The sequence below is a fragment of the Pseudomonas sp. BF-R-19 genome (assembly GCF_019956445.1).
Lineage (GTDB): Bacteria > Pseudomonadota > Gammaproteobacteria > Pseudomonadales > Pseudomonadaceae > Aquipseudomonas > Aquipseudomonas fluorescens_BH.
The window spans coordinates 57,672-114,412 of the sequence record NZ_JAHBDN010000029.1; the positions used below are offsets into that span (position 1 = coordinate 57,672).

Sequence of the window (56,741 nt, forward strand, 5' to 3'; positions counted from 1 at the left end):
ATGAACCTGTCCCCTCTCAATCGCCGACGCTTCGAACTGTTCAAGGCCAACAAGCGTGGCTGGTGGTCGCTGTGGCTGTTCCTGATCCTGTTCGGTGCCAGCCTGGGCGCCGAGTTGATTGCCAACGACAAGCCGCTGGCGGTGCATTACGACAACAACTGGTACTTCCCGGCGCTCAAGCGCTACCCGGAGACCACCTTCGGCGGCGAATTTCCCCTGGAGGCGAACTACAAGAGCCCGTACATCCGCGAACTGCTCAAGGCCAAGGACGCCTGGGTGCTGTGGGCGCCGATTCCCTATGGCTACCAGAGCATCAACTACGACCTGAAAGTCCCGGCGCCGGCACCGCCATCGACGGATAACCTGCTGGGCACCGACGATCAGGGCCGTGATGTGCTGGCCCGGGTGATCTACGGCTTCCGCATTTCGGTACTGTTCGCCCTGACCCTGACCGTACTGAGCTCGATCATCGGCGTGATCGCCGGGGCCTTGCAGGGCTTCTACGGGGGCTGGGTGGACCTGGCCGGGCAGCGATTCCTGGAGATCTGGTCCGGACTGCCGGTGCTGTACCTGCTGATCATCCTTGCCAGTTTCGTGCAGCCCAACTTCTGGTGGCTGCTGGGGATCATGCTGCTGTTCTCGTGGATGAGCCTGGTGGACGTGGTGCGCGCCGAGTTCCTGCGCGGGCGTAACCTGGAATACGTGCGCGCCGCCCGAGCCCTGGGCATGCAGAACGGTGCGATCATGTTCCGCCATATCCTGCCCAACGCGATGGTCTCGACCATGACCTTCATGCCGTTCATCCTCACCGGCGCCATCGGTACACTGACCGCCCTGGACTTCCTCGGCTTCGGCCTGCCGGCGGGCAGCCCGTCTTTGGGTGAACTGGTGGCCCAGGGCAAATCCAACCTGCAAGCGCCGTGGCTGGGCATCAGCGCCTTTGCGGTGCTGGCCTTGATGTTGAGTTTGCTGGTGTTCATCGGCGAGTCCGCTCGCGATGCCTTCGACCCGAGGAAGTGAAATGAATCAGGAAAATCTGATCGAAGTGCGCGACCTGTCCGTCGATTTCGTCGTTGGCAATCGATGCCAGTTGGCAGTCGAAGGCGTCAGCTTCGACATCAAGCGCGGCGAAACCCTGGCCCTGGTCGGCGAGAGCGGTTCCGGTAAATCGGTAACAGCGCATTCGATCCTGCGCCTGCTGCCCTACCCGCTCGCGCGGCATCCGTCCGGCACCATCTTGTATTCCGGGCAGAACCTGCTGGACCTGAAAGAAAAAACCATCCGCCACATTCGCGGCAACCGGATTGCGATGATCTTCCAGGAGCCGATGACCTCGCTCAACCCGCTGCACTCGATCGAGAAGCAGATCAACGAAGTGCTGGGGATCCACAAGGGTCTGACCGGCAAGGTCGCGACCAAGCGCACCCTGGAGCTGCTGGAGATGGTCGGCATCCCCGAGCCGCACAAGCGTCTCAAGGCCCTGCCCCATGAATTGTCCGGCGGCCAGCGCCAGCGGGTGATGATCGCCATGGCCCTGGCCAACGAGCCGGAACTGCTGATCGCCGACGAGCCGACCACCGCACTGGACGTGACCGTCCAGCTGAAAATCCTCGAATTGCTCAAGGAACTACAGGCTCGTTTGGGCATGGCGCTGTTGCTGATCAGCCACGATTTGAACCTTGTGCGAAGAATTGCGCATCGCGTATGTGTCATGCAGCAAGGTTGCATCGTCGAACAGGCATCGTGCGAAGAACTGTTCCGCGCGCCGCAGCATCCGTACACTCGGGAACTGCTGGCAGCGGAGCCCGGCGGCAAGCCTGCAAGCAACGTGATCGGCCCACCGTTGTTGGCGGTCGAGGACCTGAAAGTCTGGTTTCCGATCAAGAAAGGCCTGCTCAAGCGCACGGTGGATTACGTCAAGGCGGTCGACGGCATCAATTTCAGCCTGCCCCAGGGCCAGACCCTGGGGATCGTGGGAGAAAGCGGTTCCGGCAAATCGACCCTGGGTCTGGCGATTTTGCGGTTGATCGCCAGCAAAGGCGCCATTCGTTTTGAAGGCCAGCAGCTAGACTGCCTGACGCAGCAACAGGTCCGGCCGCTGCGGCGGGAGATGCAAGTGGTGTTTCAGGACCCGTTCGGTAGCCTGAGCCCACGGATGTGCGTGAATGACATCGTTGGCGAAGGCCTGCGGATCCACAAGATGGGCACCGCGGCGGAACAGGAACAAGCGATCATTGCGGTACTCAAGGAGGTAGGTCTGGATCCGGAAACCCGGCACCGCTACCCCCACGAATTTTCCGGTGGGCAACGGCAGAGAATCGCCATTGCCCGGGCATTGGTGTTAAAACCGGCGTTGATTTTGCTGGACGAGCCGACTTCGGCCCTCGACCGCACGGTACAACGCCAGGTAGTGGAGCTTTTGCGTTCACTGCAAAGCAAGTACAACCTGACGTATCTGTTTATCAGCCATGACCTGGCTGTGGTGAAAGCGCTGAGCCACCAGCTGATGGTGGTCAAGCATGGCCAAGTGGTCGAACAGGGAGACGCGCAAAGCATTTTTGCCGCCCCCCAACATCCGTATACACAGCAGTTGCTGGAAGCCGCTTTTTTGGCTCCGGCCACTGCGCAATAACCTGAAAGAGGAGCAACACATGGGTTTTCTCGCCGGTAAGCGCGTACTGATCGTCGGTGTCGCCAGCAAGCTGTCCATCGCATCCGGCATCGCTGCCGCCATGCATCGCGAGGGCGCTGAGCTTGCCTTCACTTATCAGAACGACAAACTCAAGGGTCGTGTCGAAGAGTTCGCACAAGGCTGGGGTTCGAGCCCTGAGCTGTGCTTCCCGTGCGACGTGGCCAGCGATGAAGAAATCGCCAAGGTCTTCGAAGCGCTGAGCAAGAAGTGGGACGGCCTGGACTGCATCGTGCACTCCGTCGGCTTCGCCCCGGGCGACCAACTGGACGGCGACTTCACCGAAGCCACCACCCGTGAAGGTTTCCGCATCTCCCACGACATCAGCGCCTACAGCTTCGTGGCCCTGGCCAAGGCCGGCCGCGAAATGATGAAAGGCCGCAACGGCAGCCTGCTGACCCTGTCGTACCTGGGCGCCGAGCGCACCATGCCGAACTACAACGTGATGGGCATGGCCAAGGCTTCCCTGGAAGCCGGCGTACGTTACCTGGCCGGCTCCCTGGGCCCGGACGGTACTCGCGTCAACTGCGTATCGGCTGGCCCGATCCGCACCCTCGCTGCTTCCGGCATCAAGAACTTCCGCAAGATGCTGGCCGCCAACGAAGCGCAAACCCCACTGCGCCGCAACGTCACCATCGAAGAAGTCGGCAACGCCGGCGCCTTCCTGTGCTCGGACCTGGCGTCCGGCATCAGCGGTGAAATCATGTACGTGGACGGTGGTTTCAACACCACGGCCATGGGCAGCATCGAAGAGTAATCTTCGGTCAGCCAATAAAAAACCCGCCTCTTTTGGCGGGTTTTTTAGGCCTGCGATTTCACGGACAAACACAACCCCCCTGTGGGAGCGGGCTTGCTCGCGAAAGCGGTTTGTCATTCAAAAGTGATGTCGACTGACACTACGCTTTCGCGAGCAAGCCCGCTCCCACAGGGTTAGTGTTGTGTCAGGCATTGTGCAAACAACTGCTGAATCGGCTGCATCCGCTGGCTATAGCGCTGCAACAGCACGATCTCCCGATAGAAGGTCAATTCGCCCAGCGGCACGATCCGCACCCCGGCCCCATGCTCAAGCCATAACCCGGCCTCCGGCAGCAGGGAAACCCCCAGGCCGCACTCGACCATTTTGACGATAGCCTCCAGTTCATCCAGTTCCAGCGCCACACGCACCTCGATCTGCCGTTCACGCAGAAACCGCGTCACTAGTCGCCCGCCGAACGAATTGCGGTCGTAGCGCACATGAGGGTGCTCGGCGAGCAGTTGTAACGGATCATCGCCGTCCAGGTCCGCCGGCACGATCAGCACGAACGGCTCGCGGCGAATCACCTGCGCGGACAACTCCTTGGGCAAGTCAAACGGTGGCTTGATCAGGATCGCCAGGTCCACTTCTCCCGTGTCCACCTGGCTCAGCAGGTTCAGTGACACCCCGGGCACAAGCTTGGGTTCCAGCAAGGGCGCCTGTTGGCGCAATTTCAACAATGCCTGGGGCAGCAGCCCGGTCTGGGCGGTGGCCACCGCGCCGATTTTCAGTTCGCCCCGGTACTCACTGACATCGTCACTGACGGCCATGCGGCTGAAGGTCTCGAGCATTTCCCTGGCCATCGGCAACGCCCGCTGCCCCGCCGCGTTGAGCAGCGCCTGGCGGCCGGTGCGGTCGAACAGACGGATGCCAAGAGCCTGTTCCAGATTGCGAATCTGCGCGCTGACCGCCGATTGCGTCAGGCCGATGTGCATGCCGGCCGCGGCGAAGGTTCCGTAACGCGCCACCGCGATAAAGGTTTTCAGTTCTCGCAGCATGGCGACCTCGATTGATCGAAATAATTTGAGCTCGAAGCAAAAATTATCGTCTTTCAATCAAAAAGCACAGGGATAAACTCAACACATTCCGACCCACCAACGAGGTTCGCCTGATGCAACTGTCCCCTTTTCACTTGGCCATTCCGGTCTACGACTTGCCGGCCGCCCGACATTTCTATGGTTCAGTGCTTGGCCTGGAAGAAGGTCGTTCCAGCGAGCATTGGGTGGATTTCAATTTCTTCGGCCATCAACTGGTGATTCACCTGGCGCCGAAAAACCCTGCGCAAGAAGCCGCGCACACCAATGCGGTTGATGGTCACGATGTGCCGGTGCCGCATTTTGGTGTAGTGCTCGGGATGGCTGAGTGGGAGGCGCTGGCCGAGCGGTTGAAGTCGCTGGGCACGCGCTTCGTGATCGAGCCGGGGATTCGTTTTCAGGGGCTGGTGGGTGAACAGGCGACGATGTTTCTGTTTGACCCTTGCGGGAATGCGCTGGAGTTCAAGGCGTTCAAGGACATTGGGCAGTTGTTTGCCAAGTGAACGTTGTGGTGCCTGTTCGGGCCTCTTCGCGGGCAAGCCCGCTCCCACAGGGGGCTGTGTGAACAATACTGGACAGTGTGGGAGCGGGCTTGCTCGCGAAGAGGCCCGCCAACACAACACCGCCCTAACGGCTCATCACCCGCTCGGCCTCACCCAGCAGTTCCTCGATCGAGTCATGAACAGTGGGGTTGTATTCGACCTGGGTCACACTGAACCGAATGTCATAACTGCGATGCGCCGTGGCGTTGCGCTCATCGAGTATCTCATTGAGCCGTGCCTTGATCGCCGCAATCTCCACCACGCTGGAACCGGTCAGCAGCGCCACGAACCGGTCACCTTCGAGTCGGCCGACCACATCGTTTTCACGAAAGCCGATCCGCAGGACATCGGCGAACGTCTTCAGCGCATCGTCACCTTTGGCCCGGCCATACAGATAGCAGATGAGCTTGAATTCATCGAGGGTGAAGTACAGCAGCGTCGCCGGCGTTTCCAGCTCCCGGCAGGCGTCCAGCCCTAGTTGGGCCAGTGCGGTGAAGCCATGGCGATTGGACAGCAGCGTCAGCTCGTCCATGCTCGCCATCTGCACGCCTGCCAGCTCTTGCTCGGCCTGGCGAGCCAGTTCGCGCAGCCGTTCACGTTCTTGCTGTGGCGTGAGCAAGGGGTTGGCTGATCGGCCCGATTTGCCCGTTTTGCCTGAGATCAACATCGTTCACTCCTTTGGCAGGTATGCACGTTAGAGTCGCCAGTACCCGCATTGACTCCCTGTTAGCGTGCCGCTGGTCAGCTACCGGCCACCGGGCACGGTCCTCCCGCATCGGCCCAGTGCTTGAACTGGGCAACGAAGATATCGTGGGGCACCGGCACCGGCGCGCGATTGCCGCCGGGGTTCCAGCCCCATAGCACCAGCTTGTCGTCGCTGACGTGCTTGATCAGCGCGGCAAAATCCCGATCGCCGTTGCTGGAGCGATCCTTGATCATCGCGCACAACTTGTCCGCCGGCAGGCCAATCCAGGCCATCCGCTGTGCTGCCGGCGGCAGGCTCCAGTGCGGCGCGCCGGGTGGCGCGTGCGGACCGTAACTGGCCGGCGGATTGCTTTGCGCATGGCAGGTTGCACAGGGCAACCCGGCCGAGCCCTTGCCGTCCATGCCCCGCACGACATTCATGGCGTGGGGCACGCCGGCATCGAATTGCAACGGCGAATCCCCGGGAATGTGGCAGTTCTGGCAACGCGGGCTCTGGAAGACCTTCTGCACCGTGTCGAACGCCTGCAAGGCCTCGCGGTCATCGGCGAACACGTGGGATGCGTAGGCGACGAGAAAGATCAGGATCAACGCCCCAAGCAACCAGTGATGTCGTTTCATCTCACACCCCCGACAGCTGCAAGGGCAGCTCCCGCAGGCGCTGCCCGGTCAAGGCAAACACCGCATTGGCTACCGCCGGCGCCATGGGTGGCACACCGGCTTCGCCGATACCACCGGGTTTGTCGCTACTGGGCACGATATGCACTTCGACCACCGGCATTTCGTTGAGCCGCAGCACCTGATAGTCGTGATAGTTGGACTGCACCACCTGCCCGTCCTTGATCGTCAGCTTGCTGTGCAAGGCGAAACTCAGGCCAAAGGTGATGCACGATTCCATCTGCGCGGCGATGCTCTGCGGGTTGACCGCAATGCCGCAGTCCACCGCACACACCACCCGGTGCACGCGAATGGCGAGGTTGTCCTGGGACACCTCGGCCACCTGGGCCACGTAGCTGCCGAACGACTCATGCACCGCCACACCCAGGGCATGGCCGTCCGGCAGCGGCGCCGTCCAGTTGGCCTTCTCCACCGCGAGGTTCAGCACACCGAGGTGGCGCGGATGATCCTTGAGCAAGGTGCGCCGATATTCCACCGGATCCTTGCCGGCCGCCGTGGCCAGTTCATCGATCAGCGACTCCATGACAAACGCGGTGTGGGTGTGCCCCACCGAACGCAGCCACAACACGCTGATGCCGGTTTTCGGTGAGTGCAGTTCGATCTGGTGATTGGCCAGTCCTTCGAGGTAAGGGCTGTCGGCCACGCCTTCGACGGAGGTCTTGTCGATCCCGTCCTTGACCATGCTCGCTTCAAGCGAGGTCCCGGCCATGATCGACTGCCCGACCATCACATGTTTCCAGGCCAGCGGCAGGCCGTCAGCACCCAGCCCGATACGCGCATGGTGCAGGAACGCCGAGCGGTAATAGCCGCCGCGGATGTCGTCCTCCCGCGCCCACACGGTTTTCACCGGTGCACCGGCGGCCTTGGCGACATACACCGCTTCGCTGACGAAGTCCGAAGTCGGATTGGCCCGGCGCCCGAAGCCGCCGCCGAGAAATTCGGTATGGATCACCACCTGTTCCGGTTTGAGCCCGGTGATTTTCCCGGCGACCATCTGGTCCAGGGTCTGGAACTGGGTGCCGGTCCAGATTTCGCATTTGTCCTGGGTGATGCTCACCGTGCAGTTCAGCGGCTCCATCGGCGCGTGGGCCAGGTAAGGCACGCTGTATTCAACGTCGATCTTCCTGGTCGCTTTCGCCAGCGCAGCCAGGGTATCCCCCGCCTGACCGGCGTTGATGCCGGGGGTGGTGGCGAGTTTGCGAAAACTCTCCAGCAACGCCTGGCTGTCGAGCCCGGCGTTCGGCCCCGGATTCCACTCGATTTTCAGCGCATCGCGCCCCAGCTTCGCCGCCCAAAAATGATCGGCAATCACCGCGATGCCCGTCGGCACCTGCACCACTTTGTGCACCCCCGGGATTGCCAGCGCTTCGGCGCCTTCAAAGGATTTGACGCTGCCGCCGAAGGTGGGTGAACGGGCGACCATCGCGGTCATCAGCCCGTCAAACTGCACGTCCATGCCGAACTTCGCCCGGCCGGTGATTTTCTCCGGTGTGTCCAGGCGCCTGGTGGGTTTGCCGATCAGCCGCCAGTCCTTCGCGTCCTTGAGTTTGATCGAGGCCGGGTCCGGTCGTGGCAACTGCCCGGCATCATCCGCCAACTCGCCATAAGTTGCGCGATGCTCACCGGCAATGACCACGCCCGATTCTGTATGAATCTCGGAAGGCGCAACATTGAAACGCTTGGCCGCCGCGTCGATCAACATCAAGCGCGCCGCCGCGCCGGCCTGGCGATAGCGGTCGAATTCCATCCAGGTGGACGTCGAGCCGCCGGTGATCTGCATCCCGCCGAAGCCAGGCAGGCCGTAATCGGCGGCCGAAGCCGGGGAATGCTCGACGCGGATCTTCGACCAGTCGGCGTCCAGTTCTTCGGCGATCAGCATGGTCAGGCCGGTCCAGATGCCCTGGCCCATTTCCGAGTGGCCGAGCAACACGGTGACGCTGTTGTCGTTGCCAATGCGCAGGAAGGCGTTGGGTGCAAACACGTTGCCCTGGTTCTCCGCGCCCATGGCGAAACGGTGGGCGCCGGGCATGGCAAACGCCACCACCAGTCCACCACCCAGCACGGCACTGCCCCTGAGAAAACCACGACGCGATAACGCGTTGATGCTGTTCATGCTCACCTCAACCCAGCTCGGCGGCGCGTTTGACCGCCGCGCGGATCCGCGGGTAAGTGCCGCAACGGCAGATGTTGCCGGACAGCGCCTGATCGATGTCGTTGTCGGTCGGTTGCGGAATCTTCGCCAGCAAGGCCGCCGCCGACATGATCTGCCCGGACTGACAGTAGCCACACTGGACCACGTCAAGTTCCGCCCAGGCCTGTTGCACTGGGTGCGAACCATCCGCGGAAAGGCCCTCGATGGTCAGAATCTTTTGCCCATGGGCCACGGCCGTGGCCGGTGTGATGCACGAGCGCAGTGGTGCGCCATCGACGTGTACGGTGCAGGCCCCGCATTGGGCCATGCCACAGCCGAACTTGGTGCCGGTGAGGTGGGCAACATCGCGCAAGACCCAGAGCAGCGGCATGTCGGCGGGGACATCCAGCTCCTGATCCTTGCCATTGATGTTCAAGGTCAGCATGGCGCAATTCCTCAGACGCACGGTGATCTGAAGGGGCGTCGCTGTGGTCCTGGAACACCTGCGCGCGCCTCGGGTTATCCCTTTAGCTAAGCGCAATTTTCCCCGGTGTCCTGATGCATCGACCACCGGTCACAAAAAAGCCGCCTCGATGGGCGGCTATGCAAGCTTGGTTTAGAGCCTCGGACGCCACAATATCCCGGCATAACGCCACACGAACAGGCCAAACGCCGTACACCAGAGGAGCGCCGACAGCGCCAACCCATTAGTGGAAAATGCCACCAGCCCAACCCGGCACACCCCGGCCGCCAGCAGCAGGACAAAACCCACCACGATCATCCTGGACGGTTTCAACTCTCGCCCGGTATGACCGAGACTGACCCGCGCGATCATCGCCAGGATCAACCCGCCAATACCGCCTACCGCCAGCGCATGAGTGGCCAGGGATTGCTGATGGATCAAACCGGCATGCCACAGCGTCATGGCCAGCGTCGCGATCACAATCCAGGCATAGGCCAGATACAACGACCACAACAACGGCACCCGCCACAGTCCCCGGTCATGCCAGCGCCACAGGCGTATCACATGCAGCGCGCTCATCAATCCAAACAACCCGGCCAGCCAAAGCCGGGGGACGTCATTCAAACCACCGGCAAACGAAACCGCCGCGAGCATGGCGCTGGCCATTAGAATTTTGCCCGGCAATGGATTCGCCGCAGGAACGGCAGGACGATTCAATCCACGCTGAATGAAGAACGGAATCACACGACCGCCAATCACACTCATCAGCGCGCCGATCAACCACAAAGCGGCCAACACACCGTGCCGTTGCAGATCGGCGTCATCCAGGACGATGCCGGTCAGCGTCAATGCCTGACAGCCAGCCAATAACGTGATCATCAACAGAATCGGATAATTTTCGCGCTTGCAGGCAGCCACCAGATCTCGCCCCAGCACCCAGGCCAACAGCGGCAGAAATGGAATTTCCATCACGAACAACAGCGACGAAGAAATCGGCAGGAACCACGCCAGACGCGCCAGCAGCCATATCAGCACCAGCCCGATCAGCGGCCAACCACTGAGCCCCGGCCGACCAGTCCAGTTCGGCACTGCGGTCAACAGGAACCCGGCAATGATCGCACCGGCAAAACCGAAGGGCATTTCATGCCGGTGCCAGGCGAGCATGCCACCCACCGGTTGCGTACCGGATAAATGGCCGTACAGCCAGGCGGCCCAGAGGGCCACGGCGATCGCCGCGAACCCCGCACCGGCGAGAAAAAACGGGCGAAAGCCCAGACTGAAAACGGCAGCAGCGGCCAACTTGCGCATCAAGCGATCGCTCCGTCTGCCGGTGCGTTGAGGCGATACTGGGACAGCAGACGCATCACATAACCGATTTTCAGCAAGGTCGGACCAAGAATGGTCATTGCATGCATCGACACCAACGCCGAGATCGAAAGCGAGCCGGCGTACAGATAGGCGCCGTAGATGCCGGCAAGCAACATGGCCAGGCCCACCCCGAGTACGCGACTCGACAGGTGCAAAACGTTCTGAGGGTTGCTCAATAGTTGGGACATGTTCCGGTACTCCTGAAGTCGTTCAGTTGTACGTTTGTTGCATCACGATCCGTGCCATCTCGGCAGCCCTTGCAGATCGAGCCTCTCAGGTACAAGCAGTCAATATGACCAACACTAAAAATAGTCACAATGACTCAATAGAAAGTCATTATGACTGCATTAATCCCGATACAATCTAAAAGCAAACCAATATCATTTGCACTGTTCATGGCCTTTTGCTTTAATCGCGATCCATTCTTATTTGCATAAAGGCACGGGATCGCCCACGGACATGCACTCACGATGACGGTTGCCGACACCTCCTGCGTCCAGAACCTCTACATCAGCCATCACCACTGGCTGCACGAGCTGCTGCGTCGACGCCTGAACAATGCGTTCGATGCCGCCGACCTGACCCACGACACCTTCATCCGCGTGCTCAAGCGCCCCCAGGTATTCGACGGCGAAACCCACGAACGGTCTTACCTGGCGACCATTGCCCGGGGCTTGTGCATCGATCACTGGCGGCGGCGACAGCTCGAACAGGCGTGGCTCGACACGTTGGCCGCGCAACCCCAGGTGGTCCAGCCCTCGCCGGAGCAGCGCGCGATCATCGTTGAGACGCTGTATGAAGTGGACGCCATGCTGCAACGCTTGCCCCAACGCGTACGCGAGGCGTTCATTCTGGCGCAGCTGCACGGCCTGCCTTACCGCGTCATTGCCGAGGAAATCGGCGTGTGCGAGCGCATGGTGAAAAAGTACCTGGCCCAGGCCTTGATGCATTGCGCGATCCTTGAGGCCGAACTCGACGGCCTGTTGATTCAATGAACCGGATCGCCACCAACGCCATCAGCCATGGAAGCCTTGAGCAAGCGGCGCAGTGGTATGTGCAACTCAATGATGAGCAGGTCGGCGAGCAGGAACGTCAACACTGGCAGGCCTGGCTGGCGCAAAGCGGCGAACATCAGGCGGCCTGGCAGTATGTCGAGCGGGTCGGCCAACGCTTTGCCGCGTTGCAGGACGATCATCAGCAAGTGGCCGGCCAGGTATTGCGCAACGCCGGGCGCATGCCAATCAGTCGTCGCCAGACCGCCAAGAGTCTGCTGATCCTGGCGTCGGTTGGTTTGTTGGGGTGGAGTGCCTGGAGGGAAACCGCCCTGCCGCTCACCCTGGCGCGCTGGACCGCCGACCTCTCCACCGGCACCGGCGAAACCCGCGAAACCCGCCTCAGTGATGGCAGCCAGATCTGGCTCAACGCGTTGAGCGCAATCAACGTGTGTTTCGACGCCACGCAACGCCTGCTGCTGTTGCAAGCCGGGGAAGTATTGATCGACACCGCCAAGGACCACGTTCGTCCGTTGCTGGTGCAAACCAACGAGGGCCGGATGCGCGCACTGGGTACGCGTTTCAGTGTACGTCAGGACGACCGGCAAACCCTGCTGAATGTCTACGAAGGCGCCGTCGAAGTCCGCACCGCCCATGGGTTGATGCAGGTAGTCGAGGCCGGACGACAACTGTCGTTCAGCGAACACCACCTCCCTGCCCCGACCGCGGCCACGCCAAGCCGTGAAGCCTGGCGCCGTGGACTGTTGCTGGCAGACAACCTGCCGCTGGGCCAGTTGCTCGAGGAATTAAGCCGTTATCGCCCCGGACATCTGGGCTGCGACCCGGCCGTTGCCGGGTTACCGGTCATGGGTTCGTTCCCGCTCAAAGATACTGACCAGGCCTTGCGCCTGCTGGAAGCGGCGTTGCCGATCCGGGTGGAAAAGCCTCTGGGCTGGTGGGTCAACGTGGCCGCGAAAGCGTGAAGCTGATTTTTTTCGTCGTGCCGGTACCCTTTTCGGGTTTTCGCTCGGTTAACCCTTAAAGCCGTTAGATTGCCGGGAACTTCATGTCGCGCGTCACCCTTACTCGCCGCTCCTGCGCTTTGCACCTGTCGGTGCTGGTCTTGGCGTTCGGCTTGACGGGTTTTGCAGCGCCAACAGTCCGAGCCGACACCCTCTCGGGCATTGAACTATCCGGCGGGCAACAACGTCATTACGCGATCCCTGCCGGCTCCCTGGTCAGCGCCCTCAACCGTTTTGCCGAGCAAGCAGGCGTGTTTCTCGCCGGGCACAACGACCTGGCAACCGGCAAACGCAGCCCTGGCCTGAGCGGCGACTACAGCGAGCCGCAAGCGTTGCATCAATTGCTGCAAGGCACAGGTCTGCAAGCGCAAGCCCAGGGTCACGGCGGTTATGTGCTGCGCGCCGCGTCCGCCGCAACAGGCACGCTGGAACTGGGCGCCACGAACATTTCCGGACAAGCGCCGGGGCCAATCAGCGAAGATTCACATGCCTACACCATTGGTTCGACCTCTACGGCCACCGGTCTGCCCCTGTCCCTGCGCGAAACACCGCAATCGGTCACGGTCATCACCCGTCAACTTCTGGACGACCAGGGTTCCACCAGCATCGCCGACGCCTTGCGCCGCGTACCCGGCATCAGCGTACAAAACTACGACAGCGAGCGCTGGGAGTTCTCCAGTCGCGGCCTGCCGATCACCAATTTCCAGTACGACGGCGTCAACACTGAGTACGACGGTGTCTACGATTACGGCACCACCAGCACTGACATGGCGATCTTCGACCGCGTCGAAATCATCAAGGGCGCAACCGGCCTGATGGCCGGTTCGGGGGATCCGTCGGCGACAGTCAACCTGATCAGGAAACGCCCGACCCAGGCATTCCAGGCCGCGGTCAGCGCTGCCGTCGGCTCCTGGGACAGCTACCGCAGCGAGACAGATATCGCTGGCCCGCTGATCGAAAGCGGTCACTTGCGCGGACGCTTTGTCGGGGTGTATCAGGACCGCAGCGCCTATGTCGACCACTACCAGAACACCAAGGACATCGCCTACGGCATTCTCGAAGCCGACCTGACACCGAACACACTGCTGACATTCGGCATCGACCAACAGAACACCCGCTCCCGTGGCGCCAGCTGGACCGGTTTCCCGATGTACAACAGCGACGGCTCACGCACCGACTTCTCGCGCTCGTTCAACCCGGCCACGGACTGGAGCCGCCGCGACTTCAACAACCAGACACTCTTCGCCTCGGTGAATCAGCAACTGTCCAACGAATGGGCCCTCAAGGTGAGTTACGACCGCAAACACCGCCAGCACGACACCTTCCTTGCCTCCGCCAGCGGCGGCAATCCGGACCCGGTCACCGGGGGCGGCATGTTCATGTACATGGGCAAGTTCGAAGGCGATCAGGTCCAGGACAATATCGACATCAACCTGACCGGCCCTTTCGCCCTGTTCGGCCGCGAGCATGAATTGATCGCAGGCTTCATGTCGATGAACACCCGCCAGGACATCCCGGTCTACGGCTCGGTTTATCCGCCCTTCAATGGCAGCATTTTCGACTGGCACGGCGAGTTTGCGAAACCGGACATTCCACGGGTGGGTGACAACGATATCGAGCAGCGCCAGACCGGCCTCTACCTGGCTACCCGACTCAAACCCAGCGACGACCTGGCGTTGATCCTCGGCACGCGGATCAGTGATTTCAAGGGGCACGATGACCTGGACTACAGCGACCCGGACACCGTCGACATCCGCGACAGCTATCGCCAGACCGGCGTGGTCACGCCTTACGCCGGGCTGGTCTACGACCTCGACGACACCTACTCGCTGTACAGCAGCTACACCAGCATCTATCAGCCGCAAATGAGCAAGGACGCCAATCGGCAATTGCTCGACCCGGTGCAAGGCAACAGCTACGAGGCGGGGATCAAGGCCGATTATTACGGCGGTCGCCTGAATGCCAGGTTCGCGCTCTATCGCATCGAACAGGACAACATCGCCGAATACATCAGCGGCGTCGACGCCGAGTCGGTGTACCGTGCGGTGCAGGGCGCGACCACCAAGGGCTTTGAAATCGAACTGGCAGGGGAAGTGAGCGAAGGCTGGAATCTGTCGGCCGGCTATACCTACAACCATACCCGCGATGCCCAAGGCGATTATGTCTACGGCTCGATCCTGCAAACCACGGCACCGGAACAACTGGTGCGATTGTTCAGCACTTATCGGCTGCCGGGGCGATGGAGCCCGCTCACGCTCGGCGGTGGCGTGAACTGGCAGAGCGAGTTCTTCGGCAACGTGTTCCAGCCCAACCCCGCCGACACCGTCAATTTCGGCCAGAACTCGACCATCACCCAGCGCAGCTACGCGTTGGTGGACGTTATGGCGCGCTATCGCTTCAACGAGCACCTGAGCACCACGTTGAACGTGAGGAACCTCTTCGACAAAACCTACTACACCGGGCTGGGCAACTTTGGCACCGGCTTCTACGGCGAGCCTCGCTCCCTGCAACTGACCACCCGCTGGCAATTTTGAGCGCGGGTCGATCTACGGTACTGCCGAACTCCTCCGGGCTGGCTACGCTTTAAATCCAGCCTGCATAACCTGCCGAGGAGTGCCCGTCATGCAACGCGTTCAAAAACTCACGCCCTGCCTGTGGTTTGAAGATCAAGCCGAAGATGCCGCGAAGTTCTACTGTTCGATCTTCGATCATTCGAAAATCACCGGCATGACCCACTACGGCAACGCCGGGTTCGAGTTCCACGGCCGCCCCGAAGGCTCGGTCATGACCGTCAGCTTTGAGCTCGACGGGCAGAGCTTCACCGGCCTGAATGGCGGACCGCTGTTCAAGTTCAGCGAGGCGATTTCGTTCCAGGTCAATTGCCAGACCCAGGAAGAAGTCGACCATTACTGGGGCAACCTGTCGGCCGGTGGCGTGCCTGAAGCGCAGCAATGCGGCTGGCTCAAGGATAAGTTCGGGCTGTCGTGGCAAATCGTGCCCGTCGCAATGATGGACATGATAAAAGACCCCGACACGAAAAAATCCCAACGCGCCATGGCCGCGATGATGCAGATGAAAAAACTCGATATCGCCGCGTTGCAGCGAGCCTTTGACGGCGAGAGCTAATACACTCGGGCGCTGACCTGCCGAGGACCGAGCATGAAGCACACCGCCGCCAAACACGCTGACAAGGCCCCTCGCTTCTGGCGCGATGACGCCCTGCCCTTCATCGAAGCCCGCTCGATCGCCGACGGTCGCGAGGTCTGCTACACCCGGCATTCTCACGAGCACTTTTCAATCGGTGCGATCACCGCAGGCAGCAGCACCTATATCCATGAGCAGTCCGAGTTTGCGGTCGATGTCGGCACCGTCGTGTTGATGAACCCGGGCGACGTCCACGCCTGTAATCCCATCGATGATCAGCCGTGGTCGTATGTGATGCTGTACGTCGATACGCCGTGGCTGACCGATTTGCAGCATCAGCTCGGGTTCAGTGACGACTTGGCGTTTCGCCGGTTTTCGCTCACCCATACGCGGGACGCGAGTCTGTTTGCAGGCCTCAACGATTTGTATGCGGTGCTGGTCGATCCGCAACAGGATGTCTTGGGCAAACAAAGCCTGGCGGTGGAGTTCTTCAGCGAAGTGCAATTGCAGCTCAACCCGGTAGCGCAGCCGTTGCGCGAGCCCAACTTCAAACTGGAACGCGCCGCCGAATACATCCGCGACAACTGCACGCACCTGCTCAAGCTCGAAGACATTTGCGCGGCGGCACAACTGTCGCCGTCCTACCTGATCCGGGCGTTCAAACAACATTTCGGCATGACGCCCCACGCGTTCCTGGTTAACCGCCGCATCCAGTACGCCCAGGATCAACTGCGCAGCGGCAAACTGATCGCCGACGTGGCACTGGAAGCGGGGTTTGCCGATCAGGCGCATTTTCAACGGGCATTCAAACAACACCTGGCGGCTACGCCGGGGCAGTATCGCGGCTGAATCCTGTGCTCAGGGCAGCAATAAATACACCGCACTCACCACCAACAGCATCGCCATCGCCCGGTTGAACAAGCGCATGCCGGCCGGGTTGTTCAGGTAACCGCGCAGGAACGTGCCGGCATAGGCCCAGCAGCCGACCGAGGCATAGCAGATCACCAGATACACCGCCGCGAACTGCCACACCAGCCGCGCCTCGCCATCGGCTACGAACGCCCCCATACCGGCCACGCAGGCCAGCCAGGCTTTCGGGTTGAGCCATTGCATGACCGCGCCGTACAACATCGACGGGGCACGCGCCGAATCCTTGGCTTCCACCTGTCCATTGTCAGCCGCCAGTTTGTAGGCCATGTACAACAGAAACGCCACGCCCGCCCATTGCACCGTTTGCGTCAACGCCGGCCACAACTGCAACAGCTCATGCAGCCCCAACCCCATCAACACCAGCAGCAAGACAAACCCCAGCGTGGCCCCGGCGACATGGCGCTGGCTGGCCCTGAAACCGAACCGGGCCCCGGAGCTCAACGCCACGATATTCACCGGCCCCGGTGTGATTGAAGCGACCAGCGCGAACGCCGCCATGGACATCAACAGACTCATTGCACACCTTCTTCCATTCAGTTGAACCAGGCTTGAAGGTAATGACCCACCGTAACCCCGTATTGAAGAAAAATGCCCTGTGCTGGATTAACTGGCGAAAATCAGGTGTACAGACTGACGACCCTCTTCACTTTCACCAGCGCCTGGCGCAGTGAATCCATGTCCACCGACCCCAGCGCCAGGCGGATCGCGTGTGGCACATGGGCCGTGATCGCAAAGGGTTCGGCCGGCGAAACCGACACCTGCTCGCGCATCAGGGCCATGGCAACCTGATCAGCGCGGGCGTCTTCGGCCAACGGCAACCAGATGAAATAGGAAGACGGATGGCTGATGTAGTCGAGCCCTTGCAGCACCTCGCGGGCCAGGGTTTGCCGGGCCTGCGCATCGGCGCGTTTTTGCGCCTCCAGATGGTTGACGGTGCCGTCGTCGAGCCAGGCAGTGACAATCGCAGTCATCACGCCGGGAGTGTTCCAGGTGGTCGCCATGATCGTGCGCTCGAACGCCGCCATCCATTGGGCGGGCGCGGCCACAAACCCGACGCGCAGTCCGGTGGCGACATTTTTCGATAAACCGGACACATACACCGTTCGTTCGGGCGCCATCTCGGCCAAGGGTGGCGGCACGTCTTCAGCCAGAAACGCGTAGGCGGCGTCCTCGATAATGATCAAGTCATGCTGACGCGCAATGGCCACCAAATGCTCGCGCTGATCGGCACCCATCACCCAGCCCAAGGGGTTGTGCAGGGTCGGCATCGAATAGATCGCCCGTACCGATCGACTCCGGCAGAGTTTCTCCAGGGCCGGCGAATCAGGCCCATTGTCGGTGACCGGAATGGGCAAGACTTCGAGGTGCAGGGTTTCGGCCAGTGTCTTGAATCCGGGATAGGTCAATGCATCGGCCGCAATCACATCGCCGGGTTTGAGCAACGCCATCATCGTTACCGCCAGGCCATGCTGGGCGCCGCTGACGATCAACACCTGCTCGGCCGGTACGTTCAACCCGCGCTCCACCAGATGCCGCGCCACCGAGGCCCGCTCGTGCAAACGCCCGGCGTGGGGCTGATAGCGCAGCAAGGATTCGAGATCGCCGGACAACGCCAACTGGCGCAAGGCATTGCGCAACAGGTCCGCCTGGCCCGGCAATGACGGGTAGTTGAAGTTGAGATCAATCATCCCCGCCGCCACGACGGACTGCGAAATGCCCTGGCCGGGCGGCAGCGATGTCTCCCGCACGAAAGTCCCGCGGCCGGTTTCGCCGCTGACCAACCCCATGCCCTCAAGCTCTGCATACACCCGGCTGGCGGTCACCAGCGCCAGTCCGTGTTCAGTGGCCAATTGCCGGTGAGTCGGCAAGCGTGTACCGGGCGGCAAAAGCCCCGAACGGATATCGGCGGCAAAGGCGTCCACCAGGGATTTATAGCGTGATCGCGGCATGTCGAGATGTATCCATGACAATTTTTTGATTGTATCGGTAGCCGATCATACGATGGATTCCATGCAATCAAAACAGTGAGCGAACACCGAATGGAACGGACATCTGACCTGCAAAAACACACCCTGGAAAACACCTCCCGCGGCTGGCTCAATGGCCTGATCGGCGTGGTGATTTTCAGCGGTTCGCTGCCGGCGACGCGGGTGGCGGTTCTGGAGTTCGATCCGGTTTTCCTGACGGTCGCCCGCGCCACCATCGCGGCGATTCTGGCGTTGTGTTTGCTGGGGTTGTTCAAGGAGAAGCGCCCCGCACACAATCAGCTGTTGCCCCTGGCCATCGTCGGCCTGGGCGTGGTGATCGGTTTTCCCCTGCTGACTGCGCTGGCGCTGCAATACGTAACGTCCGCGCATTCCATCGTCTTCGTCGGCCTGTTGCCGCTGGCAACGGCGGTATTCGGTGTGTTGCGCGGTGGCGAGCGACCACGGCCGGCGTTCTGGATTTTCTCGGTGCTGGGCAGTCTGCTGGTGGTGGGCTTCGCCCTGTCCCAAGGGTTGACCGCCTCACCCGAGGGCGACCTTTTGATGTTGTTGGCGATCCTGGCCTGCGGACTCGGTTATGCCGAAGGCGCAAAGCTGTCCCGCACCCTCGGTGGCTGGCAGGTGATTTGCTGGGCGCTGGTGTTGTCGTTGCCGTTGGTCGCGGTGCTGACCTGGATGCGCATGCCCGCGTCGTTCAGCGGCATCAGCACCTCGGCGTGGTTCAGCCTGGGTTACGTGTCGCTGTTCAGCATGTTGATCGGTTTCGTGTTCTGGTATCGCGGGCTCGCCCAAGGCGGAATCGCGGCTGTCGGGCAACTGCAACTGTTGCAACCGTTCTTTGGCCTGACACTGGCCGCCACCCTGCTGCACGAACAGGTCAGCCTCGGCATGCTGGGCGTTACCGTGGCGGTGATCCTGTGTGTCGCCGGGGCGAAGAAGTTCGCCAGGTAGCCCGTTGTACGGTGGTTTGCGCCCCTGACTGTATGGGTCAAGCCACCGCCGAACCGTGATAAAAATACGGTTCTTGCTTCAGGAGCCACCGATGGACATCGCCACCCTCACCCTGTTTCTGCCCGCCTGCTTCGCCCTCAACATGGCGCCGGGCCCGAACAACCTGCTGTCGGTCAGCAACTCGACCCGCTACGGCTACCGCACGGCTTGCGTGGCCGGCATCGGTCGGTTGCTGGCATTCGCCGCAATGATCGCCCTCGCCTCGGCGGGCCTGGCAGTCGTGCTGCAAACCTCCGAGCTGTTGTTCTACGCGATCAAGATCCTCGGTGCGGCGTACCTGCTCTACCTCGCCTGGCAATTGTGGCGCGCCGATCCCGGCGTGGAGAACGTGATCAGCACCGCCCCGGTGGGGACACTGGCACTGGCCCGGCAGGAATTCCTGGTGGCGGCCGGCAATCCCAAGGCGATCCTGATTTTCACGGCGTTCCTGCCGCAATTCGTCGATTCGACCCAGGCCATCGCGCCGCAATTCTTCGTGCTGGGCACCTTGTTTCTGATACTGGAATGGATCGCCATCGGCGCCTACGCCTATATGGGTCTGCACATGCGTCGCTGGTTCGCCAAGCCGTCGGGCAAGCGGATCTTCAACCGTTGCTGTGCGGGCCTGTTGTCTGCGGCGGCTTCGGTGTTGCTGATGGCACGCCGCACCTGAGGCGCTTGGTTTAAATGCGGGGGCGACGGTACGACGATTCGACTTGCTCGCGAAGGCGTCGTGTCAGTCACTGCAATAGCGAATGATATGACGCTATCGCGAGCAAGCTCGCTCCCACAGGGGGGCGTGAATGCTCGAGAACTTCTGTGGGAGCGAGCTTGCTCGCGATGGGTCCAGCCCATTCACCACAAGTCCACCTGCCCATCACCCTCTGTTATGGACAATGACACCACCCGCACCCGGCGATCAGTTGAAACTGCTGGGTGGAGGCCGAGGTGCAACCGGGCGACAAACAGTTCGATGTTTACCCCGAAGAGTCCATCGCCCAGTGGCATGAGCGGCTCGGCCTGGTTTGCTGAGAATAATTATCAACATTTTTCACGCTGCAGTTCCCCTTTGCGTTTTTCGTTCGGTTAACCCCTCAGAAGCACTTCAACTACCGACCGATTCGACGCAAAGGGATCCCCATGTCGCACCAGCTTGTCGCCCGTTTCCGTTTTGCCTTGTGCCCTCTGGCGCTGGCCCTGCCCGCCGCCCTGCTGAGCCTCGCCGCCCACGCCGCTGAAACCGACACCGAGAAAAAACCGGCCAGGGACGACAGCGTCCTGCAACTGGGCGCGACGACCATTTCCGGCCAGGCGCTGGGCGCCACCACCGAAGGTACGCGTTCCTACACCACCGGCTCGACGTCTTCGGCCACCGGCCTGCCGCTGTCGATCCGCGAAACGCCGCAATCGGTGACCGTCATTACCCGTCAGCAGATGGACGACCGCGGCGTGCAGAGTATCGGCGACGCACTGCGCAACACCCCCGGCATTTCCACGCAGAAGTACGACAGTGACCGCACCGAGTTTTCCGCCCGTGGTTTTACCATCACCAACTTCCAGTACGACGGCGTCAACATTCCCTATGACGGCGTGTACGGTGAGAACCCGAACAACGGCGACGACGCATCCAGCCTGGACCGCATCGAAATCGTCAAGGGCGCGACCGGCCTGATGACCGGTTCGGGCGATCCATCCGCCACCGTCAACCTGATCCGCAAGAAACCGACAAAGGAATTCAAGGCGTCGATCAGCGGCACCGTCGGTTCGTGGGACGCCTATCGCGGCGTCGGCGATATTTCCGGCTCGCTGAACGATACCGGCAGCGTACGTGGTCGCTTCGTCGGCGCCTATTCCGACAAGAACGCCTACCAGGACCATTACAGCCAGAAAAAAGACCTGTTCTACGGCATCCTCGAAGCCGACCTGACACCCGACACCCTGCTGACTTTCGGCGTCGACAAGTCAAGCACCACCCCGCGAGGCTCGTCCTGGACCGGCAACCCGGTGTACTTCGCGGACGGCGGCCGTACCGATTTCCCGCGCCACTTCAACCCGGGTGCCGACTGGAGCCGACGCGACTTCGACGACATCACCTACTTCGCCTCCCTGGAACAGGCCCTGGCCAACGACTGGAAGTTCAAGGCCAGCTTCGACCAGAAAACCACCGATCACGACACTCGCCTGGCCTCGGCCAGCGGCGGCAACCCGGACCGCGCCACCGGTGAGGGCATGTTCCTGTATTGGGGGCGCTGGGAAGGTCATCGCGTGCAAAACACCGCTGACGTGAACGTCACCGGCCCCTTCTCCCTGGGTGGCCGCGAGCATGAACTGGTGGTCGGTTTCATGGCGTCCCACTCGCGCCAGACCGGTGCGACCTACGACACCAGCGCCTTCGCAATGGTCCCGGGCAGCATCTATGACTGGAATGGCGACTTGTCGGAACAGGACTTCCCGAAAAACGGTAAATACGAACGCACCCAAAGTCAGAACGGCCTGTACCTGGCCACGCGCCTGCATGCGACCGACGACCTGTCGATCATCCTCGGCAGCCGTCTGAGCACGTTCAAGTACAACGAAGACTATTCGTATTATCCAGGTGCGGGACTCGATGACACCCACGCCAGTTACAAGGAACATGGGGTGGTCACGCCTTACGCCGGTGTGGTCTATGACCTGGACGACACCTACTCGGTGTACGCCAGCTACACCAGCATCTACCAGCCGCAAACCTACAAGGACGCTGCAGGCTCGACCCTGGCGCCGGTCGAAGGCGACAGCTACGAGGCCGGCCTGAAAGCCGCTTACTTCGACGGTCGCCTGAACGCCAGCCTGGCCTTCTTCCGCATCGAGCAAGACAACGTCGCCGAGTCGATCGGCACCAACCTGGTCACCAACGAAGGCATCTACAAAGCCGTCGACGGTGCAACCACCAAAGGTGTGGAACTGGAACTGGCCGGTGAAGTGGCCGATGGCTGGAACGTGTCGGCCGGCTACACCTACGCCCGCACCCGTGACGCCGATGAACAGCGGATCTACGGATACCCATTGTCGACCACCAAACCGGAACACGTCGTCCGCACATTCACTACCTACCGCCTGCCGGGCGCACTGGATCAGGTGACCGTCGGTGGCGGCATCAGCTGGCAGAGCGCGTTCTACGGCAAGATCTACAGCCCGACCGTGGGCGACTACACGAGCATCAAACAAGGTGGTTACACGCTCGTCAACCTGATGAGCCGCTACGAGTACAACGAGCACCTGAGTTTCACCGTCAACGCCAACAACGTCTTCGACAAACGCTACCTGACGGGCCTGGGCAACTTCGACACCACGTACTACGGCGAACCGCGCAACGTGATGCTGACCACGAAGTGGGATTTCTAAGCTGAGCGCCCGGCCAGAAAACTGAAACCTGTCAGTTAAACACCAAAAGCCGCGTGCGAGCTTGCTCGCGATAAGGGAGTAACTGTGACATCAATTTTGCATGACACTCCGCCATCGCGAGCAAGCTCGCTCCTACATTGACTCGCAGTGTTCAAAGGAGCGAAATTCACTGTCGATTCTCCGGTGGAGATCGCCCATGACGCGATCTATGCTGCGCCCATGAACCTACAAAAAACGTTGCTTCCGCCCCGGGCCGAGATGGTTCGCGCCATGCTCGAACGAGACACCTCCTACGAGGGGGTGTTCTTCACGGCGGTCAAGACCACAGGCATCTTCTGCCGCCCCGGTTGCACCGCCCGCAGCCCGAAGCCTGAGAATGTCGAGTTCTTTGCCAGCGCCGAACAATGCCTGGCGGCTGGCTATCGCGCCTGCCTGCGCTGCAAACCGCTGGACACCGCCGCCAGCGCGCCGAACTGGGTGCAGAAACTGTTCAAGTCGGTGGACGCCGACCCGGAGCAGCGCTGGACCGACGCCCAGCTACTGGCCGAAGGCATCGAACCACTGAAACTGCGTCGCTGGTTCAAGCAGCATTTCGGCATGACCTTCCACGCTTGGCTGCGCGCCCGGCGCCTGGGCATGGCGTTGGACGGGATCAAACAGGGCGACTCTATCGATGACGTCGCCTTCGATTCCGGCTATGAGTCCCTGAGCGGATTTCGCGACGCCTTCCAAAAATCGTTCCACATCACCCCGGGCCGCGCGGCCAACAGCGAGCCGCTGCTGTTCACGCGCCTGACCACGCCGCTGGGGCCGATGATCGCCATGGCCGAACGGCGTGGGCTGGTGCTGCTGGAGTTTCTCGACCAGGCATCGTTGAATCCTTCGGTCGAAGCGCTGCAAAACCGTTTCGGTTATGCCGTGGCGCCGGGGTACAACGCGCATTTGCAGCAGATCGAAGCGCAATTGTCCGCGTATTTCGCTGGCACGCTCACTGAGTTCAGCGTGGCCTTGCACATGCCCGGCAGCGAGTTCTCCCGCCGGGTCTGGGCTGAACTGGCGAAGATCCCCTACGGCCGGACCACCACCTACGGCGCCATCGCGGCGAGCCTGGGCAAGCCCGGTGCCAGTCGGGCGGTGGGCCTGGCCAACGGGCATAACCGCTTATCGATTGTCGTGCCCTGCCACCGGGTGATCGGCGCCGACGGCTCGTTGACCGGCTACGCTGGAGGCCAGCCGCGCAAGGCGTTTCTGCTCAGGCTGGAGAACGCGGCGGTGCAGCTCACGGAGCAACTGGCGCTCTGATCCCCCCACAGATTTTTCATAAGGAAGGAAACTCGATGGACAGGCTCGACAATCAACTGCACCAACTGCATCAAGAAGGTTTGCTGATCCTCACCAACGTCGCCGATGCCGCCGGGGCGCGGCTGGTGGAGCAACTGGGCAACAAGGCCGTGGCCACCAGCAGCGCGGCAGTGGCCTGGGTGCATGGCTACCCGGACGGCAACACCCTGCCCCTGGAACGCCTGGTCTCGACGGTCGAGTCGATTGCCCGGGTCATTTCGGTGCCGCTGACCGTGGACATCGAGGCCGGTTATTCCGATGACCTGGAACGGGTGGCCCAGGTGGTTGATGCGGTAATCGCCGCCGGCGCTGTCGGGATCAATATCGAAGACGGCTCCGCGCCTCCGGAGTTGCTGGTACGCAAGATTGAGATCGCGCGCCAGGTGGCCGAGCGGCGCAACGTGAATCTGTTTATCAATGCGCGCACCGATGTCTATCTGCGGGGCCTGGTGCCTGCCGAAGACCGCGTCGCCGAAACCCTCAGGCGCGCCGCGCTGTATCAGGCGGCCGGTGCCAATGGCCTGTTTGCCGCGGGCGTTACCGCGGAGTACGAGATCAAGGCGCTGTGCCAGGGCACCTCGCTGCCACTGAATGTGCTGGGGTTCCCGGGCCTGCCGTCGCCCGAAGCGCTTGAAGCACTGGGCGTACGCCGCCTGACTGCAGGTTCGGGCATCGCCGAGTTCCTCTACGGCGCCATGGCCGGCATTGCCAAAAGTTTTCTGCAAACCGGCAAGTTCGATAGCCACGACCTGAAGGCTTTGACCTATGGCGAAGTGAACGCCCTGTTGAAACCGTCCGGGAAAGCCTGAGCCCATGGCCGACGGCTATCAGGCGGCCAGTGCGTTCCTGGCGGCCATCGATGACGACTGGCGCCGCCACATCGACGCCATCGGCCCGTGCCTGCATCAGCCGCATGCGGCGCGTGACCCGTATGAGTCGCTGGTGCGGGCGATTGCCTATCAGCAACTGCATGCCAAGGCCGGCGATGCGATTGTCGGCCGGCTGCTGGCGCTGTTCGGTTCCGGTTCGTTTCCCCGGCCTGAACAGATCGTCGCCACGGATTTCGACCGATTGCGCAGTTGTGGGTTTTCCGCGAGCAAGATCGCGACCATTCAGGGCATCGCCCAGGCGTCGCTGGACGGCGTGGTGCCGGATTACGCCACGGCACTGGCCATGGACGATGAAGCGCTGATCGAGCGTTTGATCACCTTGCGCGGCGTGGGTCGCTGGACCGTGGAGATGCTGCTGATCTACAGCCTGGAACGCCCGGATATCCTGCCGGCCGATGATTTTGGCGTGCGTGAGGGTTATCGACGGCTCAAAGGGCTGGAGGTGCAGCCGACGCGCAAGCAGATGATCGAGATCGGCTCGGCGTGGAGCCCTTACCGGACGGTGGCCTCCTGGTATTTGTGGCGGGTGCCCAACCGGTAGACCGCGTTATCGTTCTTCGCGAGCAAGCCCGCTCCCACAGGGGATTTTTGAACGCCAAAGATCCAGTGTGGGAGCGGGCTTGCTCGCGAAGGCGTAAGCCCAGCCAATACATCACCCGAAGCTGGTTACAACCCCGACTTCAACCGACTGAACGCCCGGATCAACGCCCGGTTGAACGCCTTGCCATTGTCATTCTTGCTATACAGCGAAGCCCTCACCGCAGCCGTCGGATACGTCCCCGGATCGTTGCGAATTGCCGGGTCGACCAGCCCGTCCGCCGCTGTGATCGCATTGGCGTAATGGATGCTGTCGGTGATCGGCGCAATCACCTCCGGGGTCATCAGGTAGTCCATCAATGCCAGGCCGGCCTTCGGGTGCGGCGCGTCCTTGGGAATGACCATGGCATCGAACCAGATCAACGTGCCCTCCTTCGGTATCCGGTACTTGAGCGAATACGGTTTGCCCGCCGCCTCGGCCTGGCCCGCCGCGATGGCCACGTTCCCGTTCCAGGACATCGCCACGCAGGTGTTGCCGTTGGCCAGGTCGCTGATGTTCAGGTCGTTGTCGAAGTAGCGAATGTAGGGCCTAATCTTCGCCAGTTGCTGCTCGGCCAGCTTCAGGTCATCGAGGCTCTGGCGGTTGATGTCCAGGCCCATGTACTTCATGACCGCCGCAAACACTTCGTTGGGATCGTTGAGCAGGCTGACCCCGCAATCGGCGAATTTCGAGACCACGGTCGGGTCGAACAGCATCGCCCAACTGTCGGTCGGCGCGTCGGGCAGGCGCTGTTTCACCGCCTGCTCCTGGTAACCCACGCCCGTGGTGCCCCAGGCGTAGATCCCGGCATGGCGGTTGCCCGGATCGAACACCGCCATGTGCTGGCGGAACTCCTCGCCGACGCCGGCGAAATGCGGCAGTTGCTGCTTGTCGACCGTCTGCACCGCGCCACTCTCGATGGCCCGGGACAGATGCTGCCCCGCCGTCAGCACCAGATCGTAGCCACTGCGGCCGGTGAGCAGCTTGGTCTCGACGGTTTCCAGGGAATCGAAGTGGTCGACCACCACATGGATGCCGGTTTTTTCCTCGAAATTCTTCAGGGTATCCGGCGCCAGGTACTCGCCCCAGATGTACAGGTTGACCACCGGCTTGGCGGTATCGGCAGCCTGCACACACAGGGGTGCAAGCACCAGCAGTATTGCTTGAGTCAGTTTGTGCAGGCCCATTTTTACACTCCTTTGCCCGCGTACTGCGGCATGGTGATGCACGCGACGTTGCCACCACCGAGGAGGATTTCCCGGGAGTTTTCGATGCCGACGATGCTGTGTCTCGGGAACAGCTCGCCCAGGGTCGCCAGCGCCACCTTGTCGTTGCGATCACCGAACAGCGGCACCACGATTGCACTGTTGCCAGCGTAGTAGTTGATGTACGACGCGCAGATCTTCGTCCCGGCCTGACGGGTATGGGTACTGTCCTGCTGGTCCAGGCCTTCGGCTTCTTCAGCGGTCCACTCCAGCACATCCGGCTGCGGCAGCTTGTGCACGATCAACTCACGGCCGCGACTGTCGCGGGTGCTGCGCAGGATGTCGTAGGCCTCCTGATAGATTTCCCACTGTGGGTCGTCGCGGTTGTCGGTCCATTGCAGCACCACTTCACCGGGGCGCACGAAGCACGCGAGGTCGTCGACGTGGCCGTCGGTTTCGTCGAACTTGCAGCCCCGTGGCAGCCAGATCACCTGCTCGGCGCCGAGGTAATCGGTCAGGCGACGGGTGACTTCGTCCTTGCCCAGATGCTGGTTGCGATTGCGGTTGAGCAGGCATTGTTCGGTGGTCAGGATGCTGCCCTGGCCGTCGCTCTGGATGCCGCCCAGTTCGGCGATCAACGGCGCGCGATAGCGGTCGAAGCGTTCAATTTCGAGGATCTTGCCGGCGATCTGGTCGTCCTTGTCCCACGGATAGTACAGGCCGCCGTCAAGGCCGCCGTAGGCGTTGAATTCGAAGTCGACGCCGCGCACTTCGCCGCTCTGGTCATTGACCACGAAGCACGGGCCGCTGTCGCGGAACCAGGTGTCGTTGCAGGTCATTTCCACCACACGCACTTGCGGGGGCAACTGCCGGCGCGCGGTGGCGAACTGTGCCGCCGAGGCGCACACGGTGACCGGTTCGCTCATGGAAATCGCGGTAACGATCTGCACCCAAACCTTCTGCGCCGGCTTGGCACCGTTGCGCCAGACGTCGGTGCGCTCCGGCCAGCCGAGCCAGCAACCGGACTTGGCTTCGAATTCGCCGGGCAGACGGAAACCGTCCTGTTTGGGAGTGGTGTCGAGCAAGCGAGCCATGGTCAAACCTCTTCAGCAGGGATTGGAATGACCACAGGCTAAGGGCGTTGGCGACTGGCTCGCCAACGATGATTATTTCGGAATACTTGAATTCAACTCATCAATCGAGCAACTGATCGTTGAACCATTCCAGCATCTGCGCCACCGCCGGACGCTCCAGCCGCAGCCGCTCGCACACCAGCGCGTATTGGCCCAGCGCAGTCATGCTCGAGGTGAACGGCCGTACCAGACGCCCGCTGAGCAAATCTTCCTGGGCCGTCAGGTTGTCGCCCATGGCCACGCCCTGCCCTTGGGCCGCGGCTTCCAGTGCCAGCCCGGCATGGGCGAAATACAGTTGCCGGTCGGGGCGCTGGTCGCCGGCATGGCTGGTGAGCCACGCGGTCCAGGTCTTGCCGTCCTGGTCATCGTGCAGCAGGCAGTGGCGGGCCAGGTCCTTCGGGGTTTTCAGCGTGCCCTGGTTGAACAGGCCGGGGCTGCACACCGGGAAGAACTGCAACGCCGGCAGCGGCCGGACGAAGTACGCGGAGCTGTCCACCGGGCCGGTGCCGTAGGTGATCGCCAGGTCGATGTCTTCCCCGGGCGCCGTGGCGTCGATCGGCTGTTCGTACAGATGCAAGGTGATGTGCGGGTAACGCGCGTAGAAATCCGTGAGCCGGCTCATCAGCCACTTTTGCGCCAGTTCGGCGGTGACCGCCAGACGCAATACCGCCAGCGATGAAGGATCGCGCAGCTCATCGCAGGCATCGCCGATCAGTTCGAATGCCTGCTGCAAGCTCTGCATCAGGCGCCCGGCGGCCAGGGTCGGGCGAATCTGCCGGCCCTCGCGCACGAACAGCGGCACGCCGAGCTGCTCTTCGAGCTGGCGAATCTGGTGGCTGACCGCGCTGTCGGTGACACACAACTCGGCGGCCGCCCGACCGAAATGGGCGTGACGGGCGGCGCATTCGAAGGTTCGCAGGGCTGCCAGGGAAGGTAGTCGTCGCATCAGGTCATGTCCCGGTTTCGAGGCGGACATGCTGAATTGACAGACGGTGGGTGTCCAGTGGGACCGCGTTATCGTTCTTCGCGAGCAAGCCCGCTCCCACATTTGGAACGCAATCCCCCTGTGGGAGCGGGCTTGCTCGCGAAGGGGCCAACCCATTCACCACCTATCCAACGGGCTATCACGCTGGCTGATCAACGATGACACGCCCCCAAACCCGGCGCATGTTGAACCCTCAACCGGAGGGATTCGCCATGCTCAACACACTCAAGCACATCAACTCGACAGCAGCCTTCAACCGCTGGGCCGGCTTCGAAGTCACCCGCGCCGAAAGCGGCGAAGTCGAACTCACGATGGCCTTTCGCGAGACCGACATGGCGCAATACGCCGGTTTCCTGCATGCCGGCCTGATTGGCGCGCTGCTCGACACCGCCTGCGGCTTCGCGGCTGGAACCGTGGCGGGCAACGTGCTGGCCTCGCACTTTTCAGTGAACTGCCTGGCACCTGCCATCGGTGAAGTGTTCATCGCCCGGGGCCGGGTGGTGAAGGCAGGCAAGAAGCAGGTGTTCGCCCGCGCCGAGCTGTTCGCGCAATCCGGTGATCAACTGAAACTGGTGGCGACCGGCGACGCGATTCTGGTGCCGGTCGAGTAGCCCTGACGGTCTAGGCTGTTCGGGGTACGTTCCAGACAGCCGGAGATTCCCATGCAACTCGAAGGTTCCTGCCATTGCGGCGCGGTGTCGTTCAGTCTGACCTGCGCCCACCCCTACCCTTACCAGCGCTGCTACTGCTCGATCTGCCGCAAGACCCAGGGCGGTGGTGGCTTTGCGATCAACCTCGGTGGCGATGCCGCCAGCCTCAAGGTTCGCGGGCGCAAGCACATCGCGATCTACCATGCGCGGCTCAAGGAAGACGGTGACAAACGCGCCCACAGCAGCACCGCCGAGCGGCATTTCTGCTCGGTCTGCGGCTCGGGCCTGTGGTTGTTCAGTCCAGAGTGGCCGGAGTTGATTCACCCGTTCGCCTCGGCCATCAACACCTCGCTGCCGGTGCCGCCGGAACACACGCACCTGATGCTGGGTTCAAAGGCGACGTGGGTTGAGGTCCAGGCGCAGCCAAGGGATAAACAGTTCGATGTGTACCCCGAAGAGTCCATCGCGCAATGGCATGAACGGCTGGGTTTGAGCCGTTAGCTTTTGTGTTGCTGATGGCCCCTTCGCGAGCAAGCCCGCTCCCACAGGGAAATACATTCCAATGTGGGAGCGGGCTTGCTCGCGAAGGCGTCCGCAAGAACAACACCGAATGTTCAGGCCGCAGCCGGCACACCACTATGAAAACGGAATTCCACGTCCGGCGACTCGATCAGTTCCTGCTCGGCGGCGCGGACCTTGTCGATCACCTCGGCGATGTCCTTGGCGTCGCCGTACTGGTACGCCAGTTTCAGGTAACCCTGGAAATGCCGGGCCTCGCTCTTGAGCAGACCGAAATAGAACTTGCCCAGTTCTTCGTCCAGATGCGGCACCAGTGCTTCGAAACGCTCGCAACTGCGGGCCTCGATGAAGGCGCCGACCACCAGGGTGTCCACCAGTTTCACCGGCTCGTGACTGCGTACCACCTTGCGCAACCCCGACGCATAGCGCCCGGCGGACAATTGGCGCAGTTCGATCTTGCGCCGCTTCATCAGGCGCATGACCTGTTCGTGGTGCACCAGCTCTTCCCGGGCCAGGCGCGACATCATGTTGATCAGATCGACGTGGGAGTGATACTTGGCGATCAGGCTCAACGCGGTGCTGGCCGCCTTGAATTCGCAGTTCTTGTGGTCGATCAGCAGGGTTTCCTGATCGGCCAGCGCGGCCTCGATCCAGCCGTCGGGGGTGCGGCAGCCAAGGAACTCGTGAATTTCGGGAAGGATCATGGGGCTCACGGACAAATAGGTTCAAAACGAAGGGCGCCGATTATACCGGCCTGCCCGCAGACCACCAGTCGCCAACCGTTGATATGCATCAAGTCCCCGAATCGCAGACAGCAACTATAGTTGTGCAACGCCGTGCTTTTTTATTTTCAGGAGATCGCGCACATGCAAGCCGTTCGCAGCATTCTGGTGGTCATCGACCCCGAGCATTCCGAAAGCCTGGCGCTCAAACGGGCGAAGTTGATCGCCGGCGTGACCCAGGCACAGTTGCATCTGCTGGTGTGCGACCCCAAGCACGATCACAGTGGCATGTTGGGTGTGCTCAAGGCCGCGTTACTGGAAGACGGTTACAACATCACCACTGAGCAAGCCTGGAATCAGAGCCTGCATCAAACCATCATCGATGTGCAGCAAGCCGAAGGCTGCGGTCTTGTGGTGAAGCAGCACTTTCCCGACAGCGCACTGAAAAAGGCCCTGCTAACACCCGAGGACTGGAAATTGCTGCGCCAATGCCCTTGCCCGGTACTGTTGGTGAAAACCGCTGGTTCATGGAAAGACAAAGTGATCCTGGCAGCTGTCGACGTCGGCAACACCGACCTCGAACACCGCCACCTGCACGACACCATCATTGATCATGGCTATGACATCGCCACCCTGGCCAAGGCCCACTTGCACGTGATCAGCGCCCACCCGTCGCCGATGCTGTCGTCGGCCGACCCGACGTTTCAACTCAGCGAAACCATCCAGGCGCGCTACCGCGAGCAATGCAAGTCGTTCCAGGCGGAATTCGACATCGACGATGATCACCTGCACATCGAGGAAGGCCCGGCGGATGTGCTGATTCCGTTCATGGTGCACAAGCTGCAGGCGGCGGTGACGGTCATCGGTACCGTGGCCCGTAGCGGGTTGTCAGGGACCTTGATCGGTAATACGGCGGAAGTGGTGCTCGATGCGGTGGAGAGCGATGTGCTGGTGCTCAAGCCGACGGAAGTGGCGGATCATCTTGAGGAGATTGCGGACAAGCATTGAGATTTGTGGTGTTCGGCCGGACGCCATCGCGAGCAAGCTCGCTCCCACACTGGATCTGTGTTGCTCACAAATCCCCTGTGGGAGCGAGCCTGCTCGCGATGCTCTTAGCCGCCAAACGCATCCTTGAGAAACCCCGGCGCAATGTAGCGCTGGTAATGGGCTTCGGAGAGCAGGAAAAATTCCCGATCAATGGCGTCGCGCAATTCCGGCAGGTTCCACTCGCGAAACTCCGGCAGCAACACCATTCCGTAGGCTTCCAGATTGTTGATCACCCGCGCACCGCGGGCGATCAACTGGTAGGCCCAGCAATATTCCGACTGATGGGGCACGAAGCGGATCTTGCGTTGCTCCAGCTGCATTCTCAGCAGCGCCGGATCGAAAATTTCCACCTTGGCGGCCATCACCTGCGACAGCAACTGCTCAAGACGCAGCCATACCGCGCGCTTTTCTTCCTCGTTGTAACCGTTCCAGTGGATCACTTCGTGGTGGAAACGCTTGCAGCCACGGCACACCAGGTCACCGTAAACGGTGGAGCAGAGGCCGACGCAGGGTGTCTTGATGGTCTGATTGGGCATAGATAGGCAAAAACGCGAGAAAGCAGAACAGGCCCGCATGTTAGCCCTTTGTCGGCCATTGATCACCCCTCAAAGTTCAGGGCCCATGGAGAATCGGGCTCTGCTGACCGCCTCCACCAAAGTCCAATAAACACTGACTTACCTTTAATTTTTTTTTGCCGTAGAATCAGCCTGCCTTTTTAGGCGCCAATGTCCGTTAGAAGCTGTTTTCAAAGCGTCACGAGCACAGTCGTTCCTTCAGAGCGGTGTTGGCGAGGGGTTTTTCCAGCGGGGAAAAGCCCAACGCCAACCCTCATCAGCTCCCGTTCTGCAGGCGTAAAACTTTGAAAGCAGCTTCTGTAAGGAATTGTCGGTAATTCTGGCTTAGTGGCTCACAACGCCATGCAGCGCATGAGTACGGCAATTTCGGGATGAGCGTCCCGGACACCCATTTGGGACCACTGATGAGGGTAATAACTGTGCTTGAAGCCTACCGCAAACATATCGAAGAGCGCGCAGCACTGGGTATCGTTCCCCAGCCGCTAAACGCCGAACAAACTGCAGGCCTGGTCGAGCTGCTGAAAAATCCCCCGGCTGGCGAAGAAGCATTCCTCGTTGACCTGATCACCAATCGCGTTCCGCCTGGAGTGGACGAAGCAGCCTATGTCAAGGCCGGCTTCCTGTCCGCCATCGCCAAAGGCGAAGCCAAATCCCCCCTGATCGACAAGAAGCGCGCTGTTGAACTGCTCGGCACCATGCAGGGCGGCTACAACATCGTGACTCTGGTTAACCTGCTGGACGACGCCGAACTGGCTCCAGTAGCTGCCGCAGAACTCAAGCACACCCTGCTGATGTTCGACGCCTTCCACGACGTCGCTGAAAAAGCCAAGAACGGTAACGTTCACGCCCAAGGCGTGCTGCAATCCTGGGCTGACGGCGAGTGGTTCGTGAAGCGCCCGACCCTGGCCGACAAGATCAGCCTGCGCGTGTTCAAGGTCACCGGCGAAACCAACACCGACGACCTGTCCCCTGCGCCTGATGCCTGGTCCCGTCCAGACATCCCGCTGCACGCCCTGGCCATGCTGAAAATGGCTCGCGACGGCATCGTGCCTGACGCACAAGGCGTCACCGGTCCGATGAAGCAGATCGAAGAAATGCGCAACGCCGGCTTCCCTATCGCCTACGTCGGCGACGTGGTCGGTACCGGTTCTTCGCGTAAATCGGCCACCAACTCCGTACTGTGGTTCTTCGGCGACGACGTTCCTTACGTACCGAACAAGCGTGCCGGCGGTTTCTGCTTCGGCAGCAAGATCGCTCCGATCTTCTACAACACCATGGAAGATGCTGGCGCACTGCCAATCGAATTCGACGTTTCCAACATGCACATGGGCGACGTGATCGACCTGTACCCGCATGCTGGCAAAGTCTGCAAGCACGGCACCGACGAAGTCCTGACCACCTTCGAAATGAAGACCCCGGTCCTGTTGGACGAAGTTCGTGCTGGCGGCCGTATTCCGCTGATCATCGGCCGTGGCCTGACCGAGAAGGCTCGCACCGAGCTGGGTCTGCCACCGTCGACCCTGTTCAAGAAGCCTGAAGCACCGGCTGAAAGCACCAAGGGTTTCACCCTGGCGCAGAAAATGGTCGGCAAGGCTTGCGGCGTGACCGGCGTTCGTCCGGGCACCTACTGCGAACCGAAGATGACCACCGTGGGTTCCCAGGACACCACAGGTCCCATGACCCGTGACGAACTGAAAGACCTGGCGTGCCTGGGCTTCTCGACCGACCTGGTGATGCAGTCCTTCTGCCACACCGCGGCTTACCCTAAGCCGATCGACGTGACCACCCACCACACCCTGCCTGACTTCATCATGACCCGCGGCGGCGTTTCCCTGCGTCCGGGCGACGGCATCATCCACTCGTGGCTGAACCGCATGCTGCTGCCAGACACCGTCGGTACCGGTGGTGACTCCCACACCCGTTTCCCGATCGGCATCTCGTTCCCGGCCGGTTCCGGTCTGGTTGCGTTCGCCGCAGCCACCGGCGTCATGCCGCTGGACATGCCTGAGTCGATCCTGGTTCGCTTCAAAGGCGAACTGCAGCCAGGCGTCACCCTGCGTGACCTGGTTCACGCCATTCCTTACTACGCGATCCAGGCCGGCCTGCTGACCGTAGAGAAGAAAGGCAAGAAGAACGCCTTCTCCGGTCGCATCCTGGAGATCGAAGGTCTGCCTAAACTGACCGTAGAGCAAGCGTTCGAACTGTCTGACGCCTCGGCTGAACGTTCGGCTGCCGGTTGCACCATCCAGCTGTCCAAAGAGTCGATTGCCGAATACCTGCAGTCCAACATCACCCTGCTGCGCTGGATGATCGGCGAAGGCTACGGCGATGCACGTACCCTGGAGCGTCGCGCTCAAGCGATGGAAGCCTGGTTGGCCAACCCTGAGCTGCTGCAAGCGGACAAAGACGCTGAATACGCTGAAATCATCGAGATCGACCTGGCCGACATCAAGGAGCCTGTGCTCTGCGCGCCAAACGACCCGGACGACGCTCGCCTGCTCTCCAGCGTTGCTGGCGAGAAGATCGACGAAGTGTTCATCGGTTCGTGCATGACCAACATCGGTCACTTCCGCGCTGCCGGTAAACTGCTGGAACAGGTCAAGGGTCAGCTGCCAACCCGTCTGTGGCTGTCGCCGCCGACCAAGATGGACGCTCACCAGCTGACCGAAGAAGGCTACTACGGCATCTACGGCAAGGCCGGCGCTCGCATGGAAATGCCGGGCTGCTCGCTGTGCATGGGTAACCAGGCACGTGTAGAGCCGAACTCGACCGTTGTGTCGACTTCGACCCGTAACTTCCCGAACCGTCTGGGTGACGGCGCGAACGTCTACCTGGCTTCGGCTGAGCTGGCGTCCGTGGCTTCCATCCTGGGTCGCCTGCCGACCGTCGAGGAGTACATGGAATACGCTGGCAAGATCGACAGCATGGCGGCCGATGTCTACCGTTACCTGTCCTTCGACCAGATCGCCGAGTTCCGTGAAGCTGCTGCGAACGCCAACATCCCGGTCGTTCAAGCCTAACGTTGCAACACAATGAAAAACGCCGCCCATCGTGAGATGAGCGGCGTTTTTTTATGCCGTCAGTTCAAACACCAAAAACCCTGTGGGAGCGGGCTTGCTCGCGAAGAGGGAGTGTCAGTCCATACAAATATCGACTGACACTCCCTCTTCGCGAGCAAGCCCGCTCCCACATTGGGTTATGCATACGGCTTGAGCGCTTGCTGGACTGCCCCATCCACACTCAACCCACTCAGCACCACCCCGTTAACCTGCACCTGCGGCAACACCGCCAACGCCATTTGTGCGTCATCCTTGAGACGCGCCAGAATCAGCCGTTTGCCTTCCTGATGCACTCGCACAAAAAACTCCTGCAACGCCTCGATGCTGGTGCCATCCAGATCGGGCGATTCCTCAAGACTGAGAATCACCGTTTGAATCGGCGTTTGCGAATGCCGGATCAGGCGCAAGGCACCGCCAAGAATCCGCTCGACGTTGGCAAAGAACAACGCTTCCCCCGGTCGCACAATCAACACGCCAGGCACTGCTTGCGCTGCAGGATGGCGTTGCAGGTCGACAAAGTCGTGACCGCCATCGATGCGCCCCAGGATCTGGATATCCGCCGCCGACATCTGCTTGAGCATCAGCAACACACTGATCGCCACCGCCACCAGCAAGCCGTCCAGCACCCCCAGCACCAGCACCGCAGCCACGGCGCAGATCACCAGCAAGCGGTCTCGGCGCCAGATGAAATAGCGTCCCAGCGGCTGCAGGCTCAGCCCGCGCCCCAGGGCATGGATGACGATGGCGGCGAGGATCGGTTCCGGGGTCAGTGCGATGTAAGGCAGCACCGTCAGGACAATGACCAGCACCACCAGCGCCGCCACGATACCGGCCAGGCGCGAAGTGGCACCCGCCGCCTCGTTGGCCGACGTCGCCGAATACCCCGCGCCCGCCGGCATGCCGTGGAACAGGCCAGACAACAGGTTGGAAGCCCCCAGCGCCAGCAGGTCGCGGTTCGAGGTAACCCGGTCGCGATGTTTTAGCGCATAAGAACTGATCGAGCCGTAGGACTCCGCATACAGAATCATCACCATGGCGAACGCCAATTCCCCCAGACGCAGCCAGTCGGCAAACGGCAGTGTCGGCAGCTTCGGCACCTCCAGGCTCAGGTCAATCACGCCGATCAGCTTCACGCCATAAGCCGGCAGGTCCAGCCACTGCCCCGCCGCAATGCCGATCACCACCACCAACAAACCACCCGGCAAGCGCCGAAACCGCGCAAACAGCCATAACAAGGCCAATGCCACGGCGCCCACAGCCGCAGCCACCCAATTCCATTGCGGCAGTTGCTCCAGCAATTGCGGCAGGAAGCGCACCAGGTTGGCATCGATCAAATGCACGCCGACCACACTGGCGACCTGCTTGAGGATGATGGTCAGCGCCAGGCCAAAGGCAAAGCCGCGCAGCACCGGTTTGGCGATGAACGAAGTCACGCTGCCGAGCTTGAACAACCCCGCCAGCAAGAAAAACGCCCCGGTCATCAGTACCAGGCCGATGGCCAGGGTCGAGCGAAGCCCGGGGTCGCCATGGGCCAGGGTGGCGGTCGCGGCGGCCAGCACGGCGGCGGAGGATGAAGTGGCCGAGACAATCGCAAAACGGCTGGTACCGAACAGGCCATAACACAACAACCCGGCGAACAAGGCGATCACCCCGGCCTGGGGCGCCAGTGCGGCGATGCTTGAATAGGCGACCGCTTCGGGCAGCAACAGACCGGCAATCGACAAACCTGCCAACAGGTCCTGCCAGCGATTGGGTTGCTCGGTGGGATCAGCCTTTGGGGCGCTCGACAATCCAGTGTCTCCAGGCGAAAAAAAACCGCTGCACGTATCACGTGCAGCGGCCACTGTAGCTGTCAATCCGGCACTGCGCGAGCAGGCCGGTCGATCACGCGGTCAGCGAGTAGATCAACGCCGTGATCGCCACCAGGCCCACCGCCGTCACGAAGACGTTGGAGGCCTGACCGCGATAGCGTGCCATTGCCGGCACCTTGCGGATGGCGTACATCGGCATCAGGAACAGGATCGCCGCGATCACCGGGCCACCGAGGGTTTCGATCATGCCGAGGATGCTCGGGTTGAGCGTGGCGACGATCCAGCACACCACCAGCATGAACGCGGCGGTCATGCGGTCCAGGGCCTTGGCGGACGGACGCTTGCCGCTCTTGACGATCAGGCCCTTGAGGCCTTCGCTGGCGCCGATGTAGTGCCCCAGGAACGACTTGGAAATGGCCACGAAGGCAATCAACGGCGCTGCGAAAGCGATGGTCGGATTGCTGAAGTGGTTGGCCAGGTACGACAGGATCGACAGGTTCTGCGCCTTGGCTTCGGCCAGTTGCGCTGGCGACAGGGTCAGCACGCAACTGAAGACGAAGAACAGCACCATCACCACCATCAGCAGGTGGGCGCGGGACAGGATCTGCGAGCTGCGCTCCTCGGCGTGCTCACCGTAGCGGCGCTTCTGGTCCACGGCGAACGCCGAGATGATCGGCGAGTGGTTGAACGAGAACACCATCACCGGAATCGCCAGCCACAGGGTATGCAACAGCGCCGATGGCGCCGGCACGCTGCTCGCTGTGGCGAGGATGCCGCCGTTCCAGTGCGGAACCAGGTACACCGCCAGGAACAGCAACGCGACAATGAACGGATAGACCATCAGGCTCATGGCCTTGACGATCAATTGCTCACCGCAACGCACCACCGCCAGCAGGCCGAGGATCAGCACCAGCGACAGCACGGCGCGTGGTGGCGGCGTGATGTGCAGTTGATGTTCCATGAAGCTGCCGACCGTGTTGGTCAGGGCCACGCTATAGATCAGCAGGATCGGGAAAATCGCGAAGAAGTACAGCAAGGTGATCAGCGCGCCGGCCTTGATGCCGAAATGCTCTTCCACCACTTCAGTGATGTCGGCGCCTTCGCGACCGGACAGCACGAACCGGGTCAGCCCGCGGTGCGCGTAGAACGTCATCGGAAACGCCAGCAGCGCCAGGACCAGCAACGGCCAGAAACCGCCCAGGCCTGCGTTGATCGGCAAAAACAGGGTTCCCGCACCAATCGCCGTGCCAAACAGGCCCAGCATCCAGGTGGTGTCCTGGCGATTCCAGCTCGAAAGCGTCGCGGGTGTCGCGTCTACATAGCGTTCGTTAACGCTATTGGCCTGATCATTCATCCGGTGGGATCTCCACATTCCGGTCACTTGCCACCCGGCCAGGACGCGTCGGAATACCCGACAGGCAGCGCCCGGCCGAAACAGGGGCGCGATTCTGGAGGATTAGTGAGCAGAAGCAAAGACTTAGGTGAGGAACGGTGGTACCAATTGGGCGATAGTGAACGACACATAACCTGTGGGAGCGGGCTTGCCCGCGAAGGCGGTGGCACATTCAGCGTTGAGGTGACTGACACACCGCTTTCGCGGGCAAGCCCGCTCCCACAGGGGATTGCGGTGATTTCGTTATTTACGGCACCTGCGCTTCATCGCCAAAGCGCAGTCCGCACTTGATAAAGGTCAAACGTCATGTATTTTTAACTGACCTGCATTCCTTCTGGAGTCTTCCCATGCCACTGGTTCGCGTCGACATCAAAAAACACCGGGACCCCACCCACGCCAAACGCATCGGGCAACTGATCTATGCCGCCATGCACCAGACCATTGGCGTGCCGGAGCACGACAATTTCCAGATCCTGGCCGAACACGACGAGCAGCATTTCATCTTTGACCCCGGTTATCTGGGCATCAACCGCTCGGACCAGTTGGTGGTGATCCAGATCACCATGAGCGAAGGACGAACCGTCGAGCAGAAAAAACGCCTCTACAAAACCATCGCCGAAAGCCTTAACGCAGAGCTGGCCGTGCGCCTGGAGGATGTTTTCATTAATCTGGTGGAAGTGAAAAAAGAGAACTGGTCGTTCGGCAACGGAATTGCCCAATACGCCCTCTGATGTTCAACCTGCAAACCGAGAATGAGCCATGCCCCGAGTTTCCCGCAAACAAGCCGACCTCAACCGCGAGACCATCGTCGATGCCGCCACACGGCTGTTTCGCGAACGCGGTTTGCACGGGATCAGCGTGGTCGATGTGATGGCCGCCGCCGGCCTGACCCATGGCGGCTTCTACGGGCACTTCGAATCCAGGGAAGCCCTGGCGCAAGAGGCCAGCGGCCGGGCTTTCAAGCAGGCCGCGCAACGCTGGCAAGCGCGAGTGGCCGAGCATGACAACAAGGACGCCGCCCGCCGCGCCGTGGTCGAACCCTACCTGTCCAACGAAAGCCGGGACAATCCGGGCGACAGCTGCCCGGTGGTGGCCTTTGCCGGGGACATGTGCCATGAGGCCGCCGAGAGTGGATTGCGCCAAACCTATCTGCAGGGCCTGAACAACCTGCTCGATTCCCTCGGTTCGCTGCTCGACGCAGAGGACGAAGCCGGCAAGCGCCAGCAGGCGCTGGTGCAGTATTCGCTGATGTTCGGTGCGCTGATGTTGTCCCGGGCCACCCGCAGCGATCCGCTGTCGGATGAAATTCTCGAAGCTGCCCGGGCCGTCCTCACGCCGTCGAAGTAAAGCGACCTCAAGCCGCGCAATAAAAAGACCTCAGGCTTCGCCAGCTCCTGCACTGCGATCGCTGGTGGTTGCCAAGCCACCCTGAAATCAGCAATCTCAGGTGACATTCGAGCCGATTTACGATGCCACAGGGAGCCAAGCATGCCTGTAACCGTCCTGGTACTGGTTGAAACCATCAATGATTACCTGCCCATCCTCGAACATCAGGGCTTGCACCTGATTCTGGCCCCGACGCCCGCCGAGCGCGCCGAAGCCATCGCCCGCCACACCGGGCAGATCGACGCCGTCCTCACCCGTGGCCCGTTGGGGCTGTATGCCGATGAAATCGCCGCACTGCCCAACCTCAAGATCATCTGCGTGATCGGCGCCGGCTATGAACACGTCGATCTGCAGGCCGCCGCCGACCGGGGCATCACCGTCACCAATGGCGCCGGGGTCAACGCCTCGTCCGTCGCCGACCATGCCATGGCGCTGCTGCTGTCGCTGGTGCGCGACATACCCCGCTGTGATGCCGCCGTACGGCGCGGCGAGTGGCCGAAGATCATGCGCCCTTCCCTGGCCGGAAAACGCCTGGGCATCCTGGGCCTCGGCGCGGTCGGCATGGCCATCGCCAAACGCGCCAGCGCCGGTTTCGACATGAGCGTTTGCTACCACAATCGCCAGCATCGCAGCGATGTGCCCTACACGTTCTGCAAGACGCCGACCGAACTGGCGCGCGTCTCGGACTTCCTGATCGTCGCCACGCCCGGCGGCCAGAGCACCAGGCACCTGATCAATCGCCAGGTACTGGACGCGTTGGGCCCCAAGGGGTTTATCGTCAACATCGCCCGGGCCAGCGTGATTGCCACCGCGGACCTGATCGCCGCTCTGGAGCAACGCCGGATCGCCGGCGCCGCGCTGGATGTGTTCGACGCCGAACCGAAGGTGCCGGATGTGCTCAAGACCCTGAACAACGTAATCCTCACGCCCCATGTCGCCGGGTTGTCGCCGGAAGCCACCCAGGGCACCGTCGAACTGGTGGGCAAGAACCTCGTGGCGTTTTTCTCTGGCCAACCGGTGCTGACGCCGATCGACTTGCCGCCCGCCAAGAGCCGGGTCGCCCTTTGATGGCGATTCAAACAGCTGTATCAAAAGCAATGATTGGCCGGCAACACGCTCACCTATAAGAGCCGTTCGCGGTTGTGGGTGCGCCGTGTGCGCATTAGATTAGCCAATAGTTTCAGGCCTCCAGAATAAGCAGAAGGGATAAGCATGGCGCTTAACGACCAGTCCACCCGTATCCGCACCGGCGAAGAGCTCGATGCCAGCCTGATCGATCCGTACCTCAAGGCCCATATTCCGGGGCTCAGCGGTTTGCCACGGATCAGCCAGTTTCCGGGCGGTGCTTCAAACCTCACCTACTTGCTGGAATACCCCGAACAGGAATTCGTCCTGCGTCGCCCGCCCTTTGGCCACAAGGCCAAGTCAGCCCACGATATGGGCCGTGAATTCCGCATCCTCAATCAATTGCGCGACGGTTTTCCGTACTGCCCGAAAGCCTACGTGCACTGCACCGACGAATCGGTGATCGGTGCCGAGTTCTATGTCATGGAACGGGTCAACGGCATCATCCTGCGCTCGGACCTGCCGCCGGAACTGGGCCTGGATTCAGCGAAAACCCAAGCCCTGTGCAAGAGCTTCATCGACAAGTTCGTGGAACTGCATCGCGTCGACTACAACGCCTACGGCCTGGGTGACCTCGGCAAACCCGAAGGTTACGTGGCGCGGCAAATCAAAGGCTGGAGCGATCGCTACGAAAGAGCCCTGACTCCCGATGCGCCACAATGGGAGACGGTCAAAGCCTGGCTCAACGACAAGATGCCGGCCGACCATCCGACTTCCAGCATCGTGCACAACGACTACCGCTTCGACAACGTGATCCTCGACCCGAACAACCCGATGCAGATCATCGGCGTGCTCGACTGGGAACTGACCACCCTCGGCGACCCGCTGATGGACCTGGGCAACACCCTCGCCTACTGGATCGAAGCCGATGATCCGGCGCCGGTGCAGATGATGCGCCGCCAGCCAAGCCACGCGCCGGGCATGCTGACCCGCCGCGAGTTCGTCGATTACTACGCCGAACGTTCGGGCATCCGCATCGACAATTTCGACTTCTACTACACCTACGGCCTGTTCCGCCTGGCCGGCATCGTGCAGCAGATCTACTACCGCTTCTACCATGGCCAGACCCAGGACAAACGCTTCGCGCAGTTCATACACATGAACAAGCTGCTGGAGCAGATGAGCTTGCAGGTCATTTTGAAATCCAGCCTCTGATCGGCTTCATTACAAGGGAATCCCATGTCCAAGACTCAGTTGTTCGACCTCGACGGCAAGATCGCTTTCGTCTCCGGCGCCAGCCGTGGCATCGGTGAAGCCATCGCCAAACTGCTGGCCCAGCAAGGCGCCCACGTGATCGTCTCCAGCCGCAAACTCGAAGGCTGCCAGCACGTGGCCGACGCGATCATCGCGGCAGGCGGCAAGGCCACCGCCGTTGCCTGCCACATCGGCGAAATGGAACAGATCAGCCAGGTCTTCGCCGGCATCAAGGAACAGTTCGGGCGCCTGGACATCCTGGTCAACAACGCCGCGACCAACCCGCAGTTCTGCAACGTGCTGGACACCGACCTCAGCGCCTTCCAGAAAACCGTCGACGTGAACATCCGCGGCTACTTCTTCATGTCGGTCGAAGCTGGCAAGCTGATGCGCGAAAACGGCGGCGGCAGCATCATCAACGTCGCCTCGATCAACGGCGTTTCGCCGGGCATCTTCCAGGGCATCTACTCGGTGACCAAGGCGGCGGTGATCAACATGACCAAGGTGTTTGCCAAGGAATGTGCGCAGTTCGGGATTCGTTGCAATGCCTTGCTGCCGGGCCTGACCGACACCAAATTCGCCTCGGCACTGGTGAAAAACGAAGCCATTCTGAACACCGCTTTGCAGCAGATCCCGCTCAAGCGCGTGGCGCATCCGAGTGAGATGGCGGGTGCGGTGCTTTACCTCGCCAGCGATGCTTCCAGCTATACCACTGGGGTTTCGTTGAATGTGGATGGTGGGTTCTTGTCCTGATACGGTTTCCGAATGAAGGAAAGGCAGCCGATTGGCTGCCTTTCTTGTTTACGTTGACGATAATTACCAAGTCTCGACATCCGGGCCTTGACCGACCACAACCATACATCAATAGAATGTTAATCAGCTCGGATGAACAGTAAACGAAACAGACTTCTCATCTTCCTTACCCCCGTCGGGCAGGCTGATAAAGCAAGTGAGATTATATGTGCCTGCCGGCATTTTTATTGGAACCTTCCCAATACACAGAAAATCATCAGTCTCGCCTTGAAACGGAATACCAACAAACATATACCGAAAATCTTCCACCCTCATACGGATTGCAGAATTTTTGGCCGACACAAAAGTTGCATAATAATAACCCAACTGATTTGCAATAAATTTACTAGTACTGGGAAATAACCCGCCAATAACTCGAGAATGCCGACTCAATCGAACATCAAATATCACATTATAATCACCAACACCCTCAAACTCCACTTGCAATTGCATATCAGCATCACTATCGCCGCAGATAAACTCCCAACTAGCTACGCGACTTGGTTCGAGCCACTCTCCAGAACCGGGAATCAATTGAACATTTGAATCTGCATTCAACAGTATCAATCTAACTCGCGAATCCTTAAATTTGCCCTCCCTATTATTTATTTGAATTCTATGAACTCCGTTTTTTGCTGCATCTGCTATTGAACCAGAGTACATGGGAACTTTAGAAAATAAAATTTGTGGAAAGGCTATTAACTGCGAAACAGGTAATGTCATTGGTATTGTCATGCCTGTTCCTAACAGTGACAACTGGAATGTGCCACTTTTCGTATTCCCCGTCACCTTCCAACTGTATATTATTTGTTCTTCGCCAAAATCCGGGTCACTCACCACATTGTGTGGATCAAGGCCGCTTTTAACTACACAGTTCAGCTTAATCGGAAGGCCCCATAGCGGACTGCCTGGTTTCGGTGTCAGGGTGACAGTTTGGGGTTTGTCCCGATAAAACACATTCCCCCCGGCAGGCACGGCAACGCCGTCGATCTTCACGTCAGCCTCATCCGCCAGACTGTGCGAAATCACTATGCTTCGGTGCTCCCACGACTGCTCCACTTCCCTGCTGTAAAAAACCAGCGTCATACGACCGCTCTTGCCAGCGCTCGGCGAAATCATCCATTTGAACTTGCCATTGACAGGGACAACCCAATTGCCAAAATCCGGCGACGCATTGATGCTCAAATCGCCATACTCAGCCAGCCCCAAATTGAGTTCCTCGGCAATTTCGGGTGGAGCCTCCACCGTCACATCGTTCACCTGTCCACGGAGAAAAACAGGTTTCGCGCCCCACTCCACTTTCTTTCCGTTGATCAACAACGTGGCATCTTCCCAAGGGCTTGTTGCAGCGATTGCAGCTTTTAGATTGGTGGTCATGGCGGCGTTTCCCTTTTCAGCGGTGTTCATGAAAAAACAGTCCGTTAACTATCAGGAAAAATCGACACACCGGAAACTGTCATAACTGACAGGTCAACTAGAACAAGTTGCGATAAAAACCGCCTATGACTTACAAATCATTCAGTTTTTTTGAGATGACGGGTGCAGTGCTGTACTCGCCAGGGATACCAGGGTCGGATAACGCCAGTCGGCCACGGCATTGGGAGGCGTGGCGCCAAACCCCAAGTCCCAGGCCATCCCGCCGCCCAAGACGACGATGAAGGAAATCACCATCACCCCGAGCAGCCCGGGTTTACTGCGTGACGCAACGAGTCGTGGTGGTGACTCGGGTCACTTGCCCGTCTTCGGCCCGTACATCACCGAGGACATCGGTTTTATCGATGGCCTGGCAGGTGCGCTCAGGAGGTGGCGGAGTGACCGCTGGAGGGGGTGGCGGACTGGCACAGCCGCCGAGAATCGCTACGCACAATGCCAGCGACAAAGGTGAGATAACGCGTTTCCCAAGAGTTTTCATAGGTTGACCCGCGATAAGTGATAGACACATGTTTTGTGACAACAGAACCGGCGCGCAAAATCCACACACCGCTCACAAAAATAAATATCTGCGAATCACTTATAGCCCGGCCGGTGGCATTTGCATCTTTACCGCTGCCCCTTGGGCCGTCATTCACTGGAGAACAGTCCCCGCTCCCGCGCCCAGACAATCGCTTCGCTGCGGCTGTGCACTTCGAGCTTGGAATACACCGCCGCCAGATGGTTGCGCACGGTGTTCGGCGCGAGTTTCAGGCGCGCGGCGATTTCCTTGTCGGCCCGGCCTTCGCATATCAGGCCCAGCACATCGCGCTCACGGGTGGTCAGGTCAGTGAAGGACACACTGGGCAACTTCGGTGAATTGACGTTCTTCACATTGGCCAGTTTTTCGATCAGCGTGCGGCTGAACCATGAGGCGTCCTTCATCGCTTCCTCGATGACCGACACCAGTTCCAGCTCGGTGCGCCTGCGCTCGGTGATGTCCATCAGCACCAGCAGATAGCAGGGGTTGCCTTGAATGTTCACCGTGTCCGCCGACACCGTGCAATCGATCAGCCCGGCGTCTTTTCGGCGCAAGCGCACATCGATGCAGTCCAGGCTGCCGGTTTTTTCCAGCGCGGCGAACAGCCAGATGCGCGCGTTTTGGTCATCGATGAAATCGATCTGCGCAATGCTGCTCCCAAGCACGTCCTCCCTGGGATAACCCAAGGTATCGAGGAACGCTTCGTTAACGTCCAGCACCCGTTGATCAGCCGCGCCGCACAGCAGAATCGGCACCGGCGACAGGCGAAACGCTGCGGCGAAGCGTTGCTCGGCGCTGGCCCGGTCGGTGATATCGTCCATGATCAACACCAGTGATTCCGGCTCGCCACTGCTGTCGGCCAGTACCAGGCTGTGCACGCGATGGACCCAGGTACGCTCTTCGTCCGCCGCCGACGTCACCTCCACCAGCACATCGCTGAACGTCTCGCCACGGGCCACCCGGTTGATCGGATAGCTGTCGGCAGGCACGACCTGATTGTTGCGATCACGCAGGGCAAAGCGTTTGACATAGGCCTTGGCGTTGGTACCCAGGTCGCTGATCTGCGAGGCACCGTGCATGGCCAGCGCCGCCTCGTTGGCCCACAGGATGCTCTGGTCGGGATCGAGCAGAATCACCCCGTCGGACACGCCGGCGATGATTTGCTGCAACTGGCGGCGATTGGCTTGCGTGGTCAGGACGTCCTGGCTCATTTCGACTCCACAAGTAGAGTGACCCTGTGAAGAGTACGACCTCCGAAAATTCGGATAGTGCAACGAACCCTGTGGGAGCGGGCTTGCTCCGGGCGGCGATCCGACGAAAGCGGTAGACCCTTCAACATGTATGTCACCTGACACACCGCTTTCGCGAGCAAGCTCGCTCCCACAGGGATCTCCATAATTTTCGGCAAGTGAAAGGCTCGAGGGGCTGTCCGTCCTTTGACTATTGCACGTTGAAGGACGCGCCCAGCCCCGCCAGCTTGTCCGGATTACGCATGATGAAAACCCGATTCACCCGCCCCGTTTCATCGAAACCAAACGTCATCGACGCGGTGATGACACCGTCGGCCTTGATGATGACGCCTTGGGCACCATTGATTTCAACGGGCAGCCATTCACTCGTTTGCCAGTAGGCGTGCAACGACTGGCCAATGAAATCCAGCACGCTTTCGATGCCAGACAGCGTTTCACGGATCGCCGAAGCCTTGCCACCGCTGTCGGCGCAGAGTTCGACGTCTTCGCTCAGCATCGCGCTCAAGTTCGCCGTGGAGCCACTGGCGATGGCGTTATGGAAAGCACTCAGCAACTGGTTCTGCCGCACAGGTTGCGGTTGATAGCGGGTTTGGGCACTGCCGAGACTCGCCTTGGCCCGGGACACCAGTTTGCGGCAAGCGGCTTCCTGCACCCCGACCGCATCGGCGACCTGCGGGTAATCCATGTCGAAGATTTCGTGGAGCAGGTACGCAGCGCGTTCCTTGGGTGTCAGGCGCTCCAGCAGCAACATGAACGCGGTGGACAATGACGAGGCCAGTTCGAGCCTGTGTTCGGGTGAGTCCTGATGGCTCGTGTGAATCGGCTCCGGCAGCCAGGTGCCGATGTAGTCGACCCGGGAATTGTGCGCCGAGCGCAGCACATCGATGCAGTGCCGGGTGCAGGCTGTGGTCAGCCAGGCGGCCGGCGTGGCGATGGAGGCCCGGTCGGCCTCCAGCCACTTGATGAACAACTCTTGCACCGCATCCTCGGCTTCGGCGCGCGAACCGAGGATGCGATAGGCCAGACCAAGCAAAAAGGGCCGGCGTTGCTCGAACACGGTGGCGGCGTTTTCAGCGCAGTTCATCAATCAGTGCCTCGACACCTGCAAGCGATTCCACAGGTTGATCATGCCGATCTCGGCCGTCAAGGCGCCGATCTGTTCGTCATTGAAGTGCGCCCTCAGTTCACCGCGCAGGCTGGCGTAATCGGTTTTTTCATCCAGCACCGTCAAGGCTTCGGTCCACGCCAGCGCGGCGCGCTCCGCAGGGCTGAAATCACTGACGTGACGCCAGACGATCAGGCGATCCAGACGTTCGTTGGTTTCATTGGCTTCCCGTGCCTCCCGGGTGTGCATCTTCACGCAGAAACCGCACTGGTTGATCTGCGAGGCGCGCAGGTGGATCAAATGCTTGAGGGCGGGATCGAGATCATGCTGATCGAGCGCGACATGGACTTGGGTCAGGCTTTCGAAAACCTGTGGGATCGATTGCAGCAGGTTGACCGCTTGGCTGTTGGACGACATCGTGTTGCTCCACTGATTGAGGGATTCAACAGGATGACGATCGAGGATTGCGCATTGTGACGTGCGCTGAAAATTTCAGCGCACGTCACCCGGCTCAGGCCGCCAATTCGCCCTTCGCCACCGCCGCCGAAGCCGCCAGCATCGCCCGCAACAGCACCGCACAGCCGGCCGCCAGGTCATCCGGCGCGGCGTTTTCGATTTCGTTGTGGCTGATGCCGCCCTCGCACGGCACGAAGATCATCCCGGCCGGGCCGAGTTCGGCGAGGAAGATCGCGTCGTGGCCTGCGCCGCTGACGATGTCCATGTGCGACAGGCCCAGGCCTTGGGCGGCACCGCGCACGGCTTCGACGCAGCCTTTGTCGAAGTACAGCGGCGGGAAATCCGCCGTCGGGGTGAGTTCGAAGGTCAGGCCGTGTTCGTCGCAGGTGGTTTCGATGACTTCGCGCACTTCGGCGATCATCGAGTCCAGACGCTCCGGTTCCAGATGGCGGAAGTCCAGGGTCATGCGCACTTCGCCGGGGATGACATTGCGCGAGCCGGGATAGGCTTGCAGGCAACCGACGGTGCCGCAGGCATGGGGTTGATGGCTGAGGGCGGCGCGGTTGAGCGCACCGACGATCACCGCGGCGCCGACCAGGGCGTCCTTGCGCAGGTGCATCGGGGTCGGGCCGGCGTGGGCTTCGACGCCGCGCAATTTGAGGTCAAACCATTTCTGCCCGAGGGCACCCATGACCACGCCAATGGTCTTGCGTTCGTCTTCCAGGATCGGGCCTTGCTCGATGTGGGCTTCAAAGTAGGCACCGACTTTGTGGCCACTGACTTTACGCTGGCCGGCGTAGCCAATGGCATTCAGTGCTTCACCCACGGTCACGCCCTCGGCATCGACCTTGGCCAGGGTTTCCTCGAGGGTGAATTTTTCCGCGAACACGCCGGAACCCATCATGCACGGGGCGAAGCGCGAGCCTTCTTCGTTGGTCCAGACCACCACTTCCAGCGGCGCTTCGGTTTCGATGTCGAGGTCGTTGAGGGTGCGCAACACTTCGACGCCGGCCAGCACACCGAAGCAGCCGTCGAACTTGCCGCCGGTGGGCTGGGTGTCGATGTGGCTGCCGGTCATCACCGGTGGCAGGTCGGGATTGCGCCCGGGACGACGGGCGAAGATATTGCCGACGGCGTCGATGCTGACGGTGCAGCCTGCATCGGTACACCATTTGACGAAGATGTCCCGGGCCTGGCGGTCGAGATCGGTCAGGGCCAGGCGACACACACCGCCCTTGACCGTGGCGCCGAGCCTGGCCAGCTCCATGAGCGATTGCCACAGGCGGTCGCGGTTGATGTGCTGATGGCTGGACTGCAGAACGTCTACGGCCGCGTTCATGATGATCTCCTCAGGCTGTTCTTGTGTGTTTCTTCAGGCATTTCGTCGGTGGATTCAAAGCCCTCATCGCGAGCAAGCTCGCTCCCACAGGTTTTGTGAACACCCGAGAACCCTGTGGGAGCGGGCTTGCTCGCGAAGAGGCCAGTCGTCACACCGGAGATTTCGCTACCGACGGATCGACTCGCATCACACTCAACCCATAATAAATAATCCCACCCAGCGCCGAGCCGGTAAACCAGCCATAGCTGTAGAACCAGCTGAACGCATCGCTGCCCAGGGACAACAACGTCAACACCACCGGCACACCAAACGCGATGAACCCGCTCCAGTTCCACGCCGGATACACGTCGTCCCTGTAGAGCCCGGCAAGGTCCAGTTGCTGTTTCTTGATCAGGAAATAGTCCACCACCATGATCCCGGCAATCGGCCCCAGCAGGCTGGAATAACCGAGCAACCAGTTGGAATAGACGGTTTCGAGACTGACGTCCGAGACAATCAGGCCGAGTTTTTTCAGCAGCTCATGGGCCATCAATGCCAACCCGACAAACCCGGTGAGCAATACGGCCTTGGTGCGGTTGATCGCCTTGGGCGCGATATTCTGGAAGTCATTGGTCGGCGACACGATGTTGGCTGCGGTATTGGTCGACAGCGTGGCAATGATGATCAGCGCCATGGCCAATGCGACCCACACCGGGCTCTGGATATGGCCGATCAGGGTCACCGGATCGGACACCGTCACCCCCACCAGTTTCACCGAGGCCGCGGTCATCACCACGCCGAGGGACGCGAACAGGAACATGGTCAGCGGCAAACCGATGATCTGCCCGACGATCTGGTCCTTCTGGCTTTTTGCGTAGCGACTGAAATCCGGGATGTTCAGGGACAACGTGGCCCAGAAGCCAACCATCGCCGTCAGCCCGGCGGCGAAGTAGCTGGCCACGCCGGCGCCTTCGGGACGCTTGGCCGGAATTGCCAGCAATTCGCTCATCGACACGTTGGGCATGGCCCAGACCAGCAGGCCTGCGCCCACCAGCACCAATAGCGGCGCCGACAGGGTTTCCAGCCATTTGATCGACTCGGCACCGCGAATCACCACCCACAGGTTAAGTGCCCAGAACACCATGAAGCCGATGACCTCGCCGGTGCCGCCCAGGGATTTCCAGCCCTCGAACACCGAGCCAAGGAACAGGTGAATCGCCAGCCCGCCGAACATGGTCTGGATGCCGAACCAGCCACACGCCACCAGGGCGCGGATCAGGCACGGAATATTGGAACCGAGCACGCCGAAGGACGAGCGCAGCAACACCGGAAACGGAATGCCGTACTTGGTGCCGGGAAAGGCGTTCAGGGTCAGGGGAATCAGCACGATGATGTTGGCGAACAGAATCGCCAGCAGCGCTTCACCGACGCTCAAGCCAAAGTACGCGGTCAGCACGCCACCGAGGGTGTAGGTCGGCACGCAGATCGCCATGCCCACCCACAGCGCGGTGATGTGCCATTTGTTCCAGGTGCGTTCGCGCACCCTGGTCGGTGCAATGTCGTGGTTGTAACGGGGACTGTCGAGGACATCGCTGCCGGCTTCGAGTTCGAACAAGCCGTCGCGCTCGGTCACTTGCGATCTGATCTGTTGCATGGCCGCTCCACTGTTCTTTTGATTATTGTTGCTCATCAGGGGCTGGCGGCATCAATAAGCGTGCCGTGTACCCCGATCAAGCATCGGGCAGTTCCATAAACACATTGCAACCAACTGATGTTTATCAGTTTTATTCGCTGACTCGACTATTTGTCAGGCCACTCAGGCCGAATGCCAGGCAAGTTGTCGAAACAGTCAGGACTCAAACTGGTGCGTTGATCTTTTTTTCAATGGCTGCGCATCAACCATAGACCATACTCAAACAGCTGATTTCACATAAGAAATCTTGACTATTTTTCGATCCTGTCAAGTGCGTCAAAATGGTGAGCAGCCTCACCATTTTGGTGAATCTTGTACTTAATCGTTAAATATCAATTAGTTAATAACAACATAAGCTTATAAAAAATATTCTTGCCGATTCGGATAACTGCAGCTAGCGTTTAATCCTGACAGCGCTGACAGGAATCAATCTGTCCGGGCTGTTTTTATATAGAACATCTAGAACCGGCATAAGCCGGTCATTGCCTGCGAGGAACTCGGAATGTCTCTGTTGATCCGTGGCGCCACCGTAATTACCCATGATGAAAGTTATCGCGCCGATGTGTATTGCGCAGACGGCGTGATCAAGGCCATCGGCGAAAATCTCGATGTACCTGCAGGCGCCGAAGTGCTCGACGGCAGCGGCCAATACCTGATGCCCGGCGGCATCGACCCGCACACCCACATGCAACTGCCCTTCATGGGCACCGTGGCCAGCGAAGACTTCTACAGCGGCACGGCGGCGGGACTGGCCGGCGGCACTACCTCGATCATCGACTTCGTGATTCCCAACCCGCAGCAATCCTTGCTCGAAGCCTTCCATCAGTGGCGCGGCTGGGCCGAGAAGTCGGCGTCGGACTACGGTTTTCATGTCGCCATCACCTGGTGGAGCGAACAGGTCCGCGAGGAAATGGCCGAACTGGTCAGCCAGCACGGCGTCAACAGCTTCAAGCATTTCATGGCCTACAAGAACGCGATCATGGCCGCCGATGACACCCTGGTGGCGAGTTTCGAACGCTGCCTGGAACTGGGCGCGGTGCCGACCGTTCACGCGGAAAACGGTGAACTGGTGTATCACCTGCAACGCAAGCTGATGGCCCAGGGCATCACCGGGCCGGAGGCGCATCCGCTGTCGCGGCCCTCACAGGTTGAAGGCGAAGCCGCGAGCCGGGCAATCCGCATCGCCGAAACCCTGGGCACGCCGCTGTACCTGGTCCACGTCTCGACCAAGGAAGCCCTCGACGAAATCACCTACGCCCGGGGCAAGGGTCAGCCGGTCTACGGCGAAGTACTGGCCGGGCACCTGCTGCTGGACGACAGTGTCTACCGCGATCCGGACTGGCAAACCGCCGCCGGTTACGTAATGAGCCCGCCATTCCGCCCCCGTGGCCATCAAGAGGCGCTCTGGCATGGCCTGCAATCAGGCAACCTGCACACCACCGCCACCGACCACTGCTGCTTCTGCGCCGAGCAAAAAGCCGCTGGCCGCGACGACTTCAGCAAGATCCCCAACGGCACCGCCGGCATCGAAGACCGCATGGCGGTGTTGTGGGATGAAGGGGTGAACAGCGGACGCTTTTCGATGCAGCAATTCGTCGCGCTGACCTCCACCAACACGGCGAAGATCTTCAACCTCTACCCACGCAAAGGCGCGATTCGTGTGGGCGCCGATGCCGACCTGGTGCTATGGGATCCGCAAGGCACGCGGACCATTTCCGCCAAGACCCACCATCAGCAGGTGGACTTCAACATCTTCGAAGGCAAGACCGTGCGTGGCGTGCCCAGCCACACCATCAGCCAGGGCCGCGTGGTCTGGGCCGACGGCGACCTGCGGGCCGAGCGTGGAGCCGGGCGCTATATCGAACGGCCGGCGTACCCGGCGGTGTTTGATTTGCTGAGCAAGCGGGCTGAGTTGCACAAGCCGACGGCTGTGAAACGCTGAAATCGAGGCCTTCGGCCTTCGCGAGCAAGCCCGCTCCCACAGGGGAACGCATTCCAAATGTGGGAGCGGGCTTGCTCGCGAAGGGGCCGGTACAAACAACACAAAAAACATGCCCATTCAGAGGCAGCACCTCAAATAACCGTGAGGCCAAAACCGTGATCAAGACCCTGGACCACCTCCCGCATCCCCAAGAGAATGCGGCCACCCTCGCCGGCCACTTCACCGATCTGGCGCCGCCGCTCAACGAGCGCCAGGCGCACCTGGAAGCCTCGCGCTGCCTGTATTGCTACGACGCGCCCTGCGTGAATGCCTGTCCGAGCGAGATCGACATCCCCTCGTTTATCCGCAACATTGCGCAGGACAACGTGCAAGGCGCTGCGCAGAAAATCCTCTCGGCCAACATCCTCGGCGGCAGTTGCGCCCGAGTGTGCCCGACGGAAATTCTTTGCCAGCAAGCCTGCGTGCGCAACAGCGCTCACGAATGCGCGCCGGTCATGATCGGCCTGTTGCAACGCTACGCCGTGGACAACGCCCACTTCAGCACCCACCCCTTCCAGCGTGCTGCCGCCACCGGCAAACGCATCGCCGTGGTCGGTGCCGGTCCGGCCGGTTTGTCCTGCGCCCACCGCAGTGCCATGCACGGGCATGACGTGGTGATTTTCGAGGCGCGGGAAAAGGCTGGCGGCCTCAATGAATACGGGATCGCCAAATACAAACTGGTGGATGACTACGCGCAAAAAGAACTCGAGTTCCTGCTGGAAATCGGCGGGATCGAAATCCGCCACGGACAGAAACTCGGGGACAACCTGACCCTCAGCGAACTGCACCAACAGTTCGATGCGGTGTTCCTCGGCCTCGGGCTCAATGCCAGCAAACAGCTGGGCCTGGCCCACGAAGACGCGCCCGGCCTGCTCGCCGCCACCGACTACATCCGCGAACTGCGCCAGGCCGATGACCTGAGCCAACTGCCCCTGGCCGACCACTGCATTGTCCTCGGCGCAGGCAACACCGCCATCGACATGGCGGTGCAAATGGCCCGCCTCGGCGCCCACGATGTGAATCTGGTGTACCGCCGTGGCGTCGAGGACATGGGTGCCACCCATCACGAACAGGACATTGCCAAGGCCAATCAGGTGCGGCTGATGACCTGGGCACAACCCGAAGAAGTGCTGCTCGATGACCAAGGCCGCGTGCGCGGCATGCGTTTCGCCCGTACACATCTGGTAGCAGGCCGCCTGCAAACCACCGGTGAAACCTTCGAACTGGCCGCCGATGCGATCTTCAAGGCCATCGGCCAGGCCTTCGACGGCAGCGCCCTCAGCGATCCGCTGGCCCGTGAACTCAAGCGCCAGGGCGCACGCATCGAAGTCGATGAAAACCTGCGCACCAGCATCCCCGGCGTGTATGCCGGCGGCGACTGCACCAGCCTCGATCAAGACCTCACCGTGCAAGCCGTGCAGCATGGCAAGCGCGCCGCCGAGGCGATCAATGCTCAACTGATGCTCAACGTGGAGGCTGCGTAAATGGCCGATCTGTCGATTGTCTTCGCCGGCATCAAAGCACCCAATCCATTCTGGCTGGCCTCCGCGCCGCCGACCGACAAGGCCTACAACGTGGTCCGCGCCTTCGAGGCCGGCTGGGGCGGCGTGGTCTGGAAAACCCTGGGTGAAGACCCGGCGGCGGTGAACGTGTCGTCGCGCTATTCGGCGCACTTCGGGGCTAACCGGGAGGTACTGGGCTTTAACAACATCGAGCTGATCACCGACCGCTCGCTGGAGATCAACCTGCGGGAAATCACCCAGGTCAAGAAGGACTGGCCGGACCGCGCGCTGATCGTGTCCTTGATGGTGCCCTGCGTCGAAGAGTCGTGGAAACACATCCTGCCGCTGGTGGAAGCCACCGGCGCCGACGGCATCGAGCTGAACTTCGGTTGCCCCCACGGCATGCCGGAACGCGGCATGGGCGCGGCGGTCGGCCAGGTGCCGGAATACGTCGAACAGGTCACCCGCTGGTGCAAGACGTATTGCTCGCTGCCGGTGATCGTCAAACTGACGCCGAACATCACTGACATCCGAGTCGCCGCCCGCGCCGCCCACCGTGGCGGTGCCGATGCGGTGTCGTTGATCAACACCATCAACTCGATCACCAGCGTCAACCTCGAACGCATGGTCGCCAACCCCATGGTCGGCAGCCAAAGCACCCACGGCGGTTACTGCGGCTCGGCGGTCAAGCCGATTGCCTTGAACATGGTCGCCGAAATCGCTCGCGACCCGCAGACCCAGGGTCTGCCGATCAGTGGCATCGGCGGCATCGGCAACTGGCGCGATGCTGCGGAATTCATCGCGCTCGGCAGTGGCTCGGTGCAGGTATGCACGGCGGCGATGCTGCATGGCTTCCGGATTGTCGAAGACATGAAGGACGGTTTGTCACGCTGGATGGACAGTCAGGGCTATGCCAGCATTTCAGAGTTTTCCGGGCGCGCGGTGGGCAACACCACGGACTGGAAGTACCTGGACATCAACTATCAGGTGATCGCGAAGATTGATCAGGAGGCGTGCATCGGTTGTGGTCGCTGCCATATCGCTTGTGAGGACACCTCGCACCAGGCCGTGGCCAGCCTCAAGCAAGCGGACGGCACTCACAAGTATCAAGTGATCGATGAGGAGTGCGTGGGCTGCAACCTGTGCCAGATCACCTGCCCGGTGCAGGACTGCATCGAGATGGTGCCGGTGGAGACTGGCAAGCCGTTCCTGGACTGGAATCATGATCCGAGGAATCCGTATCACGTTAGTCCTTGAAATCTGCGGCGCCTGATCTGACGCCTTCGCGAGCAAGCCCGCTCCCACATTTGGAATGCATTCCAGTGTGGGAGCGGGCTTGCTCGCGAAGAGGCCGGCAGCCACACCACCCAACCTCAGGGCTCCAACCCAATCCCCCGCAAAATCACACTGGTCACCGTCTGCACCGCCTTTTCGAACTGCATGTCCGACAACGGCTGATGATCATTGAGAATGTTCACCTGGTGATCGAAATCGGCGTAGTGCTGGGTCGAGGCCCAGATCATGTACAGCAGGCTCGAGGGTTCCACCGGCAGGATGCGTTTGTCGTCCACCCACTGGCGGATTTTCGCTTCCTTCATCTTGGCCCAGTCGTACAGGCTCGCATCCAGCGCTGCGCCGAGGGTCGGCGCGCCATGGATGATTTCGTTGGCCCAGACTTTCGAGCCATACGGCCGGCTGCGGGAATGGTTCATCTTGGCGCGGATGTAGCTGCTGAGCACCACACGCGGGTCATCGAACATCTCGAAGCACAGCGCGTCCTGCTTCCAGACTTCCAGCAGGTCGAAGAGCACGGCGCTGTACAACTCGGTCTTGGTGCTGAAGTAGTAGTGCAGGTTGGAACGCGGCAGTTGCACTTCAGCGGCGATGTCGGCCATGGCGGTGCTGCCGAAGCCCTTTTCAGCGAAGACCTTTTCCGCCCCCAGCAGGATTTTTTCGACGTTACTGCGACGAATCTCGATCTTGTGATTGCCCATGCGGATCCCCGACCACAACGTTGAGCAAGACTAGCATCCGCTCTGGACCGCGGCGACAGGGGAAACCGAAACTTCGTACAGCCGCTGTCGTAAAGCTAAACTCGGCGCACCTGGAAACTGCCTGAGGTCCCCACGATGCTGCTCAAGAAAACCCTGACCGTCGCTGCCCTGCTCGGCTCGCTGTTCGCCGCTTCTTCGGTGTTTGCCCACGCCCACCTGAAAAGCCAGACCCCGGCCGCC

Annotated in this window: 53 protein-coding genes and 1 pseudogene (1 of these 54 only partly in view); 29 read left to right on the plus strand and 25 right to left on the minus strand. The window is 60.8% G+C overall.

The window, feature by feature from the left end:
• From KGB28_RS02125 to fabI, 3 genes are read left to right on the plus strand one after another with little or no spacing between them, the layout of a single operon-like run.
• Complete coding sequence (locus KGB28_RS02125; protein ID WP_223441791.1) at nt 1-1,020, plus strand: ABC transporter permease; 1,020 nt, start codon at nt 1-3, stop codon at nt 1,018-1,020.
• A gap of 1 nt (nt 1,021) precedes the next feature.
• A complete protein-coding gene (locus tag KGB28_RS02130; protein ID WP_223441793.1) occupies nt 1,022-2,632 on the plus strand; it encodes an ABC transporter ATP-binding protein in 1,611 nt (536 codons plus the stop codon).
• Nucleotides 2,633-2,651: 19 nt separating this feature from the next.
• On the plus strand, nt 2,652-3,446 hold the full coding sequence (gene fabI, locus KGB28_RS02135; protein ID WP_085725145.1) for an enoyl-ACP reductase FabI: 795 nt from the start codon (nt 2,652-2,654) through the stop codon (nt 3,444-3,446).
• Nucleotides 3,447-3,619: 173 nt separating this feature from the next.
• On the opposite strand, the gene KGB28_RS02140 is transcribed toward fabI, so the two are convergent.
• The gene (locus KGB28_RS02140) at nt 3,620-4,480 is read right to left on the minus strand and encodes a LysR family transcriptional regulator (RefSeq protein WP_223441796.1); all 861 of its coding nucleotides are present in this window, start codon (nt 4,478-4,480) and stop codon (nt 3,620-3,622) included.
• A gap of 113 nt (nt 4,481-4,593) precedes the next feature.
• On the opposite strand from KGB28_RS02140, the gene KGB28_RS02145 reads away from it, so the two are divergent.
• Nucleotides 4,594-5,019: a VOC family protein gene (locus KGB28_RS02145; protein ID WP_223441798.1), complete on the plus strand. Its 426-nt coding sequence runs from the start codon at nt 4,594-4,596 to the stop codon at nt 5,017-5,019.
• Between the two features lie 124 nt (nt 5,020-5,143).
• On the opposite strand, the gene KGB28_RS02150 is transcribed toward KGB28_RS02145, so the two are convergent.
• From KGB28_RS02150 to KGB28_RS02175, 6 genes are all read right to left on the minus strand, one after another.
• Complete coding sequence (locus KGB28_RS02150) at nt 5,144-5,725, minus strand: GGDEF domain-containing protein (protein WP_223441800.1); 582 nt, start codon at nt 5,723-5,725, stop codon at nt 5,144-5,146.
• A gap of 74 nt (nt 5,726-5,799) precedes the next feature.
• Complete coding sequence (locus KGB28_RS02155; protein WP_223441802.1) at nt 5,800-6,381, minus strand: hypothetical protein; 582 nt, start codon at nt 6,379-6,381, stop codon at nt 5,800-5,802.
• A 1-nt stretch (nt 6,382) separates the two neighbouring features.
• Nucleotides 6,383-8,551: a xanthine dehydrogenase family protein molybdopterin-binding subunit gene (locus KGB28_RS02160; RefSeq protein ID WP_223441804.1), complete on the minus strand. Its 2,169-nt coding sequence runs from the start codon at nt 8,549-8,551 to the stop codon at nt 6,383-6,385.
• Nucleotides 8,552-8,558: 7 nt separating this feature from the next.
• Complete coding sequence (locus KGB28_RS02165; protein ID WP_223441806.1) at nt 8,559-9,014, minus strand: (2Fe-2S)-binding protein; 456 nt, start codon at nt 9,012-9,014, stop codon at nt 8,559-8,561.
• A 171-nt stretch (nt 9,015-9,185) separates the two neighbouring features.
• Complete coding sequence (locus tag KGB28_RS02170; protein WP_223441808.1) at nt 9,186-10,340, minus strand: NnrS family protein; 1,155 nt, start codon at nt 10,338-10,340, stop codon at nt 9,186-9,188.
• A complete protein-coding gene (locus tag KGB28_RS02175) occupies nt 10,340-10,588 on the minus strand; it encodes a transmembrane sensor/regulator PpyR (protein WP_223441810.1) in 249 nt (82 codons plus the stop codon). Before KGB28_RS02175 ends, KGB28_RS02170 begins: the two co-directional genes overlap by 1 nt.
• A 282-nt stretch (nt 10,589-10,870) precedes the next feature.
• Between KGB28_RS02175 and KGB28_RS02180 the strand changes: the two genes are divergently transcribed.
• The 5 genes from KGB28_RS02180 (at nt 10,871) to KGB28_RS02200 (ending at nt 16,407) form a co-directional block, all read left to right on the plus strand.
• Entirely contained in the window at nt 10,871-11,395 is a 525-nt protein-coding gene (locus KGB28_RS02180; RefSeq protein WP_223441813.1) for a sigma-70 family RNA polymerase sigma factor, read from the plus strand.
• Entirely contained in the window at nt 11,392-12,375 is a 984-nt protein-coding gene (locus KGB28_RS02185; protein WP_223441815.1) for a FecR domain-containing protein, read from the plus strand. Before KGB28_RS02180 ends, KGB28_RS02185 begins: the two co-directional genes overlap by 4 nt.
• 83 nt (nt 12,376-12,458) lie before the next feature.
• Nucleotides 12,459-14,948, plus strand: coding sequence for a TonB-dependent siderophore receptor (locus tag KGB28_RS02190; RefSeq protein ID WP_223441817.1), 2,490 nt, complete (start codon nt 12,459-12,461; stop codon nt 14,946-14,948).
• An 88-nt stretch (nt 14,949-15,036) separates the two neighbouring features.
• Nucleotides 15,037-15,540, plus strand: coding sequence for a VOC family protein (locus tag KGB28_RS02195; protein ID WP_150754694.1), 504 nt, complete (start codon nt 15,037-15,039; stop codon nt 15,538-15,540).
• Between the two features lie 33 nt (nt 15,541-15,573).
• The gene (locus KGB28_RS02200) at nt 15,574-16,407 is read left to right on the plus strand and encodes an AraC family transcriptional regulator (protein WP_223441819.1); all 834 of its coding nucleotides are present in this window, start codon (nt 15,574-15,576) and stop codon (nt 16,405-16,407) included.
• 9 nt (nt 16,408-16,416) lie between these two features.
• Here the strand turns inward: KGB28_RS02200 and KGB28_RS02205 are convergent, their stop codons facing one another.
• Together KGB28_RS02205 and KGB28_RS02210 are read right to left on the minus strand one after the other, a co-directional pair.
• Entirely contained in the window at nt 16,417-17,004 is a 588-nt protein-coding gene (locus KGB28_RS02205; RefSeq protein ID WP_150754692.1) for a LysE family translocator, read from the minus strand.
• A gap of 101 nt (nt 17,005-17,105) precedes the next feature.
• Complete coding sequence (locus KGB28_RS02210; RefSeq protein ID WP_223441821.1) at nt 17,106-18,437, minus strand: PLP-dependent aminotransferase family protein; 1,332 nt, start codon at nt 18,435-18,437, stop codon at nt 17,106-17,108.
• A 90-nt stretch (nt 18,438-18,527) separates the two neighbouring features.
• On the opposite strand from KGB28_RS02210, the gene KGB28_RS02215 reads away from it, so the two are divergent.
• The 7 genes and pseudogenes from KGB28_RS02215 (at nt 18,528) to KGB28_RS02245 (ending at nt 25,619) form a co-directional block, all read left to right on the plus strand.
• The gene (locus KGB28_RS02215) at nt 18,528-19,424 is read left to right on the plus strand and encodes a DMT family transporter (protein ID WP_223441822.1); all 897 of its coding nucleotides are present in this window, start codon (nt 18,528-18,530) and stop codon (nt 19,422-19,424) included.
• A 91-nt stretch (nt 19,425-19,515) separates the two neighbouring features.
• Nucleotides 19,516-20,136, plus strand: coding sequence for a LysE family translocator (locus KGB28_RS02220; protein WP_223441824.1), 621 nt, complete (start codon nt 19,516-19,518; stop codon nt 20,134-20,136).
• Between the two features lie 260 nt (nt 20,137-20,396).
• A pseudogene (locus tag KGB28_RS02225) lies at nt 20,397-20,495 on the plus strand (GFA family protein); the annotation flags it as partial.
• A gap of 108 nt (nt 20,496-20,603) precedes the next feature.
• Nucleotides 20,604-22,847, plus strand: a complete 2,244-nt coding sequence (locus KGB28_RS02230) for a TonB-dependent siderophore receptor (protein ID WP_223441827.1) — start codon at nt 20,604-20,606, stop codon at nt 22,845-22,847.
• A 219-nt stretch (nt 22,848-23,066) separates the two neighbouring features.
• Nucleotides 23,067-24,149, plus strand: coding sequence for a bifunctional transcriptional activator/DNA repair enzyme AdaA (locus tag KGB28_RS02235; protein WP_223441829.1), 1,083 nt, complete (start codon nt 23,067-23,069; stop codon nt 24,147-24,149).
• Between the two features lie 35 nt (nt 24,150-24,184).
• The gene (locus KGB28_RS02240; protein ID WP_223441832.1) at nt 24,185-24,997 is read left to right on the plus strand and encodes an isocitrate lyase/phosphoenolpyruvate mutase family protein; all 813 of its coding nucleotides are present in this window, start codon (nt 24,185-24,187) and stop codon (nt 24,995-24,997) included.
• A 4-nt stretch (nt 24,998-25,001) separates the two neighbouring features.
• Nucleotides 25,002-25,619: a DNA-3-methyladenine glycosylase family protein gene (locus KGB28_RS02245; RefSeq protein ID WP_223441842.1), complete on the plus strand. Its 618-nt coding sequence runs from the start codon at nt 25,002-25,004 to the stop codon at nt 25,617-25,619.
• Nucleotides 25,620-25,744: 125 nt separating this feature from the next.
• On the opposite strand, the gene KGB28_RS02250 is transcribed toward KGB28_RS02245, so the two are convergent.
• The 3 genes from KGB28_RS02250 to KGB28_RS02260 all read right to left on the minus strand — a co-directional run bounded on the left by KGB28_RS02250 (nt 25,745) and on the right by KGB28_RS02260 (nt 28,939).
• Nucleotides 25,745-26,842, minus strand: coding sequence for an extracellular solute-binding protein (locus KGB28_RS02250; protein WP_223441850.1), 1,098 nt, complete (start codon nt 26,840-26,842; stop codon nt 25,745-25,747).
• Nucleotides 26,843-26,844: 2 nt separating this feature from the next.
• A complete protein-coding gene (aguA, locus tag KGB28_RS02255) occupies nt 26,845-27,954 on the minus strand; it encodes an agmatine deiminase (RefSeq protein ID WP_223441853.1) in 1,110 nt (369 codons plus the stop codon).
• 100 nt (nt 27,955-28,054) lie between these two features.
• On the minus strand, nt 28,055-28,939 hold the full coding sequence (locus tag KGB28_RS02260; protein WP_223441856.1) for a LysR substrate-binding domain-containing protein: 885 nt from the start codon (nt 28,937-28,939) through the stop codon (nt 28,055-28,057).
• A gap of 251 nt (nt 28,940-29,190) precedes the next feature.
• On the opposite strand from KGB28_RS02260, the gene KGB28_RS02265 reads away from it, so the two are divergent.
• Nucleotides 29,191-29,589, plus strand: coding sequence for a PaaI family thioesterase (locus tag KGB28_RS02265; RefSeq protein WP_223441860.1), 399 nt, complete (start codon nt 29,191-29,193; stop codon nt 29,587-29,589).
• Nucleotides 29,590-29,640: 51 nt separating this feature from the next.
• Nucleotides 29,641-30,129 carry a GFA family protein gene (locus KGB28_RS02270; protein ID WP_223441863.1) on the plus strand — a complete coding sequence of 163 codons (489 nt, stop codon included), beginning with the start codon at nt 29,641-29,643 and terminating at the stop codon, nt 30,127-30,129.
• Between the two features lie 113 nt (nt 30,130-30,242).
• Here the strand turns inward: KGB28_RS02270 and KGB28_RS02275 are convergent, their stop codons facing one another.
• Nucleotides 30,243-30,851: a tRNA-(ms[2]io[6]A)-hydroxylase gene (locus KGB28_RS02275; RefSeq protein ID WP_223441866.1), complete on the minus strand. Its 609-nt coding sequence runs from the start codon at nt 30,849-30,851 to the stop codon at nt 30,243-30,245.
• 162 nt (nt 30,852-31,013) lie between these two features.
• Here KGB28_RS02275 and KGB28_RS02280 point away from each other — a divergent pair, with 162 nt between their 5' ends.
• The gene (locus tag KGB28_RS02280) at nt 31,014-31,877 is read left to right on the plus strand and encodes a universal stress protein (RefSeq protein WP_223441869.1); all 864 of its coding nucleotides are present in this window, start codon (nt 31,014-31,016) and stop codon (nt 31,875-31,877) included.
• Nucleotides 31,878-31,981: 104 nt separating this feature from the next.
• On the opposite strand, the gene KGB28_RS02285 is transcribed toward KGB28_RS02280, so the two are convergent.
• Nucleotides 31,982-32,452 carry a DUF1289 domain-containing protein gene (locus KGB28_RS02285; RefSeq protein ID WP_056727706.1) on the minus strand — a complete coding sequence of 157 codons (471 nt, stop codon included), beginning with the start codon at nt 32,450-32,452 and terminating at the stop codon, nt 31,982-31,984.
• 458 nt (nt 32,453-32,910) lie between these two features.
• Between KGB28_RS02285 and acnB the strand changes: the two genes are divergently transcribed.
• Nucleotides 32,911-35,511, plus strand: coding sequence for a bifunctional aconitate hydratase 2/2-methylisocitrate dehydratase (gene acnB, locus KGB28_RS02290; RefSeq protein WP_150724322.1), 2,601 nt, complete (start codon nt 32,911-32,913; stop codon nt 35,509-35,511).
• A 176-nt stretch (nt 35,512-35,687) separates the two neighbouring features.
• Here the strand turns inward: acnB and KGB28_RS02295 are convergent, their stop codons facing one another.
• Nucleotides 35,688-37,340, minus strand: coding sequence for a SulP family inorganic anion transporter (locus KGB28_RS02295; RefSeq protein WP_223441872.1), 1,653 nt, complete (start codon nt 37,338-37,340; stop codon nt 35,688-35,690).
• 94 nt (nt 37,341-37,434) lie between these two features.
• Complete coding sequence (locus KGB28_RS02300; RefSeq protein ID WP_223441874.1) at nt 37,435-38,715, minus strand: serine/threonine transporter; 1,281 nt, start codon at nt 38,713-38,715, stop codon at nt 37,435-37,437.
• Nucleotides 38,716-39,101: 386 nt separating this feature from the next.
• Here KGB28_RS02300 and KGB28_RS02305 point away from each other — a divergent pair, with 386 nt between their 5' ends.
• The 5 genes from KGB28_RS02305 to KGB28_RS02325 all read left to right on the plus strand — a co-directional run bounded on the left by KGB28_RS02305 (nt 39,102) and on the right by KGB28_RS02325 (nt 43,212).
• A complete protein-coding gene (locus tag KGB28_RS02305; protein WP_223441876.1) occupies nt 39,102-39,485 on the plus strand; it encodes a tautomerase family protein in 384 nt (127 codons plus the stop codon).
• Between the two features lie 28 nt (nt 39,486-39,513).
• On the plus strand, nt 39,514-40,101 hold the full coding sequence (locus KGB28_RS02310; RefSeq protein WP_223441877.1) for a TetR/AcrR family transcriptional regulator: 588 nt from the start codon (nt 39,514-39,516) through the stop codon (nt 40,099-40,101).
• A gap of 141 nt (nt 40,102-40,242) precedes the next feature.
• Nucleotides 40,243-41,208 (plus strand): 2-hydroxyacid dehydrogenase, encoded by a 966-nt coding sequence (locus tag KGB28_RS02315; RefSeq protein WP_223441880.1) that lies wholly within the window; start codon nt 40,243-40,245, stop codon nt 41,206-41,208.
• 144 nt (nt 41,209-41,352) lie between these two features.
• Entirely contained in the window at nt 41,353-42,420 is a 1,068-nt protein-coding gene (locus KGB28_RS02320; RefSeq protein ID WP_223441881.1) for a phosphotransferase family protein, read from the plus strand.
• A gap of 24 nt (nt 42,421-42,444) precedes the next feature.
• Nucleotides 42,445-43,212 carry an SDR family oxidoreductase gene (locus KGB28_RS02325; protein ID WP_223441883.1) on the plus strand — a complete coding sequence of 256 codons (768 nt, stop codon included), beginning with the start codon at nt 42,445-42,447 and terminating at the stop codon, nt 43,210-43,212.
• 123 nt (nt 43,213-43,335) lie between these two features.
• Here the strand turns inward: KGB28_RS02325 and KGB28_RS02330 are convergent, their stop codons facing one another.
• The 8 genes from KGB28_RS02330 to KGB28_RS02365 form a co-directional block, all read right to left on the minus strand.
• The gene (locus KGB28_RS02330; protein ID WP_223441884.1) at nt 43,336-44,658 is read right to left on the minus strand and encodes a hypothetical protein; all 1,323 of its coding nucleotides are present in this window, start codon (nt 44,656-44,658) and stop codon (nt 43,336-43,338) included.
• A gap of 111 nt (nt 44,659-44,769) precedes the next feature.
• Nucleotides 44,770-44,922: a hypothetical protein gene (locus KGB28_RS02335; protein ID WP_263296512.1), complete on the minus strand. Its 153-nt coding sequence runs from the start codon at nt 44,920-44,922 to the stop codon at nt 44,770-44,772.
• 19 nt (nt 44,923-44,941) lie between these two features.
• Complete coding sequence (locus KGB28_RS02340) at nt 44,942-45,163, minus strand: hypothetical protein (RefSeq protein ID WP_223441887.1); 222 nt, start codon at nt 45,161-45,163, stop codon at nt 44,942-44,944.
• A 149-nt stretch (nt 45,164-45,312) separates the two neighbouring features.
• Entirely contained in the window at nt 45,313-46,413 is a 1,101-nt protein-coding gene (locus tag KGB28_RS02345; RefSeq protein WP_223441890.1) for a helix-turn-helix transcriptional regulator, read from the minus strand.
• Between the two features lie 229 nt (nt 46,414-46,642).
• Complete coding sequence (gene sigJ / locus KGB28_RS02350; protein WP_223441892.1) at nt 46,643-47,536, minus strand: RNA polymerase sigma factor SigJ; 894 nt, start codon at nt 47,534-47,536, stop codon at nt 46,643-46,645.
• A gap of 3 nt (nt 47,537-47,539) precedes the next feature.
• On the minus strand, nt 47,540-47,974 hold the full coding sequence (locus KGB28_RS02355) for a carboxymuconolactone decarboxylase family protein (protein ID WP_223441894.1): 435 nt from the start codon (nt 47,972-47,974) through the stop codon (nt 47,540-47,542).
• A 94-nt stretch (nt 47,975-48,068) separates the two neighbouring features.
• A complete protein-coding gene (locus tag KGB28_RS02360) occupies nt 48,069-49,352 on the minus strand; it encodes a Zn-dependent hydrolase (protein WP_223441896.1) in 1,284 nt (427 codons plus the stop codon).
• Between the two features lie 148 nt (nt 49,353-49,500).
• A complete protein-coding gene (locus KGB28_RS02365) occupies nt 49,501-50,985 on the minus strand; it encodes an NCS1 family nucleobase:cation symporter-1 (protein WP_223441908.1) in 1,485 nt (494 codons plus the stop codon).
• Between the two features lie 541 nt (nt 50,986-51,526).
• Here KGB28_RS02365 and hydA point away from each other — a divergent pair.
• The 3 genes from hydA (at nt 51,527) to preA (ending at nt 55,764) form a co-directional block, all read left to right on the plus strand.
• Nucleotides 51,527-52,966 (plus strand): dihydropyrimidinase, encoded by a 1,440-nt coding sequence (gene hydA, locus KGB28_RS02370; protein WP_223441910.1) that lies wholly within the window; start codon nt 51,527-51,529, stop codon nt 52,964-52,966.
• A gap of 155 nt (nt 52,967-53,121) precedes the next feature.
• Nucleotides 53,122-54,489 carry an NAD(P)-dependent oxidoreductase gene (locus KGB28_RS02375; RefSeq protein ID WP_223441912.1) on the plus strand — a complete coding sequence of 456 codons (1,368 nt, stop codon included), beginning with the start codon at nt 53,122-53,124 and terminating at the stop codon, nt 54,487-54,489.
• Nucleotides 54,490-55,764, plus strand: coding sequence for an NAD-dependent dihydropyrimidine dehydrogenase subunit PreA (preA, locus tag KGB28_RS02380; protein WP_102672357.1), 1,275 nt, complete (start codon nt 54,490-54,492; stop codon nt 55,762-55,764).
• 116 nt (nt 55,765-55,880) lie between these two features.
• On the opposite strand, the gene KGB28_RS02385 is transcribed toward preA, so the two are convergent.
• Nucleotides 55,881-56,501, minus strand: a complete 621-nt coding sequence (locus KGB28_RS02385; protein WP_008017494.1) for a TetR/AcrR family transcriptional regulator — start codon at nt 56,499-56,501, stop codon at nt 55,881-55,883.
• A 135-nt stretch (nt 56,502-56,636) separates the two neighbouring features.
• Here KGB28_RS02385 and copC point away from each other — a divergent pair, with 135 nt between their 5' ends.
• Nucleotides 56,637-56,741: the beginning of a copper homeostasis periplasmic binding protein CopC gene (copC, locus tag KGB28_RS02390; protein ID WP_223441913.1), read on the plus strand. It continues 261 nt past the right edge of the window; the window shows 105 of its 366 coding nt (coding positions 1-105); the start codon lies at nt 56,637-56,639; its stop codon lies beyond the right edge, outside the window.

Coding starts and splice junctions, on each gene's coding strand:
- KGB28_RS02170 (WP_223441808.1), bottom strand. CDS start 10,340: ATGCGCAAGTTGGCCGCTGCTGCCGTTTTCAGTCTGGGCTTTCGCCCG.
- preA (WP_102672357.1), top strand. CDS start 54,490: ATGGCCGATCTGTCGATTGTCTTCGCCGGCATCAAAGCACCCAATCCA.
- KGB28_RS02355 (WP_223441894.1), bottom strand. CDS start 47,974: ATGTCGTCCAACAGCCAAGCGGTCAACCTGCTGCAATCGATCCCACAG.
- KGB28_RS02230 (WP_223441827.1), top strand. CDS start 20,604: ATGTCGCACCAGCTTGTCGCCCGTTTCCGTTTTGCCTTGTGCCCTCTG.
- KGB28_RS02360 (WP_223441896.1), bottom strand. CDS start 49,352: ATGAACGCGGCCGTAGACGTTCTGCAGTCCAGCCATCAGCACATCAAC.
- KGB28_RS02315 (WP_223441880.1), top strand. CDS start 40,243: ATGCCTGTAACCGTCCTGGTACTGGTTGAAACCATCAATGATTACCTG.
- KGB28_RS02250 (WP_223441850.1), bottom strand. CDS start 26,842: ATGGGCCTGCACAAACTGACTCAAGCAATACTGCTGGTGCTTGCACCC.
- KGB28_RS02340 (WP_223441887.1), bottom strand. CDS start 45,163: ATGAAAACTCTTGGGAAACGCGTTATCTCACCTTTGTCGCTGGCATTG.
- KGB28_RS02320 (WP_223441881.1), top strand. CDS start 41,353: ATGGCGCTTAACGACCAGTCCACCCGTATCCGCACCGGCGAAGAGCTC.
- KGB28_RS02285 (WP_056727706.1), bottom strand. CDS start 32,452: ATGCCCAATCAGACCATCAAGACACCCTGCGTCGGCCTCTGCTCCACC.
- KGB28_RS02140 (WP_223441796.1), bottom strand. CDS start 4,480: ATGCTGCGAGAACTGAAAACCTTTATCGCGGTGGCGCGTTACGGAACC.
- KGB28_RS02265 (WP_223441860.1), top strand. CDS start 29,191: ATGCTCAACACACTCAAGCACATCAACTCGACAGCAGCCTTCAACCGC.
- KGB28_RS02165 (WP_223441806.1), bottom strand. CDS start 9,014: ATGCTGACCTTGAACATCAATGGCAAGGATCAGGAGCTGGATGTCCCC.
- KGB28_RS02180 (WP_223441813.1), top strand. CDS start 10,871: ATGACGGTTGCCGACACCTCCTGCGTCCAGAACCTCTACATCAGCCAT.
- KGB28_RS02275 (WP_223441866.1), bottom strand. CDS start 30,851: ATGATCCTTCCCGAAATTCACGAGTTCCTTGGCTGCCGCACCCCCGAC.
- KGB28_RS02150 (WP_223441800.1), bottom strand. CDS start 5,725: ATGTTGATCTCAGGCAAAACGGGCAAATCGGGCCGATCAGCCAACCCC.
- KGB28_RS02260 (WP_223441856.1), bottom strand. CDS start 28,939: ATGCGACGACTACCTTCCCTGGCAGCCCTGCGAACCTTCGAATGCGCC.
- KGB28_RS02325 (WP_223441883.1), top strand. CDS start 42,445: ATGTCCAAGACTCAGTTGTTCGACCTCGACGGCAAGATCGCTTTCGTC.
- KGB28_RS02345 (WP_223441890.1), bottom strand. CDS start 46,413: ATGAGCCAGGACGTCCTGACCACGCAAGCCAATCGCCGCCAGTTGCAG.
- KGB28_RS02335 (WP_263296512.1), bottom strand. CDS start 44,922: ATGGTGATTTCCTTCATCGTCGTCTTGGGCGGCGGGATGGCCTGGGAC.
- hydA (WP_223441910.1), top strand. CDS start 51,527: ATGTCTCTGTTGATCCGTGGCGCCACCGTAATTACCCATGATGAAAGT.
- KGB28_RS02330 (WP_223441884.1), bottom strand. CDS start 44,658: ATGAACACCGCTGAAAAGGGAAACGCCGCCATGACCACCAATCTAAAA.
- KGB28_RS02160 (WP_223441804.1), bottom strand. CDS start 8,551: ATGAACAGCATCAACGCGTTATCGCGTCGTGGTTTTCTCAGGGGCAGT.
- KGB28_RS02215 (WP_223441822.1), top strand. CDS start 18,528: ATGGAACGGACATCTGACCTGCAAAAACACACCCTGGAAAACACCTCC.
- KGB28_RS02190 (WP_223441817.1), top strand. CDS start 12,459: ATGTCGCGCGTCACCCTTACTCGCCGCTCCTGCGCTTTGCACCTGTCG.
- KGB28_RS02195 (WP_150754694.1), top strand. CDS start 15,037: ATGCAACGCGTTCAAAAACTCACGCCCTGCCTGTGGTTTGAAGATCAA.
- KGB28_RS02365 (WP_223441908.1), bottom strand. CDS start 50,985: ATGCAACAGATCAGATCGCAAGTGACCGAGCGCGACGGCTTGTTCGAA.
- KGB28_RS02385 (WP_008017494.1), bottom strand. CDS start 56,501: ATGGGCAATCACAAGATCGAGATTCGTCGCAGTAACGTCGAAAAAATC.
- sigJ (WP_223441892.1), bottom strand. CDS start 47,536: ATGAACTGCGCTGAAAACGCCGCCACCGTGTTCGAGCAACGCCGGCCC.
- KGB28_RS02270 (WP_223441863.1), top strand. CDS start 29,641: ATGCAACTCGAAGGTTCCTGCCATTGCGGCGCGGTGTCGTTCAGTCTG.
- KGB28_RS02210 (WP_223441821.1), bottom strand. CDS start 18,437: ATGCCGCGATCACGCTATAAATCCCTGGTGGACGCCTTTGCCGCCGAT.
- aguA (WP_223441853.1), bottom strand. CDS start 27,954: ATGGCTCGCTTGCTCGACACCACTCCCAAACAGGACGGTTTCCGTCTG.
- KGB28_RS02235 (WP_223441829.1), top strand. CDS start 23,067: ATGAACCTACAAAAAACGTTGCTTCCGCCCCGGGCCGAGATGGTTCGC.
- KGB28_RS02155 (WP_223441802.1), bottom strand. CDS start 6,381: ATGAAACGACATCACTGGTTGCTTGGGGCGTTGATCCTGATCTTTCTC.
- KGB28_RS02300 (WP_223441874.1), bottom strand. CDS start 38,715: ATGAATGATCAGGCCAATAGCGTTAACGAACGCTATGTAGACGCGACA.
- KGB28_RS02175 (WP_223441810.1), bottom strand. CDS start 10,588: ATGTCCCAACTATTGAGCAACCCTCAGAACGTTTTGCACCTGTCGAGT.
- KGB28_RS02240 (WP_223441832.1), top strand. CDS start 24,185: ATGGACAGGCTCGACAATCAACTGCACCAACTGCATCAAGAAGGTTTG.
- KGB28_RS02185 (WP_223441815.1), top strand. CDS start 11,392: ATGAACCGGATCGCCACCAACGCCATCAGCCATGGAAGCCTTGAGCAA.
- KGB28_RS02245 (WP_223441842.1), top strand. CDS start 25,002: ATGGCCGACGGCTATCAGGCGGCCAGTGCGTTCCTGGCGGCCATCGAT.
- KGB28_RS02125 (WP_223441791.1), top strand. CDS start 1: ATGAACCTGTCCCCTCTCAATCGCCGACGCTTCGAACTGTTCAAGGCC.
- KGB28_RS02280 (WP_223441869.1), top strand. CDS start 31,014: ATGCAAGCCGTTCGCAGCATTCTGGTGGTCATCGACCCCGAGCATTCC.
- fabI (WP_085725145.1), top strand. CDS start 2,652: ATGGGTTTTCTCGCCGGTAAGCGCGTACTGATCGTCGGTGTCGCCAGC.
- KGB28_RS02200 (WP_223441819.1), top strand. CDS start 15,574: ATGAAGCACACCGCCGCCAAACACGCTGACAAGGCCCCTCGCTTCTGG.
- KGB28_RS02145 (WP_223441798.1), top strand. CDS start 4,594: ATGCAACTGTCCCCTTTTCACTTGGCCATTCCGGTCTACGACTTGCCG.
- KGB28_RS02305 (WP_223441876.1), top strand. CDS start 39,102: ATGCCACTGGTTCGCGTCGACATCAAAAAACACCGGGACCCCACCCAC.
- KGB28_RS02205 (WP_150754692.1), bottom strand. CDS start 17,004: ATGAGTCTGTTGATGTCCATGGCGGCGTTCGCGCTGGTCGCTTCAATC.
- KGB28_RS02130 (WP_223441793.1), top strand. CDS start 1,022: ATGAATCAGGAAAATCTGATCGAAGTGCGCGACCTGTCCGTCGATTTC.
- KGB28_RS02220 (WP_223441824.1), top strand. CDS start 19,516: ATGGACATCGCCACCCTCACCCTGTTTCTGCCCGCCTGCTTCGCCCTC.
- KGB28_RS02310 (WP_223441877.1), top strand. CDS start 39,514: ATGCCCCGAGTTTCCCGCAAACAAGCCGACCTCAACCGCGAGACCATC.